The organism is Rhizobium sp. BR 362, from assembly GCF_036528765.1.
In the GTDB taxonomy this organism is placed as follows: Bacteria; Pseudomonadota; Alphaproteobacteria; order Rhizobiales; family Rhizobiaceae; genus Rhizobium.
Map to the genome: position 1 here is coordinate 1 of NZ_JARWGH010000004.1, position 55,929 is coordinate 55,929.

58 protein-coding genes (1 of these 58 only partly in view) are annotated in these 55,929 nt (G+C 60.2%); 24 read left to right on the top strand and 34 right to left on the bottom strand.

The window, feature by feature from the left end; all coding sequences use genetic code 11:
• Both QDY28_RS06505 and QDY28_RS06510 read right to left on the bottom strand, forming a co-directional pair.
• The coding region (locus tag QDY28_RS06505) for a hypothetical protein (protein ID WP_331380881.1) at window positions 1-196 on the bottom strand (196 nt) is incomplete at its 3' end.
• Between the two features lie 116 nt (window positions 197-312).
• Window positions 313-729, bottom strand: a complete 417-nt coding sequence (locus QDY28_RS06510) for a MarR family winged helix-turn-helix transcriptional regulator (RefSeq protein ID WP_331381266.1) — start codon at window positions 727-729, stop codon at window positions 313-315.
• Window positions 730-1,174: 445 nt separating this feature from the next.
• Here QDY28_RS06510 and polA point away from each other — a divergent pair, with 445 nt between their 5' ends.
• A complete protein-coding gene (gene polA / locus QDY28_RS06515; RefSeq protein ID WP_331381267.1) occupies window positions 1,175-4,177 on the top strand; it encodes a DNA polymerase I in 3,003 nt (1,000 codons plus the stop codon).
• 205 nt (window positions 4,178-4,382) lie between these two features.
• Here the strand turns inward: polA and phnN are convergent, their stop codons facing one another.
• The 14 genes from phnN to phnG form a co-directional block, all read right to left on the bottom strand.
• Window positions 4,383-4,985 carry a phosphonate metabolism protein/1,5-bisphosphokinase (PRPP-forming) PhnN gene (gene phnN, locus QDY28_RS06520; protein WP_331380882.1) on the bottom strand — a complete coding sequence of 201 codons (603 nt, stop codon included), beginning with the start codon at window positions 4,983-4,985 and terminating at the stop codon, window positions 4,383-4,385.
• Window positions 4,982-6,121, bottom strand: coding sequence for an alpha-D-ribose 1-methylphosphonate 5-triphosphate diphosphatase (locus tag QDY28_RS06525; protein WP_331380883.1), 1,140 nt, complete (start codon window positions 6,119-6,121; stop codon window positions 4,982-4,984). The genes phnN and QDY28_RS06525 overlap by 4 nt, the downstream gene beginning before the upstream one ends.
• A 16-nt stretch (window positions 6,122-6,137) precedes the next feature.
• Window positions 6,138-6,824 (bottom strand): DUF1045 domain-containing protein, encoded by a 687-nt coding sequence (locus QDY28_RS06530; protein WP_331380884.1) that lies wholly within the window; start codon window positions 6,822-6,824, stop codon window positions 6,138-6,140.
• 188 nt (window positions 6,825-7,012) lie between these two features.
• Entirely contained in the window at window positions 7,013-8,359 is a 1,347-nt protein-coding gene (phnE, locus tag QDY28_RS06535) for a phosphonate ABC transporter, permease protein PhnE (RefSeq protein WP_331380885.1), read from the bottom strand.
• 8 nt (window positions 8,360-8,367) lie between these two features.
• On the bottom strand, window positions 8,368-9,348 hold the full coding sequence (gene phnE, locus QDY28_RS06540) for a phosphonate ABC transporter, permease protein PhnE (RefSeq protein ID WP_331380886.1): 981 nt from the start codon (window positions 9,346-9,348) through the stop codon (window positions 8,368-8,370).
• Between the two features lie 66 nt (window positions 9,349-9,414).
• A complete protein-coding gene (gene phnD / locus QDY28_RS06545; protein WP_331380887.1) occupies window positions 9,415-10,320 on the bottom strand; it encodes a phosphonate ABC transporter substrate-binding protein in 906 nt (301 codons plus the stop codon).
• A 92-nt stretch (window positions 10,321-10,412) separates the two neighbouring features.
• On the bottom strand, window positions 10,413-11,267 hold the full coding sequence (gene phnC, locus QDY28_RS06550) for a phosphonate ABC transporter ATP-binding protein (protein ID WP_331380888.1): 855 nt from the start codon (window positions 11,265-11,267) through the stop codon (window positions 10,413-10,415).
• A gap of 272 nt (window positions 11,268-11,539) precedes the next feature.
• The gene (locus tag QDY28_RS06555; RefSeq protein WP_331380889.1) at window positions 11,540-12,157 is read right to left on the bottom strand and encodes a DapH/DapD/GlmU-related protein; all 618 of its coding nucleotides are present in this window, start codon (window positions 12,155-12,157) and stop codon (window positions 11,540-11,542) included.
• The gene (gene phnL, locus QDY28_RS06560) at window positions 12,154-12,861 is read right to left on the bottom strand and encodes a phosphonate C-P lyase system protein PhnL (protein WP_331380890.1); all 708 of its coding nucleotides are present in this window, start codon (window positions 12,859-12,861) and stop codon (window positions 12,154-12,156) included. Before phnL ends, QDY28_RS06555 begins: the two co-directional genes overlap by 4 nt.
• A gap of 4 nt (window positions 12,862-12,865) precedes the next feature.
• Window positions 12,866-13,642, bottom strand: a complete 777-nt coding sequence (phnK, locus tag QDY28_RS06565; RefSeq protein WP_331380891.1) for a phosphonate C-P lyase system protein PhnK — start codon at window positions 13,640-13,642, stop codon at window positions 12,866-12,868.
• Window positions 13,639-14,535 carry an alpha-D-ribose 1-methylphosphonate 5-phosphate C-P-lyase PhnJ gene (locus QDY28_RS06570; protein WP_331380892.1) on the bottom strand — a complete coding sequence of 299 codons (897 nt, stop codon included), beginning with the start codon at window positions 14,533-14,535 and terminating at the stop codon, window positions 13,639-13,641. Before QDY28_RS06570 ends, phnK begins: the two co-directional genes overlap by 4 nt.
• On the bottom strand, window positions 14,532-15,641 hold the full coding sequence (locus QDY28_RS06575) for a carbon-phosphorus lyase complex subunit PhnI (RefSeq protein ID WP_028754435.1): 1,110 nt from the start codon (window positions 15,639-15,641) through the stop codon (window positions 14,532-14,534). The genes QDY28_RS06570 and QDY28_RS06575 overlap by 4 nt, the downstream gene beginning before the upstream one ends.
• A 3-nt stretch (window positions 15,642-15,644) precedes the next feature.
• Window positions 15,645-16,253 carry a phosphonate C-P lyase system protein PhnH gene (gene phnH / locus QDY28_RS06580; RefSeq protein ID WP_442967492.1) on the bottom strand — a complete coding sequence of 203 codons (609 nt, stop codon included), beginning with the start codon at window positions 16,251-16,253 and terminating at the stop codon, window positions 15,645-15,647.
• Between the two features lie 17 nt (window positions 16,254-16,270).
• Window positions 16,271-16,750 carry a phosphonate C-P lyase system protein PhnG gene (gene phnG, locus QDY28_RS06585; RefSeq protein WP_331380894.1) on the bottom strand — a complete coding sequence of 160 codons (480 nt, stop codon included), beginning with the start codon at window positions 16,748-16,750 and terminating at the stop codon, window positions 16,271-16,273.
• Between the two features lie 101 nt (window positions 16,751-16,851).
• On the opposite strand from phnG, the gene phnF reads away from it, so the two are divergent.
• The gene (gene phnF / locus QDY28_RS06590; RefSeq protein WP_331381268.1) at window positions 16,852-17,586 is read left to right on the top strand and encodes a phosphonate metabolism transcriptional regulator PhnF; all 735 of its coding nucleotides are present in this window, start codon (window positions 16,852-16,854) and stop codon (window positions 17,584-17,586) included.
• Between the two features lie 23 nt (window positions 17,587-17,609).
• Here phnF and QDY28_RS06595 read toward each other — a convergent pair whose 3' ends face one another.
• The 10 genes from QDY28_RS06595 to QDY28_RS06640 all read right to left on the bottom strand — a co-directional run bounded on the left by QDY28_RS06595 (window position 17,610) and on the right by QDY28_RS06640 (window position 25,960).
• Window positions 17,610-17,906 carry a type II toxin-antitoxin system RelE/ParE family toxin gene (locus tag QDY28_RS06595; protein ID WP_331380896.1) on the bottom strand — a complete coding sequence of 99 codons (297 nt, stop codon included), beginning with the start codon at window positions 17,904-17,906 and terminating at the stop codon, window positions 17,610-17,612.
• Window positions 17,903-18,193 (bottom strand): CopG family ribbon-helix-helix protein, encoded by a 291-nt coding sequence (locus QDY28_RS06600; RefSeq protein ID WP_331380897.1) that lies wholly within the window; start codon window positions 18,191-18,193, stop codon window positions 17,903-17,905. Before QDY28_RS06600 ends, QDY28_RS06595 begins: the two co-directional genes overlap by 4 nt.
• Before the next feature lie 106 nt (window positions 18,194-18,299).
• Window positions 18,300-18,935: a 2,3-bisphosphoglycerate-dependent phosphoglycerate mutase gene (locus QDY28_RS06605; protein WP_331380898.1), complete on the bottom strand. Its 636-nt coding sequence runs from the start codon at window positions 18,933-18,935 to the stop codon at window positions 18,300-18,302.
• 123 nt (window positions 18,936-19,058) lie between these two features.
• Window positions 19,059-19,883, bottom strand: coding sequence for a 4-hydroxy-tetrahydrodipicolinate reductase (gene dapB / locus QDY28_RS06610; RefSeq protein ID WP_331380899.1), 825 nt, complete (start codon window positions 19,881-19,883; stop codon window positions 19,059-19,061).
• Window positions 19,884-19,898: 15 nt separating this feature from the next.
• Entirely contained in the window at window positions 19,899-21,692 is a 1,794-nt protein-coding gene (locus QDY28_RS06615; RefSeq protein WP_331380900.1) for an ABC transporter ATP-binding protein, read from the bottom strand.
• Between the two features lie 115 nt (window positions 21,693-21,807).
• On the bottom strand, window positions 21,808-22,611 hold the full coding sequence (gene blaOXA, locus QDY28_RS06620; RefSeq protein ID WP_331380901.1) for a class D beta-lactamase: 804 nt from the start codon (window positions 22,609-22,611) through the stop codon (window positions 21,808-21,810).
• A 46-nt stretch (window positions 22,612-22,657) separates the two neighbouring features.
• Window positions 22,658-23,683 carry a glucokinase gene (locus QDY28_RS06625; protein ID WP_331380902.1) on the bottom strand — a complete coding sequence of 342 codons (1,026 nt, stop codon included), beginning with the start codon at window positions 23,681-23,683 and terminating at the stop codon, window positions 22,658-22,660.
• 31 nt (window positions 23,684-23,714) lie between these two features.
• On the bottom strand, window positions 23,715-24,092 hold the full coding sequence (locus QDY28_RS06630) for a methylglyoxal synthase (protein ID WP_331380903.1): 378 nt from the start codon (window positions 24,090-24,092) through the stop codon (window positions 23,715-23,717).
• Between the two features lie 107 nt (window positions 24,093-24,199).
• Window positions 24,200-25,246, bottom strand: coding sequence for a penicillin-insensitive murein endopeptidase (mepA, locus tag QDY28_RS06635; RefSeq protein WP_331380904.1), 1,047 nt, complete (start codon window positions 25,244-25,246; stop codon window positions 24,200-24,202).
• A gap of 144 nt (window positions 25,247-25,390) precedes the next feature.
• Window positions 25,391-25,960 (bottom strand): isochorismatase family protein, encoded by a 570-nt coding sequence (locus QDY28_RS06640; RefSeq protein WP_331380905.1) that lies wholly within the window; start codon window positions 25,958-25,960, stop codon window positions 25,391-25,393.
• A gap of 36 nt (window positions 25,961-25,996) precedes the next feature.
• Between QDY28_RS06640 and QDY28_RS06645 the strand changes: the two genes are divergently transcribed.
• The 11 genes from QDY28_RS06645 (at window position 25,997) to QDY28_RS06695 (ending at window position 37,326) form a co-directional block, all read left to right on the top strand.
• The gene (locus tag QDY28_RS06645) at window positions 25,997-26,632 is read left to right on the top strand and encodes a TetR/AcrR family transcriptional regulator (RefSeq protein WP_331380906.1); all 636 of its coding nucleotides are present in this window, start codon (window positions 25,997-25,999) and stop codon (window positions 26,630-26,632) included.
• 110 nt (window positions 26,633-26,742) lie between these two features.
• Window positions 26,743-28,584 carry an extracellular solute-binding protein gene (locus QDY28_RS06650; RefSeq protein WP_331380907.1) on the top strand — a complete coding sequence of 614 codons (1,842 nt, stop codon included), beginning with the start codon at window positions 26,743-26,745 and terminating at the stop codon, window positions 28,582-28,584.
• A gap of 171 nt (window positions 28,585-28,755) precedes the next feature.
• Complete coding sequence (locus tag QDY28_RS06655) at window positions 28,756-29,850, top strand: microcin C ABC transporter permease YejB (RefSeq protein ID WP_331380908.1); 1,095 nt, start codon at window positions 28,756-28,758, stop codon at window positions 29,848-29,850.
• A complete protein-coding gene (locus QDY28_RS06660; protein ID WP_331380909.1) occupies window positions 29,850-31,004 on the top strand; it encodes an ABC transporter permease in 1,155 nt (384 codons plus the stop codon). Before QDY28_RS06655 ends, QDY28_RS06660 begins: the two co-directional genes overlap by 1 nt.
• Before the next feature lie 66 nt (window positions 31,005-31,070).
• A complete protein-coding gene (locus QDY28_RS06665) occupies window positions 31,071-31,382 on the top strand; it encodes a hypothetical protein (protein ID WP_331380910.1) in 312 nt (103 codons plus the stop codon).
• Complete coding sequence (locus QDY28_RS06670; protein ID WP_331380911.1) at window positions 31,382-31,885, top strand: type II toxin-antitoxin system VapC family toxin; 504 nt, start codon at window positions 31,382-31,384, stop codon at window positions 31,883-31,885. The genes QDY28_RS06665 and QDY28_RS06670 overlap by 1 nt, the downstream gene beginning before the upstream one ends.
• Window positions 31,882-33,510, top strand: a complete 1,629-nt coding sequence (locus QDY28_RS06675) for an ABC transporter ATP-binding protein (RefSeq protein ID WP_331380912.1) — start codon at window positions 31,882-31,884, stop codon at window positions 33,508-33,510. The genes QDY28_RS06670 and QDY28_RS06675 overlap by 4 nt, the downstream gene beginning before the upstream one ends.
• An 11-nt stretch (window positions 33,511-33,521) precedes the next feature.
• Entirely contained in the window at window positions 33,522-34,481 is a 960-nt protein-coding gene (locus QDY28_RS06680) for a 2-hydroxyacid dehydrogenase (RefSeq protein WP_331380913.1), read from the top strand.
• A 77-nt stretch (window positions 34,482-34,558) separates the two neighbouring features.
• Window positions 34,559-34,828 (top strand): hypothetical protein, encoded by a 270-nt coding sequence (locus QDY28_RS06685; protein ID WP_331380914.1) that lies wholly within the window; start codon window positions 34,559-34,561, stop codon window positions 34,826-34,828.
• Window positions 34,829-35,024: 196 nt separating this feature from the next.
• A complete protein-coding gene (gene pncB, locus QDY28_RS06690) occupies window positions 35,025-36,329 on the top strand; it encodes a nicotinate phosphoribosyltransferase (protein WP_331380915.1) in 1,305 nt (434 codons plus the stop codon).
• Window positions 36,330-36,417: 88 nt separating this feature from the next.
• A complete protein-coding gene (locus QDY28_RS06695) occupies window positions 36,418-37,326 on the top strand; it encodes a tetratricopeptide repeat protein (protein WP_331380916.1) in 909 nt (302 codons plus the stop codon).
• Window positions 37,327-37,515: 189 nt separating this feature from the next.
• On the opposite strand, the gene QDY28_RS06700 is transcribed toward QDY28_RS06695, so the two are convergent.
• Window positions 37,516-38,355, bottom strand: a complete 840-nt coding sequence (locus QDY28_RS06700; protein WP_331380917.1) for a hypothetical protein — start codon at window positions 38,353-38,355, stop codon at window positions 37,516-37,518.
• Window positions 38,356-38,527: 172 nt separating this feature from the next.
• Between QDY28_RS06700 and QDY28_RS06705 the strand changes: the two genes are divergently transcribed.
• Both QDY28_RS06705 and QDY28_RS06710 read left to right on the top strand, forming a co-directional pair.
• Window positions 38,528-40,690, top strand: coding sequence for a mechanosensitive ion channel family protein (locus QDY28_RS06705; RefSeq protein ID WP_331380918.1), 2,163 nt, complete (start codon window positions 38,528-38,530; stop codon window positions 40,688-40,690).
• 91 nt (window positions 40,691-40,781) lie between these two features.
• Window positions 40,782-41,810, top strand: a complete 1,029-nt coding sequence (locus QDY28_RS06710; protein ID WP_331380919.1) for an aldo/keto reductase — start codon at window positions 40,782-40,784, stop codon at window positions 41,808-41,810.
• A 37-nt stretch (window positions 41,811-41,847) separates the two neighbouring features.
• Here the strand turns inward: QDY28_RS06710 and QDY28_RS06715 are convergent, their stop codons facing one another.
• The 4 genes from QDY28_RS06715 to QDY28_RS06730 all read right to left on the bottom strand — a co-directional run bounded on the left by QDY28_RS06715 (window position 41,848) and on the right by QDY28_RS06730 (window position 45,497).
• Entirely contained in the window at window positions 41,848-42,576 is a 729-nt protein-coding gene (locus QDY28_RS06715) for an SDR family NAD(P)-dependent oxidoreductase (protein WP_331380920.1), read from the bottom strand.
• On the bottom strand, window positions 42,573-43,694 hold the full coding sequence (locus QDY28_RS06720; protein WP_331380921.1) for an alkene reductase: 1,122 nt from the start codon (window positions 43,692-43,694) through the stop codon (window positions 42,573-42,575). Before QDY28_RS06720 ends, QDY28_RS06715 begins: the two co-directional genes overlap by 4 nt.
• A gap of 91 nt (window positions 43,695-43,785) precedes the next feature.
• Window positions 43,786-44,661 carry an alpha/beta fold hydrolase gene (locus tag QDY28_RS06725; protein WP_331380922.1) on the bottom strand — a complete coding sequence of 292 codons (876 nt, stop codon included), beginning with the start codon at window positions 44,659-44,661 and terminating at the stop codon, window positions 43,786-43,788.
• Between the two features lie 86 nt (window positions 44,662-44,747).
• Window positions 44,748-45,497 (bottom strand): sulfite exporter TauE/SafE family protein, encoded by a 750-nt coding sequence (locus tag QDY28_RS06730; protein WP_331380923.1) that lies wholly within the window; start codon window positions 45,495-45,497, stop codon window positions 44,748-44,750.
• A gap of 101 nt (window positions 45,498-45,598) precedes the next feature.
• On the opposite strand from QDY28_RS06730, the gene QDY28_RS06735 reads away from it, so the two are divergent.
• Window positions 45,599-46,579, top strand: a complete 981-nt coding sequence (locus QDY28_RS06735) for a LysR substrate-binding domain-containing protein (protein WP_331381269.1) — start codon at window positions 45,599-45,601, stop codon at window positions 46,577-46,579.
• A 247-nt stretch (window positions 46,580-46,826) separates the two neighbouring features.
• On the opposite strand, the gene QDY28_RS06740 is transcribed toward QDY28_RS06735, so the two are convergent.
• Window positions 46,827-47,372 (bottom strand): cytochrome b, encoded by a 546-nt coding sequence (locus QDY28_RS06740; protein ID WP_331380924.1) that lies wholly within the window; start codon window positions 47,370-47,372, stop codon window positions 46,827-46,829.
• Complete coding sequence (locus tag QDY28_RS06745; protein WP_331380925.1) at window positions 47,353-47,829, bottom strand: MarR family winged helix-turn-helix transcriptional regulator; 477 nt, start codon at window positions 47,827-47,829, stop codon at window positions 47,353-47,355. Before QDY28_RS06745 ends, QDY28_RS06740 begins: the two co-directional genes overlap by 20 nt.
• Before the next feature lie 98 nt (window positions 47,830-47,927).
• On the opposite strand from QDY28_RS06745, the gene QDY28_RS06750 reads away from it, so the two are divergent.
• From QDY28_RS06750 to QDY28_RS06760, 3 genes are all read left to right on the top strand, one after another.
• Complete coding sequence (locus QDY28_RS06750; RefSeq protein WP_331380926.1) at window positions 47,928-48,296, top strand: antibiotic biosynthesis monooxygenase family protein; 369 nt, start codon at window positions 47,928-47,930, stop codon at window positions 48,294-48,296.
• 502 nt (window positions 48,297-48,798) lie between these two features.
• Window positions 48,799-49,851, top strand: a complete 1,053-nt coding sequence (locus QDY28_RS06755; protein WP_331380927.1) for a proline racemase family protein — start codon at window positions 48,799-48,801, stop codon at window positions 49,849-49,851.
• Window positions 49,852-49,901: 50 nt separating this feature from the next.
• Complete coding sequence (locus QDY28_RS06760; RefSeq protein ID WP_331380928.1) at window positions 49,902-50,903, top strand: Ldh family oxidoreductase; 1,002 nt, start codon at window positions 49,902-49,904, stop codon at window positions 50,901-50,903.
• A gap of 82 nt (window positions 50,904-50,985) precedes the next feature.
• On the opposite strand, the gene QDY28_RS06765 is transcribed toward QDY28_RS06760, so the two are convergent.
• Complete coding sequence (locus tag QDY28_RS06765; protein ID WP_331380929.1) at window positions 50,986-51,666, bottom strand: GntR family transcriptional regulator; 681 nt, start codon at window positions 51,664-51,666, stop codon at window positions 50,986-50,988.
• Window positions 51,667-51,902: 236 nt separating this feature from the next.
• Between QDY28_RS06765 and QDY28_RS06770 the strand changes: the two genes are divergently transcribed.
• The 5 genes from QDY28_RS06770 to QDY28_RS06790 form a co-directional block, all read left to right on the top strand.
• Entirely contained in the window at window positions 51,903-52,904 is a 1,002-nt protein-coding gene (locus tag QDY28_RS06770; protein ID WP_331380930.1) for an ABC transporter substrate-binding protein, read from the top strand.
• Window positions 52,905-53,136: 232 nt separating this feature from the next.
• Entirely contained in the window at window positions 53,137-54,408 is a 1,272-nt protein-coding gene (locus tag QDY28_RS06775) for a tyrosine-type recombinase/integrase (protein ID WP_331380931.1), read from the top strand.
• Window positions 54,389-54,934, top strand: coding sequence for a hypothetical protein (locus QDY28_RS06780; RefSeq protein WP_331380932.1), 546 nt, complete (start codon window positions 54,389-54,391; stop codon window positions 54,932-54,934). The genes QDY28_RS06775 and QDY28_RS06780 overlap by 20 nt, the downstream gene beginning before the upstream one ends.
• 152 nt (window positions 54,935-55,086) lie before the next feature.
• Complete coding sequence (locus QDY28_RS06785) at window positions 55,087-55,320, top strand: hypothetical protein (protein ID WP_331380933.1); 234 nt, start codon at window positions 55,087-55,089, stop codon at window positions 55,318-55,320.
• Window positions 55,321-55,653: 333 nt separating this feature from the next.
• Window positions 55,654-55,929, top strand: partial view of a DUF7146 domain-containing protein gene (locus tag QDY28_RS06790; protein ID WP_331380934.1) — the 5' portion only. Its footprint extends 549 nt past the window's final position; 276 of the gene's 825 nt are visible here — the first part of the coding sequence; the start codon lies at window positions 55,654-55,656; its stop codon lies off the right edge, out of view.

The window sequence follows — 55,929 nt, forward strand, 5'->3', positions numbered from 1 at the left end:
GGGGCGTGAACGGCAAAGCCAAACTCCTATACGAGGTCACCGGCCAGAACCGGGCCTCAAGATGGTCGTTCGGTAGCAGGCGAAGGCTAATCTCCTTAACAGGGTCCAATGCCCTAATTTTCGATCCAGCCTGAAACCTATCCGCCTCTCCCAACACCTTTAACAGCATCGGGCGCATCTGCCGCTCACCGACCATTCATGCCATCTCCTTACGTGGAAATTGGCCGGACGATAGACCAAAGCCAGTCCGGTTTCGAGGCAGGAAAATCGAAAATTTCCGAATGCGCCGTCAATTGGACGAGGCATGCGGAGCTAGAGATGCTTGGCATTTTCCAGGATGCGCCGGACATATTCGAGCAGCAGCTCGCGCTCGAAGGTGCGGAAACCTCGAAACAGCTCCTTGTCCGCGGCCATCGCCGCTTCGACGGCTTCGCTCTGCATGGCACTGGCCTTGCCGGTCAGGAACACTAGTTGCGCACGTTTGTCGGATGGATGCGGCCGACGTTCCACCAGCCCGTCGCGTTCCATGCGCGACAGCGTATTGGCCATCGTCGCCTGCTCGATATCGACGCGCTCCAGCAATTGCTTCTGCGTCAGCCCGTCTTCGGACCACAATTCGAGCAGGATGGGAAATTGGCCGGGGGAAAAGCCGAGCCCCGCCGCCCGTTGTTGCAACGAGCGGGCAAATCCCTTCGCCATTTGACTGGCAAGGTAGGCCGCAGAGTCCAAGCGATTAAATCCCATGATTGCAAGTATGCCCGTATTTCGGAGTAAAACAATCATCAAATCTTGGGTGGATTGCGTCGGATGCGGGTTAAATTCTGGTAATATTCTGCGGTTTGTTTTTTTGTCTATGTAAATGAATTCTAATAGAAAAGCCGCCATGGCCTGGAGGGGGACCACGGCGGCTTCAAAGGGGGGACAAAGGCCCGGAGAGGGGGATAGGCCTTTGTCCAAGTCTGACATGGCGGGGGACAGGCCGGTTGCCAGACCCTCGGCGTAATCAATCGCCGGTGAGTATCAGATGTGGCTCAAAATATGGTTTTTCAAGGGAATCCGCAGATTAGATTGATTAAAAATTGGTAACGTTTGAGTGAGAAATTTGGCCCGTCCGCACAGCGCCTGATGGAACTTTATATGGACGTTGGAGATGCGCCACGCTATCCATGTTGCCATGAAAAAAGGTGATCATCTCTTCCTCGTCGACGGCTCCGGTTTCATTTTCCGGGCCTTTCATGCCCTACCGCCGCTGACGCGCAAATCCGATGGATTGCCGGTCGGCGCTGTCTCCGGTTTCTGCAATATGCTGTGGAAGCTGCTGACCTCGGCGCGCGATACTTCGGTCGGCGTCACGCCGACCCATTTTGCCGTCATCTTCGACTATTCCTCGAGGACGTTCCGCAAGGATATCTACGACGCCTACAAGGCAAACCGCTCGGCACCGCCGGAGGAACTGATCCCGCAATTCGGGCTCATCCGCGAGGCGACGCGCGCCTTCAACCTGCCTTGCATCGAGACCGACGGCTTCGAGGCGGACGATATCATCGCCACCTACGCCCGTCAGGCCGAGGCGATCGGTGCCGACGTCACCATCATCTCCTCCGACAAGGATCTGATGCAGCTCGTCACCCCCATGGTCCACATGTATGACAGCATGAAGGACAAGCAGATCGGCATCCCCGATGTCATCGAGAAGTGGGGCGTTCCGCCGGAAAAGATGATCGACCTCCAGGCCATGACCGGCGATTCCATCGACAACGTGCCCGGCATTCCAGGCATCGGCCCGAAGACGGCGGCGCAGCTTCTAGAGGAATTCGGCGATCTCGATACGCTGCTCGCCCGCGCCGGCGAGATCAAGCAGCAGAAGCGCCGGGAAAACATCATCGCGAATGCCGAGTTGGCCCGCATTTCCCGGCAATTGGTGACGCTGAGGACCGATGTCCCGCTGGAGCTGCCGCTCGATGCATTGGTGCTCGAATCGCAGAACGGCCCGAAACTGATCGGTTTCCTGAAGGCGATGGAATTCACCTCGCTCACGCGCCGCGTCGCCGACGCCTGTGATTGCGATGCGGCTGCGATCGAGCCATCGGAGGTCAAGGTCGAGTGGGGCGACACAGCGCATGGTCCCGACCTCGACGTCGCTAAAGACGTCGATCTCGTTGGCGGCAGCGAAGTTGCGATCGAGGGTGCCTCCGTGCCCGCGCCTGTGGTCAAGGCACGTATGGCATCGGAAAGCGCCGCAGAGCCGGCCGAACTCGCCAAAGCGCGGGCGGCAAGCTTTGCCACCGCACCGATCGATCATTCGACATATGTCACCATCCGCGATATGGCCGCTCTCGACCAGTGGATCGCGGACGCGCGCGAAACCGGCATCGTCGCCTTCGATACCGAGACGACCTCGCTCGACGCCATGCAGGCCGAAATCGTCGGCTTTTCAATGGCGATCACCGATAACCGCAACGATCCCTCCGGTGCGATCATCCGCGCCGCTTACGTGCCGCTCGGGCACAAGAACGGCGTCGGCGATCTGCTCGGCGGCGGGCTGGTGGACAATCAGATTCCGTTGCGGGACGCTCTGCCGCGGCTGAAGGATCTGCTCGAAGACGCCTCGGTCCTCAAGATTGCGCAGAACCTGAAATACGATTATCTGCTGATGAAGCGCTATGGCATCGAGCTCAAGGCCTTCGATGATACCATGCTGCTGTCCTACGTGCTCGATGGCGGCGCCAATGCCGTACACGGCATGGACAGCCTGTCGGAGCGGTGGCTCGGCCACAAGCCGATCGCCTATAAGGATGTCGCCGGCAGCGGCAGATCCAACGTCACCTTCGATCTCGTTGATATCGACCGGGCCACGGCCTATGCCGCCGAAGATGCCGACGTAACCCTGCGGCTCTGGCTGGTGCTGAAGCCACGGCTGGCCGCGGAAAGGCTCACCACAGTCTATGAGCGTCTGGAACGGCCGCTGGTGCCGGTGCTTGCCCATATGGAAGAGCGTGGCATCACCATCGACCGGCAGATCCTGTCACGCCTTTCCGGCGAGCTGGCGCAAGGTGCCGCCGCGCTTGAAGACGAGATTTACACGCTCGCCGGCGAACGTTTCAATATCGGCTCGCCGAAACAGCTCGGCGATATTCTTTTCGGCAAGATGGGTCTTGCCGGCGGCAACAAAACCAAGATAGGGCAATGGTCCACCTCGGCGCAAGTGCTGGAAGATCTGGCTGCAGCCGGCTTCGAGCTGCCGCGCAAGATCGTCGACTGGCGTCAGCTCACCAAGCTGAAATCCACCTATACCGACGCGCTGCCGGGCTATGTCCATCCCGAGACCAAGCGCGTCCACACCTCCTATTCGCTGGCTTCGACGACCACCGGACGCCTGTCCTCCTCTGAACCGAACCTGCAGAATATTCCGATTCGCACGGCTGAAGGTCGCAAGATCCGTACGGCTTTCATCTCGACGCCGGGCCATAAGCTGATCTCGGCCGATTACAGTCAGATCGAACTGCGTGTGTTGGCGCATGTCGCCAACATCCCGCAGCTCGAACAGGCCTTCGCCGACGGCGTCGATATTCACGCCATGACGGCATCGGAAATGTTCAGCGTGCCGATCGAGGGCATGCCGAGCGAAGTGCGCCGCCGCGCCAAGGCGATCAACTTCGGTATCATCTACGGCATTTCCGCCTTCGGCCTCGCCAACCAACTTTCGATCGAGCGTTCGGAAGCCGGCGATTACATCAAGCGGTATTTCGAGCGTTTCCCCGGCATTCGCGACTATATGGAAAGCACCAAGGCCGCAGCGCGCGACAAGGGCTATGTCGAAACGATCTTCGGCCGCCGCGTTCATTTTCCGGAAATCCGCTCCTCCAATCCGTCCGTGCGCGCCTTCAACGAGCGCGCCTCGATCAATGCGCCGATCCAGGGCTCCGCTGCGGACGTCATCCGTCGCGCCATGATCAAGATGGAGCCTGCGCTTGCGGCCGCCGGCCTCGCCGATCGCGTACGCATGCTGCTGCAGGTGCATGACGAACTGATCTTCGAAGTCGAGGAAGCCGATGTCGAGCGCTCGACGCCGATCATCGTTTCGGTCATGGAAAATGCCGCCATGCCGGCGGTCGATATGTCTGTGCCGCTGAAGGTGGACGCGCGCGCGGCTCACAATTGGGACGAGGCGCACTGAGGTAATTCGGGCATTGCGAGGAGGTCGGCCCTGAGGCGGCCCCTCATCCGACCCTTCGGGCCACCTTCTCCCCGGGAGAGAGAAGGGGAAACGGAGCATCCGGCAAATCTCTACCTTTTCTCCAGCGGAGAGAAGGACGCGCGAAGCGCAGGTTGAGGGGGCGATGCACCGTGAGTTTGTTTCCGCAGGTGCGGCACAAGCGGTCTTATCTTGCGATCAGTGCTTCCAGCACGGAAATAATGACACGGCCGGCCTCTTCGAGCGTGCCGCTATTGTCGATATCAGCGACGTCGTAGCTGCCCTGAACCGTCAGCGAGCTTCTTTCCAGGCGTTTCAGCACGTCTTCACGGCTTTCGCGCCCCCGTGCCATCAGCCGCTCGGCAAGCACTTCGCGGGTTGCCGTGATGTTGATGACCTTCAGCCGCGGAAATGCGCTTTGGAAGCGATGCAACGCCGAGCGCGAACCGTTGGCGATGACGAGATGGCCGCGGGCAAGCTCGTCCCTGACCCCAGCCGGAATGCCATATTTCAGGCCATGCGCTTCCCATGAGACGGCGAAGGCGCCGGCGTGTTCCATTGCGTCGAAATCGGCGTCCGAAACGCTTTTGTGATCCTCATTGCCGGCATCGCCTTCCCGGGTGATGACGCGGCGGACGAAATGGACATCCGGCCGGCCGACGAAATGCCGGGCGGCGAGATTCATCAGCGTATCTTTGCCGGCACCGCTCGGTCCGACCACAACGGCCATCACACCGGCTGTCTCGGCCAAAAGATCGTTAGCCGGCTTTATGTTGGCCTCGGCCGTCATGCGACACGCCGTCCTTCTCGCCAGACCGAGCGCGTCACCGGCACGCCATGATCGCGACGGACGCGCACGAGATCGGCGCGCAGGCCCTCGGCGATGCGGCCGCGATCGTTCAGGCTGACGGTCTTTGCCGGGGTCGCGGTCACCATGGCGATCGCCTGCGGCAGAGAAATACTTTCGACCTCGTCCGCCAGAATGAAGGGAGCATGCAGCAGGCTGAGCGGCACATAGTCGGAGGACAGGACGTCCAGAACGCCGAGTTCGGCGAGATCGCGGGCGGCGATATTGCCGGAATGCGACTTGCCGCGAACGATGTTCGGCGCGCCCATCAGCACGCTCATGCCCGCGCCATGCGACGCCTTGGCGGCGTCGATGCTGGTCGGGAATTCGGCAAGGCGAACGCCGTAGTTGATGGCTTCGTCGACATGGGCGAGCGTCGCGTCGTCATGGCTGGCGATGGTGATGCCGCGTTCGGCGCAGACCTTGGAGATGGCGTCACGATGCGGCGTTGCGTATTTGGCCGATTCTTCCTGGCGCTTGGCGACGAACCGGGCAAAGGCCTCGTCGCTCAAGCCGCGCTTCTTCTGATAGTAGAAGATATACTGATCCATCGTCTGGAACTGGCGCTGACCCGGCGCATGGTCCATCAGCGAAACCAGGCGGACATAGGGGTCCTTCTCGAAGTCCTGSAAATGATCGAGGACGTTGTCGGCGGAGACTTCGCAGCGCAGATGGATCAGGTGTTCGGCGCGCAGCCGGTCCTCGCGCGCGGCCGCCTGAATGGCGTCGGCCATGTCGCGCATCTCGCCGCGCTCGAAACCGCCATCTTCATCCGAGCCCATGCGCAGGCAATCGAACACGGTGGTGATTCCCGAGGTGACGATCTGGGCGTCATGCGCCTGGATGGCGGCCGTCTTGTTCCAGCGCACGCCGGGGCGCGGCGAATAGTGAGCTTCGAGATGGTCCGTATGCAGTTCGACCAGGCCGGGGATTAGGTAGTCGCCCTCCAAATCCTCTCCGATAGCCGAATTGCCTTCGGAAACGCCGGCGATGCGACCGTCACGGATCAGCACGGAGCCTTCGACGATCTTGTCTTCGAGGACGATGCGGGCGTTGGAAAGGACGGTTTCTTTGGTCATGTCAGGTCTTTCGCTATTAGGCGCCGGAAAGCGGCAGCCAGGAACGGACGGTAAAGGGAGCGCCACGCTTTTCTTCAATAAAGACTGCGAGGCCGGAAACATTGAGTGGCGTGCCGATGTGGTCGGCAAAGCGCGCACGCAGGATGTCGTGCATGTCGGCTTGACGTTCGGCCGGAACGCGCCCGGTCAGCGTCATGTGGAAACGAAACTCGTCGTTGACGTAGGGATAGCCCCAGCGCAGCAGATTGGCGCGCTGCGGTTCGCTCAAACCTTCCGGATTGCGCCGGGCGATGTCATGATCTGAAAGCGGTGCGCGGAATGGTTCGAAGGTCTTGACCACGCGCGAGGCGAAATCCTGCAGCGGCTGGTAAAGCGAGCCCGGCACGAGCGCGAAGAAATGGCCGAGCTGACCCAGGACCAGCTCCGGAATGGTGAAAGTCTTGGTCTGTGAAGCGAATTCGGCGGCGACATCGAGAAGATCGCGCTCGGTCACCGAGCCGGCAAGCTCGAACGGCGCCTTCAGCGTGGCGTGAAAGCCGTAGCGGCGCGGATCGGCCGTCAGTTCGGCATGGTCTTCCGGCACGGGGCCCATGGCCTTGTCGGAAAAGATCTCATCGGAAAATGCGTCGCGGCCCAGCCAGAGAGCGGCAAGCGCGGTCAATGGATCGTCTTTGGGCGGCGTGAAATAGAGAGCATAGCGCAAGGCTGCATTCCTTGGAAAAGTCGGCGGCGCGAGACACTGTTGGGTGATTTGCGACAAACCGCAAGAGCAGCAAGGCAGCAGCGGATCGAATCCGGCTAAAGCGAACTCGAGCAATGTTGTCTTGCCGACCTGCGCTACCGGATTCCCGTGACAAAATGATGATGCGTCACGATTTTTCTAAAGGCTTCCTACCTGTTTTGCGTGCCCATCAGACGAGAGCGCAGCGCGTTGGAAGCGGCGTCGAAGAGGAAGACGACGATCAGGATCAGCAGCACCATATAGGCGACGTTTTCCCAATTGGCGTTTGTGCGCATGGCTTCCCAAAGCTTCAGACCGATGCCGCCGGCGCCGACCGCACCGATGATGGTGGCGCCGCGCACATTCGATTCCCACTGGTAGAGCGTCTGGCTGACGATGACCGGCACGATCTGCGGCAGGATGCCGTAGCGATGCACGAGAACCGTCGAGGAGCCCGTCGATTTGACGCCTTCGCGCGGCTTGTTGTCGATGTTCTCCAGCCCTTCGGAGTAGAGCTTGCCGAGCGTGCCGGTCTCCGTCAGGAAGATCGCGCCGCTGCCGGCGAGCGGGCCCGGGCCGAAGGCGCGGGTCAGGAACAGCGCCCAGATCAGCATGTCGACCGAACGCAGAAAGTCGAAGAAACGCTTCAATATCTGATTGATCAGCCGGTTCGGCGTGATGTTGCGCGCTGCCATGAAGGCGAGCGGAAAGGCCGCGAGCGAACCGAGCAGCGTGCCGAGGAAAGCCATGACGATGGTCTGGAACAGCTTGGTCCAGACATCGCCATGCTGCCATGCGCCATTGTTCCAGATATTGTCGAAGGCCAGCGAGAGATTGGACTGGTCGGGCTCAAGCCGCGGCCCTGAAACGATCAGGCTGATGACTTCGCTCGCCGGCTTATCGAAGAAGGGCGAGTGCGTATCGAAGATGAAATTCGCCCAGCCGATGAAGCGTTTGCGGATTTTCACGCGGTCGGTGGAAATGCTGACGTCGCCGGCAAAGCCCATATTGGCGAGGATGTTGTCGTCATAGACAGTGATCCAGGACGGCGGCGGCTCCGAGCCGAGAACCTTCGGCGAATCGCCGGTGAAGTCGATCGGAACGGTGACGCCATGGGCGGTCAGGATCGCTTGCGTCTTCGTAACGGTCACGCTGCGGCTGGTGCCGCTGACCGAGACCGTCAGGCTGCCGTCCGGATTGTTCGTCACCCAATCCGGATGCGGATTGTCGCCGAGCGGCGAAAAGCGCGGATATTTGACGCTGATCTTGTCGCCGGAAACACGGAATTCCGGCTGAACGTCGTAGCTAATCCATTCGCTCAGATAGATGCCGACGCGTTCCCAATGCGCTTCCGCGATGATCTTCGGCAGATCGAAGAACCAGACGGCATAGACGCCGTAAAGGATCACGCCGAGAAAGATCATCAGCGCGCCGAAACGCTGGCGGAACGATCGGTGCAGGATCTCCGGATAGCGCGCTTCGATTTCCTGCATGCGGCCGGCGTCGATGACGGACATGGGCAACCTCAGTGTTGCAGAAGGAAGGCATGTTCGCCGACGAGACGGCGGCGGAGCCATGCGGAAAATTGGTCGACGGCGATGATCGTTACGAAAAGCAGCAGCACGAGCGCTACCGTTTTAGCGCCGAAACCGCGCGAGATCGAAAGCTTCAGCTCCTCGCCGATACCGCCGCCGCCGACGGCGCCGATGATGGTCGAAGCGCGGACGTTGATCTCCAGACGCAGCAACACATAGGACATGAAATTCGGCAGAACCTGCGGCAGGGCGGCGAAGCGAACGCGCTCCGTCCAGCTCGCGCCGACCGCCCTCATGCCCTCGTCCGGCTTCATGTCGATATTCTCGATCACTTCGTAGAACAGCTTGCCGAGCGCGCCGATCGTATGCAGGCCGACGGCGATGATGGCGGCGATCGGGCCGATCGACAGGATCGCCGAAAACAGTCCGGCGATGACGATCTCGGGAAAGGCGCGCAACAGTTCCATGAAGCGTTTGGTCACCAGGCGAAGCGGATGCGACGGTGACATGTTGCGCGCGGCAAAGAAGCTGAGGGGAAGGGCGACGATGAAGCCGATGAGCGTGGAGACCAGCGCCACGTTGATCGTGATGATCATCAGCTCGAAATATTCCGGGATATAGAAATCGCCCCAGACATAGACGCGGCCGAGCGGAAAATTGAATTCCTCGCCGCCGACGCCGTTTGCGCCGTTGGGGCTCGGCAGGTCGAAGAGCGCGCGATAGACGTCGGCCCAATCCTTGGGGATGAGCCAGCTCAGGAAATCGAAAAGATGCGGCAGGCGGTCGAAGAAATGGCCGGCATTGCTCTCGTCGGCAAAGCGAACGGAACTGACGAAAGCGATGATCAGGATCAGCAGGCCCATGCCGGTATAGAGGCGGCGGCGCGCCACCATCCTGATCCAGGCGTCGCCGATATCCTTGGCGCTCTGAGGAGTGCCTTGCGTCTGTAGCTGAGTATCGGCAATCGTCATGAATGTCCTGCCCTCTCGATAGGAAAAGGGCGGCCGTCGCCGGCCGCCCTGCAGTCGGGATAGGGATCAGCCGCCGATGGCAGCCTTACGAACTTCAACAACGGCCTTGTAGAAGTCCGGGTTCACCTTGACATAGCCCTTGAAGTCGCCGCCTTCGATCGCCGAGAAGCACTTGGCGTCGGTGGTCGGGAGCTTCATGAAGAAGTCGGTCAGCTTGGCCTGCCATTCGGTGCCGAGAGCGTTGCGAACGACGAGCGGGCCGTTCGGGATCAGCGGCGAACGCCAGACTTCGACAAGCTTGTTCGGGTCGACAGCGCCCTTGTCGACTTCCTTGCGGAAGGTGCCGGAGGTGTAGCCGTCTTTGAAATCGCCGAGGCCCGAAGAGTCGTCAACGGCAACGTCGACCTTGCCGTCATAGGCGGCGAGCAGGTTGTTCTCGTGACCGCCGTTGAACTGGGTCGAAGCGAAGAACTTGTCGTTCGGCATGCCGGTGGTCTTCGGAATCTGCGTCAGCGGAACGAGGTAGCCGGAGGTGGAGTCCGGATCGGCGTAGCCGAGCTTCTTGCCCTTGGCGTCAGCGATCGTCTTGATGCCGGAGGACTTCAGAGCAAGACCGATCGAATAGTAGCCGGTCGAACCGTCCGTCTGCTGCGTGGTCAGGATCGGGGTAACGGCGTTCGGGTCCTTGATGTAGGTGGCCGCATAGCCGGAAGCGCCGAGTTCGGCGAAGTCAAGCGTGCCGCCGAGCAGGCCCTGGATAACGCCGTCATAGTCGGCAGCCGGGAACAGCGATACCTTTTCGAAACCGAACTCCTTCTTCAGGTGGTCGGCAAGGCAAGAATAGTTGCGCAGGCGGTCGGCTTCGTTTTCGCCGCCGAGAATACCGACGCGGAATTCCTTGATGTCCTGAGCGGCAGCGCCGCCAGCGAGCGCGAGAAGCGCCGTGGCTGCGAGAAGGGTCTTCTTCAACATGGGTTCGTCTCCTGATTAACCGGTGTCCCCGGATGCCTTCGGTCTGGAAGAAATGCGCCCTTGACGTGGGCCTTCGATCGCGGCCGGCTCCCTCAGAGACCGGCCAGTGCCAGCGGTTGTGGGCCGGCAGATTCGTTTGCCGCGGCTTGCGCGGGCTGATCGGAAAGATTGATGGCGGTCGACGTCATCGTCTCGTCGACACCGGCGCCATCCTTGTCGGTGCCGTAGATTTCCTTGACGGCCGCAGCCGTCAGTTCCGCCGGCTTGCCGTCGAAGACGACGCGGCCTGCGGCCATGCCGACGATGCGTTCGCAATAGTTGCGCGCCGTATCCAGCGTGTGCAGGTTGGTGATGACCGTGATGCCCTCGCGCTCGTTGATGTCGCGCAGCGCGTCCATGACGATCTTGGCGTTCAGCGGATCGAGCGAGGCAATCGGCTCGTCGGCGAGCATCATCTTCGGCTGCTGCATCAGGGCGCGGGCAATGGCGACACGCTGCTGCTGACCGCCGGACAGCGTGCCGGCCATCTGTAATGCCGTCTGCTCGATACCGAGGCGCTCAAGCGCGGCGATCGCCTCGATGCGCTCTTCGCGGCTGAAGATGGAGAGCAGGCTGAGCGCCGTCGAACGCTGGTTCAGGCGGCCGAGCATGACGTTGGTCAGCACGTCGAGGCGGGGAACCAGGTTGAACTGCTGAAAGATCATGGCGCAATCGCGCTGCCAGTTGCGCAATGCGCGACCGCGCAGCTTGGAGACTTCGATACCGGCGAAATGGATGGAGCCGGAGCTTGGATCGGCGAGACGGTTGATCATGCGCAGCAGCGTGGACTTGCCCGCGCCCGAGCGGCCGATGACGCCGACCATCTGTCCCTGCGGAATGTCCAGCGTTACGGAATCGACAGCGAGCTTGTTTCCGAACCGGCGCGAGACATTCTTCAGCTCGAACATGAGGCTTTCCCTTTCGCGGCTGCCCGGCTCCGCAACAAACGTTGACGTTGGTGCCGCGGAAACCTGTTGGACGAGCGCATGACCTTGCGTTTCGAGGTCGCCACGCGCTGAGCATGAGCAACGCATTATTCCCGGTTCATGAAGCTCCAATGTCAGATTTGTGTAACTGCTGTTACAATTCCCCGCCGTTTTGCTGCCTTGCGTTACGACATGCAAAAGCCCGAAAACCGAGGGGTTTCCGGGCTTCGGAATGAATTCTAGTCAGGATTGTGTCATGCGCCGTAGCGGATGAGGAACTCCTCGGCCGAAAGGGCGCGAAAGTCGTCGAGCGCGGTGCGCAAGGTGGCGTGATCCCAATCCCACCAGGCCAGCTTGTCCATGCGCTCGCCGACGGCTTCGGTGAAGCGCTGGCGGATGAGCTTGGCCGGCACGCCGCCGACGATCGTATAGGGGGCGACATCCTTGGAGACGACCGCGCCGGCGCCGATGACCGCGCCGTTGCCGACGGAGACACCCGGCAGAATGGTGGCGCCATGGCCGATCCAGACGTCATGGCCGATGGTCACGCGATGATCGCGCCGCCAGGTGAAGAAATCCGTCTCCATATCGGCATCGGGCCAATAGTCGGCAGCGCGATAGGTGAAATGATGCAGCGTCGCCCGCCAGGTCGGATGGTTCGTGGCGTTGATGCGCACCGCGGCAGCGATGTTGACGAACTTGCCGATCGTCGCGCACCAGACTGCGCCATCCTGCATGATGTAGGAATAGTCGCCGATCTCGGTTTCATCGATCCGGCAGCGGTCGGAGACTTCGGTATAACGGCCGAGCGTCGAGTTGCTGACGCTGGCCGAGGGGCTGATGAAGGGCGTTTCGCCCAATTTGCGGCTCATGCGGCGGACTTCCTGGGTGAAAATTGCGACACATCGAGAATGCGGCTGCCGACGGCTTCGCGCACCTCCTCGTCATGGAAGATGCCGAGCAGGGCGACGCCCGCCTTTTTTTTCTTTTCGATCATGTCGACAACGACGGCACGATTCCTGGCGTCGAGAGAGGCGGTCGGCTCGTCGAGCAGCAGAATGGCGTGATCGGTGATGAAGCCGCGGGCGATATTGACGCGCTGCTGTTCGCCGCCGGAGAAGGTGGCGGGCGGCAATTGCCAAAGCTCTTCCGGCAGGTTGAGTTGCGCAAGCAGGGCGCCCGCCCGTTCGCGGGCGATCTCGGCACTTGCGCCACGCGCCAGCAGCGGCTCGGCAACGACGTCGATGGCGGCAACGCGCGGCACGGTGCGCAGGAACTGGCTGACATAGCCCATGGTATGGCGGCGAACTTCCAGCACGGTGCGCGGATCGGCGGCCGCGAGGTCGACGATTCTTTCCCGATGCGTCACCAGGATCTGCCCGCTATCGACGGCGTAGTTGCCGTAGATCATCTTCAGGAGCGAGCTCTTGCCGATACCGGAAGGGCCGCCGAGCACCACGCATTCGCCCGATGCGACCGAGAAGGAGACATCGGCGACGACCGGCAGGCGAATGCCGTCGCGCAGGTGCATGGTGAAGCTCTTGAAGACTTCGGAAACGACGAGGGGAGTTGCCATGGCTTTAAACCTGCAGGATCGAGGAGACGAGCAGTTGCGTATAGGGCTCGCGCGGATCGTCGAGCACGCGGTCGGTGAGACCATGCTCGATCACTCCGCCGTCCTTCATGACCATCATGCGGTGCGAGAGCAGGCGGGCGACGGCAAGATCGTGCGTGACGATGATGGCCGATAGGCCGAGATCGTTGACGAGGCCGCGCACGAGATCGAGCAGGCGAGCCTGCACCGATACGTCGAGGCCGCCGGTCGGCTCGTCCATGAACACCAGCCGCGGGCCGGTGACCAGATTGCGGGCGATCTGCAGGCGCTGGCGCATGCCTCCGGAGAAGGCGCGAGGCTGGTCATCGATGCGGTCGGCATCGATCTCCACGCGCTCCAGCCAGTCGATGGCCGTGTTGCGGATATTGCCATAGTGCCGGTTGCCGATCGCCATCAACCGTTCACCGACATTGGCGCCGGCCGAGACCGTCATGCGCAGACCATCGGCCGGGTTCTGATGGACGAAGCCCCAGTCCGTTCGCATCAGGAAGCGGCGCTCGGCCTCGTTCATGCGGAACAGGTCGCGATAGGTCTCGTCGCGCATATGGTACTCGACGCTGCCGGTGGTCGGCAGCAGCCGGGTCGAAATGCAGTTGAGTAGCGTCGTCTTGCCGGAGCCGGATTCGCCGACGATTGCCAGCACTTCACCGGGCCAGAGATCGAAGGACACGTTGCGGCAACCGATGCGGCTGCCGTAGAATTTCGAGATATCCTTGACCTTGAGGAGTGGCGTGTCGCTCATTCGGCGGCCTCCTGTTTCGGTTCCAAGCCATTCGCCGCCAGCATGGGGCCGGCATGGCCATGGGCGCGGCGGTCTTCGCAAAAATCGGTGTCGGAGCAGACGAACATCCGCCCGCCCTTGTCATCGAGGATCACCTCGTCGAGATAGACCTGCTCGGCGCCGCAAAGCGCACAGGGCTTGTCGAAGCGCTGCACTTCGAAGGGATGATCGTCGAAATCGAGGCTGACCACCTCCGTATACGGCGGCACGGCATAGATGCGCTTCTCGCGGCCGGCGCCGAAGAGTTGCAGCGCATCCGACATGTGCATTTTCGGGTTGTCGAATTTCGGTGTCGGCGACGGATCCATCACGTAGCGGCCGGCGACCTTCACGGGATAGGCGTAGGTCGTGGCGATGCGGCCGTTGCGGGCGATGTCCTCATAGAGCTTGACATGCATGAGGCCGTATTCCTCGAGTGCATGCATCTTGCGGGTCTCGGTCTCGCGCGGCTCCAGGAAACGCAGCGGTTCGGGAATGGGCACCTGGTAGACCAGCACCTGCTTGGGTCCGAGCTTGCCTTCCGGGATGCGGTGGCGCGTCTGGATGATGGTCGCCTCGTCCGTGCGGGTGGTGACCGCCACAATCGCCACCTTCTGGAAGAAGGCTCTGATAGAGACGGCGTTGGTCGTGTCGTCGGCGCCCTGGTCGATGACCTTGAGGACATCGTCCGGCCCGATGATCGCGGCGGTCAATTGCACGCCGCCGGTGCCCCAGCCATAGGGCATCGGCATTTCGCGCGAGGCAAATGGCACCTGATAGCCGGGAATGGCGATCGCCTTCAAAATGGCGCGGCGGATCATCCGCTTGGTCTGTTCGTCGAGATAGGCGAAATTATAGGTAGCGAGTTCGGTCATTCGGCAGCCTCCGTCAGGGGATCCTTGCCTGCGTTTTGTGCATTCTCGAAGTCGCGGCGCATGCGGCGCACCAGATCGAGTTCGGCCTGGAAGTCGACATAGTGCGGCAGCTTCAGGTGTTCGACGAAGCCGGTCGCCTGCACGTTGTCGGAATGGGAGATGACGAATTCCTCGTCCTGGGCGGGTGCGACGATATCCTCGCCGAGTTCGTCGGCTCGGAGCGCCCGGTCGACCAGCGACATCGCCATGGCCTTGCGTTCGCTCTGGCCGAAAACGAGGCCATAGCCGCGGGTAAACTGCGGCGGCGCCTTGGCCGAGCCCTTGAACTGGTTGACCATCTGGCATTCGGTTACCTGAATGCTGCCCAGCGAAACGGCAAAACCGAGTTCCGGCACGTCCAGCTCAACCTCCACTTCGCCGATGCGGATTTCGCCGGTGAAGGGGTGGGTGCGGCCATAGCCGCGCTGGGTCGAATAGCCGAGCGCGAGCAGGAAACCTTCGTCGCCGCGGGCCAGCGCCTGCAAGCGCAGATCGCGGGTCATCGGGAACTCCATCGGCTCGCGCGTCAGGTCGCCGGTCTCATGGTCGATAGGCATCTCGCCATCGCCTTCGATCAGCCCTTCCTGGCTCAGAATCTCGGAGACGCGCATCACGCGGCCTTCTTCCGCCGGCCGCTGCATCGGCTCATCCACCGGCGTATCGGTGAGCAGGCTCGGGTCGAGCAGGCGGTGCGTATAGTCGAAAGTGGGGCCGAGGAGCTGGCCGCCCGGCAAATCCTTGTAGGTCGCCGAGATGCGGCGTTCGATCTTCATCGCCGAGGTATCCAGCGGCTGGGAATAGCCGAAGCGCGGCAGCGTGGTGCGGTAGGCGCGCAGCAGGAAAATCGCTTCGATCATGTCGCCGCGGGCCTGGCGAACGGCAAGCGCGGCCAGCGTGCGGTCGTAAAGCGAGGCTTCGGCCATGACGCGGTCGACGGCGAGCGCCAGTTGCGCGACGATCTGGTCGATGCCGATGGCCGGCAGCGAACGATCGCCGCGGCGGCGATCGGCGAGCAGCCGGTGAGCATTGGCGATGGCGGCTTCGCCGCCTTTAACGGCAACATACATGCGTCACATCTCCGTCGCGATGATCTTGGTGGTGCGCGGCAGGCAAAGGAATTGCCGTTCCGCCGTCAGAACGAGATCGACGCCGCGCGGGAAAAGCGCGCGATTGTCGTTCCAGAGGCGCAGAAAAGTATCGGGCAGGCCGATCGGCGCGATCGTGCGAATACCGGCAATACCGGGACCGGAGAGCGCCAGTTCCTTGCCGCCCTCGAGGGCTGCGATTTCCAGCACCAGCGTCGTCGAGCGGTCGGGATATTCCTGCGTGCCGACGGCGAACCCGTTGAGGGAGGCGAGCGCCATGCCGGCCTCGACGAAGGCAAAACGCGCTTCAATCCTTTCCGGTGTCACCAATGTGCCGGTGTGAAAGCTCAGCCACGCAGGCATGGGCGATTTGGCGAGACCGGTCGACAGCCAGACCGGCGTATCATGATCGCAAAGCGTAAGGCCGATCGCGCCGGCTGCAATCCCGAGCGGGGCGGGCGGAGCGATATTGGAAGTGACCGTCTGGACGACGCCCGGCCGCGCCATGGCGTCCATCATCATCTTGAAGACGCTCTGGGCGTCGAACACCGGATCGGCGAAACCGCCGGTCAGCGCCTCGTTGCCGGCTGTCATGGAAGTGGTGGAAAGGCTCATTTGTCTTCTCCGCGGACCATGGTGAAGAAATCGACGCGGGTGGCAGCCGTTTCCTCGGCACGTTTGCGGTCGTATTCGGCAATCCGATCGGTAACCGGCAGCAGGATCGCCTTCTCCACGAATTCCTGGGTGGCCGGCTGATGCCAGAGCGCATCGAAGATCGCCGCAAGCCGCACCTTTTCGCGGTCGGTGCCGAGCGCATGCGCATGGCCGATCGCACCCGAGGCCAGCTTGACGGTGGCGCGCGTCACGGTAACCTCGCCGAGATTGAAGGGCGAACCGCCGCCGCCGATGCGACCGCGCACCATGACGAGCCCGGTTTCCGGTCCTCGTACGGGCTGGACCGCGGGCTTGTCGGGTAATGCTTCCCAGGCCGCGTCAAGCTCGTCGCGTTCGGCCCGCGCCAAAAGATCGGCGGCGCGCTTGCGCTCGCGGCGCTCCCGCGCCGCCGCCTCTTGCCTCTGTGCTGAATTCATCGCCTCATCCTCAAAATGTCTATTGATATAGACAACCATACAAGGTAGTTTTATATTTATTGGCGAGTCGTGACAAGCGTGTGACATTAGCAGCGGGCGATATGGCGGGGCAGAAGGTACAAAGACAGACGGGCGTGGCGCTCTGGCGGCAGATTGCCGACCGGATTCGCACATCGATCAACCACGGCGATTTCGATGAAGCAGGCATGGTGCCGCCGGAAACGGCGCTGGCGTTGCAGTTCGGTGTCAACCGCCACACGATCCGAAGCGCGCTTGCGGCACTGGCTCAGGAAGGAATCGTCAGGGCCGTGCAGGGGCGCGGAACGTTGATCGAGCGCAAGGAGCGCCTGAGCTTCCCGATTTCGAAGCGGACGCGATTTTCGCAAGGCATTGGCGATCAGGTGCGCGAAACCCGCAGCGTCCTTCTGGCTACTGGCGAAGAGGCTGCGAGCACGGAATTGGCCCGGCAGCTCAAGATCAGAACCGGCACGCGGCTGGTCCGCCTGGAAACGCTCGGTCAGGCGGATCATCGTCCGGTTTCGCGCGCCACAAGCTGGTTTCCGGCGGATCGCTTCGGCGCCATTGCGGAGATCTATCGGACCACCGGGTCGATCACCAAAGCATTTCGCGAGCTTGGCGTGCCGGACTATGTGCGTGCCGTCACCGAGATCACCGCGACGCATGCCGACGAAGGTGATCTAGCCGATCTGCAACTATCCCCCGGCGCCATTGTCCTGGTCGCACAGGCGCTCAATGCGGATCTCGACGATATTCCGGTGCAATATTCGATCTCCCGCTTCGCCGCCGACAGGGTCCGGTTTACCGTGGAGAATTGAGACCACGCCATTTGTGTAAGGCGTCAGGAAACTGGCCGAGTGCCGCTCGGCGGCCATTGTTGCGCAGCATGAAGAATGCGGAGTATTCGCATCGTCTCGTCTTTGAGATCGTAAATCAGCAAATAGTTTTTATGGACGACCAGTTCCCGTGTTCCCGACACGCGGCCAGGGCGGCCCGCCATTGGATGTGCGATGAGCTGCGCCGATCTTTTGGCGAAAAGTTCGTCAAGCGCGAGCGCGGCGGAGGCGCTATCCGCTTCGATATAAGTGTAAATTGAGCGTCGGTCAGTTTTCGCCTCAGGAGTCCAAACAAGATTCACGAGGATTTTCCGCTTAACTTGCGGCGTGTTTCTTGCCGCAAAGCAGCGAATTCGGCTTCTACCTCATCGGCGGGGATGAGATTGCCGGCATTGGCTGAATCAAGCCCCGCCTGAACTTGTTGACGGAACCAGATGTCATACTCAGCTTCATCTTGCTGGCGCTTCACATAGTCGCGCATGAATGCTCGAAGCAATTGCGCCCCGGTTTGATCATGCGCCCGTGCGGCCTCGCTGAAGGCAGCTTTCAAGTCTTCTTCAACCCGAAAAGTGAATGTTGCGTCTGCCATGTCCGATCCATGTGTTACATCGTCAATACAGTGTAACACCGGACGTTACATTTTCCACCCCTCACAGCCGAAACAGCATGAGGGGTGGCTTTGCATTTCCGGCGATTCAATGCGCGCCGGACATATCCCCGAGTACTTCCTTGGAAGCGACGGTGGAGTCGGCGTTGAGCTTGTAGACCATCGGCACGCCGGTCGCGAGGTTGAGCGCGAGGATCTGTTCCTTGCTGAGGCGGTCGAGGACCATGACCAGCGAGCGCAGCGAATTACCGTGGGCGGCGACCAGCACCTTTTGGCCGGCGAGCACACGCGGCAAAATTTCCGTCAGATAATAGGGCCAAACGCGGGCACCAGTGTCGCGCAGGCTTTCCCCGCCGGGCGGCGGAACGTCGTAGGAGCGGCGCCAGATATGCACCTGCTCTTCGCCCCACTTGGCGCGGGCGTCGTCCTTGTTGAGGCCCGAGAGATCGCCGTAGTCGCGCTCGTTCAGCGCCTGATCCCTGAGGGTTTCGAGACCGGGCTGGCCGACTTCATCGAGGATGATCTTCAGCGTGTGTTGGGCGCGCGTCAGCGCCGAGGTGAAGGCGACGTCGTATTTAATGCCATAATCGGCAAGCGCCTTGCCACCGGTCTTGGCTTCTTCAATGCCAAGCTCTGTCAGGTCAGGGTCCTTCCAGCCGGTAAAAAGATTCTTCAAATTCCAGTCGCTCTGCCCGTGGCGAACGAGGACGAGAGTACCGCTCATTAATATTCCTCCTTGATAGAGCAATTCCAGGAAAAGTGCGTGGCGGTTTTCCGTCTGGAATTGCGTAAGAACAAAAGGCTGGAGCGGTTCAGCAATTCCGTGCTGAACCGCTCCCGGATGGGATCAACGTGTGGAAAGCCCGAGGACGTCGAGCATGGAATAAAAGCCGGGTTTCTTGTCGCGCGCCCAAAGTGCAGCCTGAAGCGCGCCGCGGGCAAACAGCGAACGATCGCCGGCGCTGTGAGACAGCGTCAGGCGTTCGCCTTCGCCGGCGAAGATGACGGAGTGGTCGCCGATGACGGCACCGCCGCGCAGCGTGGCGAAACCGATGGCGCCTGCCGGCCGCGGACCAGTCTGGCCGTCGCGTACACGCACGGAATGATCGTCGAGATCGATGCCGCGGCCCTTTGCCGCCGCCTGCCCAAGCAGGAGCGCAGTGCCGGAGGGGGCGTCGACCTTGTGCTTGTGATGCATCTCCAGGACTTCGATGTCCCAATCGGCCGGCGGAAGCGCCCGCGCCGCCTGTTCGACAAGGACGCTCAAAAGATTGACGCCAAGGCCCATATTGCCCGATTTGACGATGCGGGCGTGGCGGGAGGCCGCCTTGAACTTGGCCTCGTCTTCAGCCGAGCAGCCGGTGGTCCCGATGATGTGGACGATACGTGCCTGGGCGGCGAGGCCGGCGAAGGTGACGCTGGTGGCGGCTGTGGTGAAGTCGATCACGCCTTCGGCATGCAGGAAAGCCGAAAGCGGATCGTCGGTGACGGGAACGCCGATCGGCCCCAGTCCGGCAATCTCGCCGGCATCCTTGCCGATGAAAGCGGAGCCTGGGCGGGCAACGGCGGCGTGCAGGGTAACACCTTGCGTGGCGTGGATGAGGCGGATCAGGGCTTGGCCCATGCGGCCCGCTGCGCCAACCACCACCAGCTTCATCGCATCATCGGTCATGTCTTCTCAATCGTCTTATTTGCGGGAAGTGCCGGAAACGGCCGGCCGCTGGAGGTTGTTGAGGCGAGCGTAAAGGCCATTGTCGGCGGTCGCAAGCGTCTCGTGGTTGCCCTCTTCGACAATGCGCCCGTTCTGCATGACAATGATCTTCTCCGCCCGCACGACCGTCGAGAGACGATGGGCGATGACGACGACGGTGCGGCCGCTCATGGCTTCGTCCAGCGCCTTCTGCACGGCTGCCTCCGACTCGGTATCGAGCGCTGATGTCGCTTCGTCGAGCAGCAGGATCGGCGCGTTGCGCACCAGCGCGCGGGCGATCGACAGGCGCTGGCGCTGGCCGCCGGACAACGTCACGCCATTTTCGCCGACCGGCGTGTCGTAGCCCTGAGGCTGCGCCATGATAAAATCATGGGCGTAGGCGAGCCGGGCCGCTTCCTCGACTTCGGCATTCGTCGCCTCCGGACGGCCGTAACGGATATTGTCGCGGATCGTGCCTTCGAAGAGGTAGGGCTGCTGCGAGACATAGGCGAGCTGCTCGCGCAGCGACCGCTTCGTGACATGCGCTATGTCCTGTCCGTCGATGAAGATGCTGCCGGCCTTGGGATCGTAGAAGCGCGGAATGAGATTGATGACAGTGGACTTGCCGGCGCCGGAAGGGCCGACCAATGCCGTCGTTTCGCCGCCGTCGGCAACGAAACTTACGCCGGACAGAACCGCCTCGTCGCCATAAGCGAAGTGAACGTCGCGAAACTCGATGCGAGCCTCGGTGACGACGAGCGGCATGGCGTTGGGCAAGTCGCGCTGACGCGGCTCCATGTCGAGCAATTCGTAGATCATGCGCGCGTTGACGACGGCGCGCTCCATCTGCACCTGGAGCTTGGCAAGACGGCGAGCCGGATCATAGGCGAGCAGCAGCGAGGTGACGAAAGAGAAGAAGGCGCCGGGCGGAACGTCGTGATAGATCGACCGATAGGCGGCATAGGCAAGGACGCTGGCGACCGCGAAGCCCGCAAAGCTTTCGGTCAGCGGTCCGTTGCGCTCCGAAAGGCGCGCAATGCGGTTCTGCCGGTGTTCTGCCGCCGTGATCAGCTTGTTGATCTTGCGGTCCAACTGCTCTTCCATCGTAAAGGCTTTGACGATGGAAATGCCCTGGATCGTCTCCTGCATCGCGCCGAGAACGTGGCTGTTCAGGTTGACCGCTTCGCGCGTTGCCGCGCGCAGCCGCTTGGACACGTAGCGCAGCGCATAAAGCAGCGGCGGGGCGGCGATAAAGACGGCAAGGCTCAGCAGCGGGTCCTGGACCACCATGACGCCAATCAGGGCGACGAAGGTCAGAAGGTCGCGGGCGGTCGAGGTAATCGTCAGGTTCATGACATCGCGGATGCCGGAGACGTTCTGGCTGACCCGTGCCGCGATCTGCGCCGATCGGGCTTCATTGAAGAACCCGACCGACAAGGTCATCAGATGCCCGTAGAGCCGCCGCTGGTAACGCGCGATGATGTTGTTGCCGATCTTGTTGAGAATGACCGACTGGAAGTAACCGGCAAAACCGCGCACCACGAAAGCGGCGAAGATTGCCGAGCAGATGAGCCAAACGACATCGGCCCGGCGTTCGACGAACGCCTGGTTGATGATCGTCTTCATGATGTAGGCGATAAAAGCCGTCGACAACGCCACCAAGATCAAACAGGTGATGGCGATCAAATAGCCCCAGACATGATCACGGCCATTTTCGGCAATGATCCGCTTCAGGACACCGGTAACGGTCTCGCTATCGACGCTGTTGTTTTTGGTGTCGGGTGACTTCAAATATCGGCTTCCTGTCTCAAACCAAGCGAGCCGCATATGGCACGTGCTTTCGCGGGTCTATAAAGAGTTAGGACGGCTTTGGCTAGATATGGCCTATTGCACTGGTTAAGGCAGCTCATGGTGCCACGCTCATTATAAGCGAAGGCAGCTCGGCCAAAAAGGCGTCGCGTGTCCTTGCGCCCGTCGGTCCCTGCTCCTTCTTTTCGTCCTGGATCAGCCGCGCGAACACGAGCCTGCGATCGCCTTTCGCCGCCCATCCGACGAACCATCCATACGGATAGCTTTTGTCGGCGGCTCCGCCGGGACGTGCTGAACCGGTCTTGCCGTGAATGTCCCAACCGTTGGGCAGAGCCGCAACTTCGGTGATGCGCTCCGTCATGTCGAAAGCTTGCGGGCTTACGGGCAGTTGTCGGGTCACCAGCTTTCCGAGAAAGGCGACCTGTTCGAGCGGGGAAATCTTCAGCGAGGAGCCGATCCAGGAACGGTCCAGCCCATTGTTCTTTCCGGGGTCGCCGGAGACGTCGGCATTGCCGTAGCGGAACTTGACGGCGTAGTCGTGCAGCCGTTCCGTGCCAAGCGCGTGCGTCACCTGCTGCGAAAACCAGACCACCGAATATTTGATCCATCGAGCCGGGTCCGTCGGCTGGCGCCACTCGGCACCGCGCCAATCGACATAGCCCTTACGATAAGGCAGCAGCGGTGTATGCTCGTCCTTCAGAAAGCCAGAATCGAAGCCCATCAGGCTGATCGCGATCTTGAAGGTGGACGCCGGCGTGACGCGGGTTGCGCAATCGCCTTGCTGCAACAACACCTTTCCGTCTGCCGCATTCGCTACCACCGTGCAGAGGATTTTTGCATCAGCGGTGGAGATTGAAAGCGTGGCCGCAAGCAATGCCAGCGGAAGGAAGCGATAGTTCATCTGGTTCTCCCGCGGCCGCATCTGGCGACGCGCTGCTCTATCCTGGTCAACGCCGCCAGCGGCGGCCGTCCGTCGCCAGGCCGAAATCGGCCGGCATGCGGGCGTAGGCCGAGAGGCCCGCCAGTGCGGCAAGAGGGTGGGTGACCACATGCGTCGGGATCGATTTCAGCAGCGCGGAATGCGGCGCCTTGTCTTCGAAAGCGGCGCGGAATTCCGGCTTCTGCAGCGCCGGCAGGATCTTTTGCGAGATGCCGCCGGAAAGATAGACGCCGCCGCGCGCCATGAAGATCAAGGCGATATCGCCGGCGACGCGGCCGAGATAGGTGACGAACAGCGTCACGGTTTCTTCGGCCTGGGCGTTGGTGCCGGCAAGCGCATGGGTGGTGATATCAGCCGGCTGCGTCAGTGCGGGCTCGATGCCATCAGCCTTGCAGATCGCGTGATAAAGATACTGCAGGCCGCGGCCGCAAAGGACCTGCTCGGCAGAGATCCGGCCTTCGATGGGTTCCAGATGCGGCCAGATCTGAAAATCGCGCACACTGCGCGGCCCGAGATCGATATGTCCGCCTTCGCCAGGCACCGGGATCCAGGCATGCTGGGCATGAATGAGGCCGGCGACGCCAAGGCCGGTGCCTGGTCCGAGTACGGCGCGCGATGCGATCATGCCGTCAGAGGTTTCACCGATGGTCTCGCGATGCTCCTCGGAAACACCGGCGATCGCTAGCGCCTGCGCCTCGAAATCATTGATGATCAGCACATCATCAAGACCGAGATTGGCGATCATCGTCTTCGGGCGGATCACCCAGTCGCAATTGGTCAGCGGAATCTCGTCGCCGCGAACCGGCGCTGCAATGGCAAGGATCGCCGAACGCGGCTTCACCGCCGTCTTGTCGAGAACGCCCTGCTGGATCGCCTCGTCGATCGTTTTGAAATCGGCGGTATGCACGTTGGGGAAATGCTTCGGCTCGGCATAGGCATCGACGAGGATTGAAAAGCGGGCATTGGTTCCGCCGATATCGCCGATCAGGATCGGAAAGGGCAAGGGGGCTTCGCTGTGAGTAAGCTTGGGCATGGCGAGGTCCGTGGTCTGCCGCCGAGGCGGATTAATGGTTCAGTGTTTTGATCAGTCGTTCTGCAGTGGCTTCGTTGAGAGCCATGGGAATGTCGTAGAGAACGGCAAGCCGCGTCAATGCCTTCACGTCGACATCGTGCGGCATCGGGGTCAGTGGGTCGATGAAGAAGACGAGTACATCGATTTCGCCGGTGGCGATCATGGCGCCGATCTGCTGGTCGCCGCCGAGCGGACCGCTCTTCAGGCGGGTGACCTTCAGGCTGGGGCAGGCATCGAGCACCCGGCCGCCAGTCGTGCCCGTGGCGACGATATGCCAATCGGCAAGTGCATCCTGGTTGCGGCGTGCAAATTCCGCCATCGCATCCTTTTTCTGATCATGCGCGATCAGCGCGATGCATTTGCCGGCCATGAAATTCCCGCTCCACCCAAGATTTTTTAATCGATTTATCTGCCTTCTATACCAAGAGACAAGCCTTTGAAAGACGGGTTGAGCCGGTCGAAACCGGCTCTGCCGTTTTACTGCTGCGGGATGCTGCCGGGCGGGGTGCTGCCCGTATCGGCGCTGGAAACCGGCATCGCGCCGGTCGTCACGCTCGCTGCAGCGGTCTTGGCGCCGAAGGTGGCGGCGCGCGCCGAGGCGACGGCGGGTGCATCCAGCACGGCCTGGCAGGACTTGGGCAGATCGGAAACCATGACTTCACGCGGCTTTACCGGCGGTTTCGTGCTGGGTTTCGGCTTCGCCCAGGGGGCGGGCGTGAACCACCAGGCGAGCGACTTGTCGCAGCCGTCGCCGGCGGCAACGGGTGCCTGCGGTTTGCAGCCGGTCGAGCCTGCAGGGCAGCGGATGCGGATATGGAAATGCGAGTCATGGCCGTATTCCGGGCGAAGCTTGCCGAGATTGGTGCGGTCGCCGGTCCAGGTCTCGCACATCTTCTTCTTGATTGCCGGATTGACGAAGATGCGTTCGACTTCGGGGTAGCTCGCAGCACGCATCAGGAGGCGGGCATGCTCCGGCGTCCAGACCTTGTCATTGATCGTCAGGAATTTGTCCTTCGCCAGCATGCTGGTGAAGGGCAGGGTCTCGCGCTCGGCCGTCGTCAATGTCCGCGACGGCATCGGCGTCAGCCAAACGTCGGCATCGAGACCGATCTGATGCGAGGCATGACCGTTGAACATCGGCCCGCCACGTGGCTGCGAGATGTCGCCGACCAGGATACCCGGCCATCCGTCATATTTGGCGGCATCGCGGGACAGGCGTTCAAGGAGGGAGATCATCTCTGGTCGTCCCCAACGGCGGTTGCGCGACAAGCGCATCGCCTCCCAGGTCGGTCCGTCGGTCGGCAGCGCCACGGCGCCGGAAAGGCAGCCCTTGGCATAGAAGCCGAACGATTGCGGCGGTCCCTGCGTCGGTAGCGTTACCGCGCCGAAGATCGCCTTGGCGCTTCCGGGCGTCGGGGTTGCCTGCTGCGCCAGCGCATCGCCGCTGATGAGACCCGCGCCGATCGTGGCTGCGAGGGAAAGTTTGCTGAACGTATCGAGGGTCCGAACCAGGACAGAAATCATGTGGTTCCCTAAGAAGCTGCCGGCGATGGCCGAAGTGATTTGTCGCAAATCTACCTTGAAAAGCGATTTTGGTGAATCCGTGTTTTTATCGCTTGAGCCGAATGGACGGCTGTAGATTGCTTGCCGGAACCACTAACTCGCTGATCAAACAGCCAGAATTTCCGCCGTCTTGCGGATGCGCGACAGCCGCGGCAAAACCTTTGTACAGGCGAAATCCTGCATTTCCTGCGAAAAGGTCGTCACCGCATCCTCGGCGACGATGATGGAATAATTGGCCGCATAGCCGTCGCGAGCGGTCGATTCGACGCCGAAATTGGTGGCGACGCCGGTAAGGATCAGTGTTTTGATGCCGCGGCGGCGCAGTTGCAGATCGAGTTCGGTGCCGTAAAAAGCACTCCATTGCCGTTTAACGATGGCAATGTCGGGCGTCAGTGCAGCGATTTCGTCGGGTGCGGCGAGGGCTGCCGGCGGCAAACCTCCCTCTGGAAAGCTGAAGCTTTCGTCGACGGGCCGGTTGACAGCGTCGGCATAGTCTGCGGAAAATCCAACCGTCACAAAGACTCTCGTTCCACCGGCGGCTTTCAGTTTCCGAGCGATGGCGACGGTATTCTCGACGATCTGCTGCGCAGAGTGGGGTGCGAGCGGGCGGCTGAGAACCAGGCCCTGCAGATCGATGGAGACAAGTGCGGTGGTTTGGGGATCGTAAAGAGGCATCAGGGGGCTCCGGGGAAATATGAGGGTATCCTCACAATGACAGATATGAGGGAATCCTCGCAAAAATCAAGCGCGGAGCCGCAGACGCGCATCCCGAAGCGTCGCCGCGGCCACGACCGCGTTGCCGTGCTCTTGGAAGCGGCCGCCAAGATCTTCGTTCGGAAGGGCTATGACGCGGCGACAATGACCGAGATTGCAGCCGAAGCGCACTCGTCGATCGGCTCGCTCTATCAATTCTTTCCAACCAAGCCGTTGCTGGCCGAAGCGCTGCATATCGATCGGCTGGAGCGGCTGAAAGCCGTGCTTCAGGACATCGCGGAAAAGAGCGGCGGCCTTTCGGCTGCCGATAGCGGCGAGGCAATCTTCGACGGGCTCGGCGCTTTCATCGAGAAGTTTCCGGAATTTCCGGTGCTTGCCGCCCGCCGCGACGTTCCGAGGGACCGCAAGCTGCGTTCGCGGGCGGAGCTCAAAGAGCTGATTTCCGCCATCCTGCGGCGGGCGGAGCCGCCGGTCACGGACGATGTTGCCTTGATGGCGGCGATCGTTCTCGAACTGCTGCGCATCGCCGTCGTCGCCGCCAACGAGCCGGAAGCGGCCGGCGACCGGCGTCTTGTCCGCGAATTGCGCCTGATGCTGCGCAAACGCCTTGAAGAAGCTGCGGCAAAAGCCTGACTTCATGGGGCGGCAATCGGCCGATTTGGGAGAAGATGAGCAATTCCGTCCTGCTTTTTGCCCTCATTTGGCCTATGCTTGATTCCCATCAAATCATCAGAGGATCATGAATGGCATTGTCGCGGTTGAAAGCAGGCTTGGTTGCTTCTCTTTTCTGCCTGCTGGTCTTGCCGGCGCCATCCAACGCCGACGAGCTAGAGTTCCGCATCGGCACCGCCATTCTCGGCGATCTGAAATACCAGCCCGGCTTCAAGCATTTCGACTACGTCAATCCTCACGCGCCGAAGGGCGGCGAATTGAAGCTTTCGAGCAATGGAACGTTCGACACGGTCAATCCCATTCTGCTGAAAGGCAACCCCGTCACTGGAATCGGACTGGTTTTCGATACGTTGCTGAAATCGGCCGACGATGAGATCGCCTCGTCCTATGGGCTGCTGGCGGAGGGCATATCCTATCCGGACGACATATCGAACGCGACGTTCCGATTGCGGGCCGAGGCGAAATGGGCTGACGGAGCCCCGGTAACACCTGAAGATGTCATCTTCAGCTTCGAGAAGGCCAAAGAACTCAATCCCTTCTTGACTAGCTACTACGCGCATGTCTTGCGGGCTGAAAAGACCGGCGATCGGGATGTGACCTTCACCTTCGACGAGAAGAACAATCGCGAACTGCCGTTCATTCTGGGGCAGCTTCTTCCTATCGTGCCGAAACATTGGTGGGAAGGCACCGGACCGGACGGCAAACCGCGTGATATTTCCCGCACGACACTGGAGCCGGTCATGGGCTCTGGCCCCTATAAGATCGCTGCCGTCTCGCCGGGCTCGACCATCCGCTATGAACTCCGCAACGACTATTGGGCCAAGAACTTGCCCGTCAATGTCGGCGAGAACAATTTTGGCGTGATCTCTTACGCCTATTACGGCGACGATGATGTGGAGTTCGAAGGCTTTCGCGGCGGCAACGTCGATTTCTGGCAGGATAATAGCGCGAGCCGCTGGGTAACAGGCTATGATTTCCCCGCCGTCAAGGATGGCCGCATCAAGCGCGAAGATCTACCAAATCCGCTGCGCGCCACCGGCGTGATGCAGGCGCTGGTGCCGAACATGCGCCGCGACCAGTTCAAGGATCAAAGGGTGCGTGAGGCGCTCAATTACGCCTTTGATTTCGAGGAGATCAACCGCACGGTCGCCTATGGTGTATATCGCCGGGACGATAGCTATTTCTTCGGCACCAAACTCGCTTCCTCCGGTCTGCCGCAAGGGGAAGAACTGAACGTCCTGAACGAGATCAAGGACAAGGTGCCGCCTGAAGTCTTCACGACCCCCTACAGCAACCCGGTGGGCGGCGATCCGCAGAAATCTCGCGACAATCTCCGTAAAGCGATCGCGCTTCTCAAGGAAGCCGGCTATGTCATCAAGGGCAACCGGATGGTCAATGCCAAGACTGGACAGCCCTTTTCCATCGAGATTCTCCTCGGCAGCCCATTTGTTGAAAAATGGGTGCTGCCCTATGCGCAGAACCTGAAGAAGATTGGCATCGATGCACGTGTTCGAACCGTCGATTCATCGCAATATATTAATCGCGTCCGCAGCTTTGACTATGACATGATCTGGACCGTTTGGGCTCAGACCCTCAATCCGGGCAACGAGCAGATCGACATGTGGGGCTCGGCTTCCGCCAATCGCCAAGGCTCGCGCAACTACGCCGGCATAGCCGATCCCGGCATTGATGCGCTGATCACCAAGGTCATTCTTGCCAAGGATGTCGCCGAGAAGGAGGCAACGGCGAGAGCGCTCGACCGTGTTTTGCTCGCCCACCACTACGTCGTTCCGTTGTTTTATGCCACGAGCTTCCACATCGCCTATTGGGACAAGTTCGAACATCCTGCCAACCTGCCGGAATATTCGATGGGCTTTCCCGAGACATGGTGGTCGAAGAACGCCGGCAAATGAGCGGCTCTTGCAATGATAGGCATGCTGGCTCCAAATGCCCCATGCCGATTCGGCAATTTCAGCCTGAAATGACTGCGCCGGCTCTATTCGGCGGAAGGGAATAAGCGACTTGAACGACGGATGGATTGAGGCGGGAGCGGGCATATTCCTCAATGAGGGAGTGACGGGCTGATGGGCGCCTATATCCTCAGACGTCTGCTGCTGATGATCCCGACCATTATCGGCATCATGGCGATCTCCTTTACGATCGTGCAGTTCGCGCCCGGCGGTCCCGTCGAGCAGGTGATCGCGCAATTGACCGGCCAGGCCGACAACGCCAACGGCCGTCTTTCCGGCGGCACCGATATACTCGGCCAGCAACAGGCAGCCGACGACAGCAGCTCGAAATATCGCGGTGCGCAGGGGCTCGATCCGGAGCTGATCGCCAAGCTCGACAAGCAGTTCGGCTTCGACAAGCCGCCGCTCGAGCGCTTCGGCCAGATGATGTGGAACTATATCCGCTTCGATTTCGGCGAAAGCTTCTTCCGCAACACCCAGGTGATCGATCTCATTGCCCAGAAGCTGCCGGTATCGATCTCGCTCGGCATCTGGATCCTGATCTTTTCCTACGCCATCTCCATTCCGCTCGGCATCCGCAAGGCGATACAGGATGGATCGACCTTCGACGTCTGGACATCCGGCGTCATCATCATCGGCTATGCCGTTCCGAGTTTCCTCTTCGGCATCATGCTGATCGTGCTTTTCGCCGGTGGATCCTTCTTCGATTGGTTTCCGCTGCGCGGCCTGGTCTCCGACAATTTCGCCGATCTCGCCTGGTGGCAGAAGATCATCGACTATCTCTGGCATCTCGTGCTGCCGTTGATTTCGCTGTCGCTCGCCGCCTTCGCCACGACGACGCTTCTGACCAAGAATTCCTTCATCGAGGAGATCAAGAAGCAATATGTCATCACGGCGCGCGCCAAGGGCCTCAGCGAACGGCGAGTGCTCTACGGCCACGTCTTCCGCAATGCCATGCTGATCGTCATCGCCGGTTTTCCCGGTGCCTTCATCTCCGCTTTTTTCACCGGTTCGCTGCTGATCGAGAATATCTTCTCGCTCGACGGTCTCGGCCGCCTCAGCTATCTCTCCGTCGTCCAGCGTGACTATCCGATCGTGTTCGCAACGCTCTATATCTTCTCGCTGCTTGGCTTGTTCGTCGGCCTGATCTCGGACCTGATCTATACCTGGATCGACCCGCGCATCGATTTCGAGCGGAGGGATGTCTGATGGACGCTGCGACCAATTCGACCGCCCCGGCAGTGGTAAAGCCGCCGCGCAAAGGCCTCTTTTCGCCGACCAACGTTCGCCGCTGGCAGAATTTCAAGGCGAACCGCCGCGGCTACTGGTCCCTCTGGCTATTCCTGATCCTGTTCGTTCTCAGCCTCGGAGCGGAATTCATCGCCAACGATCGGCCGATCCTCATCTCCTACAAAGGCGAGATCCTGACGCCTATCTTCGTCGACTATCCGGAGGAAAAGTTCGGCGGCTTCCTGGCGCAGACCGATTATCGCGCAGAGGATATCAGGCAGGAGATCAACGCCAATGGCTGGATGATCTGGCCGCCGATCCACTATTCCTATCAGACCGCCAACTCGAACCTTCCGAAAGGAAGCTCGGCTCCGACGGCTCCCTTCTGGCTGATGAGCAAGGAACAACGCTGTTCCGGCTATGAAAAGGGCGTCGCCGATCCGAATTGCACTTTGAGCAATCTCAACTGGCTCGGCACGGACGACCAGGCGCGGGACGTACTGGCACGCATGATCTACGGCTTCCGCATCTCGGTGCTGTTCGGCCTGGCGCTGACCATCTGCTCGGCGGTCGTCGGCGTTGCCGCCGGTGCCATACAGGGTTATTTCGGCGGCTGGACAGACCTTCTGCTGCAGCGCTTCATCGAAATATGGTCGTCGATGCCGGTGCTTTATATCCTGCTGATCATCGCCTCGGTCTTGCCGCCGGGCTTCTTCATCCTTCTCGGCATCCTTCTTCTGTTTTCCTGGGTAGGCCTCGTCGGCGTCGTGCGTGCCGAATTCCTCCGGGCGCGCAACTTCGAATATGTGCGCGCCGCCCGCGCGCTCGGCGTCAACAACATTACCATCATGTATCGCCACCTGCTGCCGAACGCCATGGTCGCGACCCTGACCTTCGTACCGTTCATTCTCTCCGGCTCGATCACGACGCTGACCTCGCTGGATTTCTTAGGCTTCGGCATGCCCCCCGGCTCGCCTTCGCTGGGCGAAATGATCGCCCAGGGCAAATCAAACCTGCAGGCCCCCTGGCTGGGCCTGTCCGCCTTCTTCACCATGTCGATCATGCTGTCGCTTCTGATCTTCATCGGCGAGGCCGTGCGCGATGCATTCGATCCGAGAAAGACGTTCCGATGAGCAAACTCGTTTTTTTTCGAAGCTCGGGTTACTATATCGAGCTCGTGACATCAGGGCGTTTGGGCCATGAACAAGATTGTGATTGAACACTATCCCGCATCGAAGCTTCCGGAAGATCTCCGCGAGAAACTGGAAAAAGACGCTAAAACGGTGCGCCTGGTGATGGAGTCTGAATCGGCGATGGAATCCGGATTGCCGGAGGGCAAAGAGGATAAGTGGCCCGGTTTCAAGGGCTTAATGCCGCCCAATCCGGAGCCGATGTCCGTTGACGAATTGCTCGCGACCATTGAGCGCCTTCGTGCGGAGAACCGACCGTCGGTAACTCGTGAAGAGGCGGTTGCCAGAATCCGTGCATTGCGGGATGAATGGGACTATTGATGGAAGATGTCGGCAGAATTTATCTCGACACCAACATTTTCATTATCGCATTCGAAAGACGAGATGAAATTGGCGATATGCTTCTTCAGTCATTCGTTGCCGCTGGCCGACGTCACGCGAAACTGTTCGTGACGAGCGAATTGACGTTGGCCGAGCTTCTCGTGACACCTTACAGAAACGGCGACACGATTCTGGCCGAGACTTACGAAACGTCAATTTCGACAAATAGTTGGCTCGAGGTCTTGCCAATTGAGCGATCGATGTTCCTCTGCACTGCAATGCTCCGGTCCCAATATAGCGGCTTGAAGTTACCTGATGCTCTTCATCTTTCTGTCGCTGCCGCGGCCGGTTGCTCGCATCTCCTGACCGACGATTATGGGATAAAAGGCGAGTATCGCCTCGCAGGTTCCCGGTATGGGCTGGAGTTTGACACACCGCCGCTCGCCGTCCTCCGCCCTGACGAGCCCACTCTCTCATCGCTCCTGAAAAGCCTGGCCGAATGACCGAACCGCTGCTCTCCGTCCGCAATCTATCCGTCGCCTTTCATCAGGGCGGGCAAACGTCGACTGCGGTCGATAGTGTCTCCTTCGAGATCGCCAAGGGCGAGGTGCTGGCGCTGGTCGGCGAATCCGGATCGGGCAAGTCGGTGTCGGCCAACTCGATCCTGAAGCTGCTGCCCTATCCGTCCGCCAGCCATCCCTCGGGCGAAATCCTGTTCAAGGGCAAGGACCTGCTGAAAGCGTCCGATAATGAGCTGCGCGCCGTCCGCGGCAACGACATCACCATGATCTTCCAGGAGCCGATGACCTCGCTTAATCCGCTCCATACGATCGAAAAGCAGATCGGCGAAATCTTGGCGCTGCACCAGGGCATGGTCGGCCAGCCGGCCCGTAGCCGCATACTGGATCTCCTCAACCAGGTCGGCATCCGCGAGCCGGAAAAGCGACTCAAGGCCTATCCGCACGAACTGTCCGGCGGTCAGCGTCAGCGCGTGATGATTGCCATGGCGCTCGCCAACCGGCCGGAGCTTCTGATTGCCGACGAGCCGACGACGGCGCTCGACGTCACCGTGCAGGCGCAGATCCTCCAATTGCTGCGCGACCTCAAGGGCGCACACGGCATGTCGATGCTGTTCATCACCCACGATCTCGGCATCGTCCGCAAATTCGCCGATCGGGTCTGTGTCATGACCAAGGGCCGTATCGTCGAAACCGGCACGGTCGAGGAGGTCTTCACCAATCCCCAGCATGACTATACCCGGCATCTGCTTGCGGCCGAGCCGCGCGGCGAGCCGCCGGTGGGCGACACCAGTAAGCCGGTGGTCATGGAAGGCTCCGACATCAAGGTCTGGTTCCCGATCAAGGCCGGGTTGATGCGCAAGGTGGTCGACCATGTGAAGGCGGTCGACGGCATCGATTTGAGGCTGAGGGCCGGGCAGACGCTCGGCGTCGTCGGCGAATCCGGCTCCGGCAAGACAACGCTCGGCCTGGCGCTTGCCCGGCTGATCTCCTCCAGAGGCCGCATCAGCTTTGTCGGCAAGGACATTGCGGACTATTCCTTCAGAGAGATGCGGCCGCTGCGCAACCAGCTTCAGGTCGTTTTTCAGGATCCCTATGGATCGCTGAGCCCGCGTATGTCGGTTGGCGAAATCATTGCCGAGGGGCTGAAGGTGCATGAGCAATCTCTATCGGCGGAAGAGCGCGATCAGCGCGTCTGCTGGGCGCTGGAGGAGGTAGGTCTCGATCCCTCAACCCGCTGGCGCTTCCCGCATGAATTCTCGGGCGGCCAGCGCCAGCGTATCGCCATTGCCCGCGCCATGGTGCTGAAGCCGCGTTTCGTCATGCTGGACGAGCCGACCTCGGCGCTCGACATGAGCGTGCAGGCGCAGGTGGTCGATCTGCTACGCGATCTGCAGCGGCGCCATGACCTTGCCTACCTCTTCATCAGCCATGATCTGAAAGTGGTGAAGGCGCTTGCGAACGACCTGATCGTCATGCGCTTCGGCAAGGTCGTGGAGCAGGGCTCGTCAGCGGAGATTTTCCGTGCCCCTAAAGAGGATTACACCAAGGCGCTTCTCGCCGCCGCCTTCAACATCGAAGCGGTACCCACCGCCGCTATCCAGCAATAAAGACAATCGCCATGCCGGTCAAAAGCCCCGTTCTCGTCGATCTCAAATTCACGCCTGAGGCCATCGCCGCCGCTCTTGAAACCGCTTTTGCCGATCGCGGCAGCATCAATCTCGCCGATCCCGCCAACAAGAGTGCGGATCTGAGCCAGATCGACTATGCCCTTCTGTGGAAGCCGGACGCCGATCTCTTTCAGCGCGCGCCTAATCTCAAGGTGATCTTTTCCGGCGGCGCCGGCGTCGATTCGATGCTGAATATCGCTGATCTGCCCGACATTCCCATCGTCCGCTTCGTCGACCGCAGCTTAACGGTGCGCATGACGGAATGGATCGTGCTGCAATGCCTCATGCATCTGCGCGATGTCTTCGGTCATTTCCGTCACCAGCGCAAGCGCGTCTGGGGCCATCTTCCGGCGCCGGAGGCACGTGAAGTCGCGGTCGGGGTCATGGGTCTCGGCATTCTCGGCCTCGATGCCGCCGCCAAACTCAAGGTCATGGGCTTTGATGTCATCGGCTGGTCGCGGCAGAAGAAGCACATCGACGGCATGGAAACGTTCGACGCCGGCGAGCTCGACGCCTTTCTGTCGCGGACCGATATTCTCGTCGGTCTGCTGCCGCTGACGCCGGAGACGACAGGGCTATACAACAGCTCGCTTTTTTCGAAGCTTCGTCGCGGCGGTGCTCTGAGCAAGCCGGTGTTCATCAATGCCGGACGCGGCAAGAGCCAGGTCCAGGCCGATATCGTCTCTGCGATCGAAACCGGCGTACTCGGGGGCGCGTCGCTCGATGTCTTCGATGTCGAACCGCTGCCGATGGACGATCCGCTGTGGAACCTGGAGAATATCGTCATCACTCCGCATGATGCAGCGGTCTCCGAAGAACATTCGCTGATGCGCCATGTCGAGGAGCAGATCGCCCGCTTCGAACGCGGTGAGCCTTTACAATATCTGGTGGATCGCAGCCGCGGCTACTGAGCGCCTTCGGAACCTTCCAGAGCCGCCTCCGTTTTCCAAAGAACGCCGCCGCAAGGCGAATTTGGAAGGAGGCTGTCATGCCACGGAAGCTGGAAACCCATACGCATTGGGAGAATTCTGATCAGCGCCTGCATGAGGAAAAGGAATTGCCGGCGACCGAGGCCAAACAGGGACATATGGGGCGCCGGGTACTGGCAGTGCTCCTCGTTGCGCTCGCCCTGACGGCGATCGTCTGGGCTTTGGTCGAACTTTGGGGCCGCGAAACCGCGCCGACCGGGCCGGCAACAACGACCCAAGATCAGACGGCGGCCCCGAAACCGCCGGTTCAAGGCAATTCCCAGCCGTAGTGAATTCGGCATCGGTCACGAGTTAAGCCCATGCTGCGGCCCTCGGCAGCAGCGCGTTTAATTCAGTATCAATTTTCTTTCAGTGACTGGACTTTCGCTCAACATTTTTTGATAACAGGAGCATTATACCCGCCGCCAGCGCGCTGGAAGGCGCGAAGCATGACGTCTGGGGCGCAGGGAGACGGGCAGGAACGAGATGACGAAGACGGATATCGCCACCCGTGTCTATAACCATACCTGGAAGCTCGATCCGATCATCCGTAGCCTGATCGATACGGATTTCTACAAGCTTCTGATGCTGCAGATGATCTGGAAGCTTTATCCGGATGTCGACGCCACCTTCTCATTGATCAACCGCACGAAGAGCGTCCGGCTCGCCGAAGTGATCGACGAAAAGGAACTGCGCGAGCAGCTCGATCATGCGCGCACGATCAGGCTTTCCAAGAAGGAGATGATCTGGCTGGCGGGTAACAGCTTTTATGGTCGCGCCCAGATCTTCGAGCCGGAATTTTTGGCCTGGTTGTCGAATTTCCAGCTTCCGGAGTACGAGCTGTCGAAGCGCGACGGGCAGTATATTCTCGACTTCCACGGGTCGTGGAAGGAAACGACCATGTGGGAGATTCCGGCACTTGCCATCATCAACGAGCTGCGGTCGCGTGCGGCGCTGAAAGCGCTGGGTCCTTTCACGCTCGATGTCCTCTATGCGCGCGCCAAGGCGAAGATGTGGGAAAAGGTCGAGCGGCTGCGGGAGCTGCCGAACCTGCGTATTTCCGATTTCGGCACCCGGCGACGCCATAGTTTCCTCTGGCAGCGTTGGTGCGTGGAAGCGCTGAAGGAGGGTGTCAGCCATGCTTTCACCGGCACCAGCAATGTCCTTCTCGCCATGGATTCAGATCTTGAGGCGGTCGGCACCAACGCGCACGAGCTGCCGATGGTGGCGGCGGCACTGGCCAAGACCGATGAGGAGCTTGGCAAGGCGCCGTACAAAGTGTTGCGCGACTGGAACCGCCTTTACGGCGGCAACCTGTTGGTGGTTCTGCCCGATGCCTTCGGCACCGCCTCTTTCCTGCGCAATGCACCGGAATGGGTGGCCGACTGGACCGGTTTTCGCCCGGACAGCGCCCCCCCGATCGAAGGCGGCGAGAAGATCATCGACTGGTGGAAGAAGATGGGCCGCGACCCCCGCCAGAAACTTCTGATCTTCTCCGACGGGCTCGACGTCGATGCCATCATCGCCACCTATAAGCATTTCGAGGGCCGCGTGCGCATGGGCTTTGGCTGGGGCACCAACCTCACCAATGATTTCGCCGGCTGCGCGCCCACCGAAATCCACGGCCTCAACCCGATCTCGATTGTCTGCAAGGTGATCGAAGCCAATGGCCGCCCCGCCGTCAAGCTCTCGGACAATCCGCAAAAGGCAACGGGCGAACCGGCCGAAGTCGAGCGCTATCTGAAATTCTTCGGCGCCGAGGATCGGGTCGATCAAGAGGTGTTGGTGTAACCCATCTTGTTTTCGAAAGAGCGCGTGACAGCTCTACCGATTGTTGTAAAGATGGGATTACGCTACCGTTTCGACTCAAGGATCAGCCGTGGTACGAAATCATTATGGCTACGGATTGCTATTGTGCCTTGTCTTCTTGCAACCCGCTTACGCGCAAACGGATAACGCGAAAGCCGCATTCGCAAAGCACGATTACAGAGCGGCACTGCTGAATTGGCAGGCGGAGCAGGGCGACGCAACTGCTCAGTACGGCCTGGGGCGTCTATATTTCTTTGGATTAGGTGTACAGCCAGACTTCAAACAAGCCGTTTTCTGGTTTCGCGAGGCGGCCGATCAAAATAACCCCTACGCTGAATTTCGCCTGGGCCTCGCTTATTCACTTGGCGATGACGAAGCTGCTCCAGATCCCGAACAGGCGAATATTTGGTTTCAAAAGGCAATAGCTGGCTTGAGCAAGGCGGCCAAGAACGGCGATGTTATGGCTCAATACTTGCTTGGAGGCATGTATTCTCAAGGAGAAGGTGCGGTGCCAGATGCCATGATGGCGAACTTCTGGTTTCAGAAGGCGATGGGTAGTTTTCGCGAGGCGGCAGAGCAGGGAACAACCTCGGCCCAATACTGGCTCGGCCAAATGTATCTTAACGGCCAAGGTGTGAGCCGGGACGTGGATCAGGCAATTATCTGGCTCTCAAAGGCTGCGGAACAAAACGATCTAGACGCCCAACTCTGCCTTGGCGAGATCTACACTTATGCGCAATACGATCGCAAGGATAGCGATTTGGCGATTAAGTGGCTTACGAAGGCTGCGGAACAAGGTGAGCCAGGGGCGCAAAAGCGTCTTAGTGCCGCCTATGCGGCGCGTGCACGTCCCACTGATGCGGCTACGTCGGCCTACTGGTATCGCAGGGCGACCGCTACGGAAGCGTCATCTGCAGCTACGAACAGTTCTTCCGACGCGGTCAAGCCAATCAACCTACCATCTTCTTCCAAAAATTGAATCCGGTGTGGAGGCATTCATACAAATAGACGTCTGTTTAAGCTACCTGGTGTTCATTTGCCCGAAGAGGGCAAGTCACATGCTACTGCACGCTCCGCCCCACTCGTTTGAACAGCGACCATTTTCCATCTTCCCAGCGATATTGATCGGGTGAAATCACATAGGGCACGTCGCTGAGATCGGCGCTGATCAGTTCGAGAAGCTGCAGTCTTGTGGCGTCGTTTTCGTGGGTGAAGAATACCTTGTCCCGCGACAGGAAGGCCGCGATCGGTGCTGCGCCGCCGGATTGGTCCTGCACTTCGGCCCAGAATTCGGCAGGAAGGCGACGCTGGATTCGAACTGGCCGTCGATTTCAATATATTGAAACTGGCTGCGCTTAGCGATCTGCACGCCGGTTTTCGATAGAAATTTATGGAGATTTTCCTGCGCCGCCTCCGCCAGCTCGCCGACATCGATGCCCCAGCTATCCAAGGCGTTGCTCATTACATAGCTGACCGTGGTCTCGCCATTGACGACAAAGAGCCTGACGAGATTCTCGGCCTCATCGAGATAGACGAATTGCGGCGGGTCGGATTTGCCCTTGACTGCCTGTATCATCTGTTGCCGCGCTACGTCGACAAAGCTGCGCGATTTCAGCACCGGCAGCACCTTCTGGAGATCGCCGCCGCCCTCCAAGGCTTCGGTTATGTTGAGATAGTTGAGCAGAGCCTGGGCACGCGCCTGTCCCTTCTTTTCACGCAGCGCCAGCAGCGCGTTGCCCAGGAATTTCGTCATCGTGTCGCCGTTGCGGCTATGCAGCGTCAGGCTGCCGGCGCCCGGATCATAATCGACTTTGATCACCTCGCCGAAAAATGGCAGGCGCTCCTGCAGATAGGCGGCAAAGCGGGCCTCGTCTTGCAGCGCTTCATCGGGAATGTTGAGATCGAGGCTCTTGATCGCCGGCGGCTCTGCAGGCTGTCGGGCTGGCGGTTCAATCTGCGTGTCCGGCCGTTTGGCTCCGCCGAAGAGCTTTTTCAGGAAGTTGAACACGCGATACATCCCCAAGCGGTATTGGCGCAAAGCTAACGTGCCCCCGGTTCGTGTGCAATGCCGACGCCTAATTGATTGTATGACTTGCGTAAGTGCCTGCTTGTCCGCACTAAAAAGGCGTATAGTCTGCCCAAACAGGCTGATCGGGCCGATTGCGAGAAGGGCGGCGCAAATGAGTATTGTCGGGGGTGGCAGGCGGTCGATTGCAGCGCTGCTTCTATGTCTTGTTGCTTTTTCCGGCCCGGCCGCGGTCCGGGCGCAAAGTGCAGGCGCGCCATCGACGGCCGCGCCGCCGCCGGAGAAGGTCCGAGAACTCATTCAGTTGATGAATGAGCCCGACGTCAAGCAGTGGCTTGCGTCGCAGTTGAATACCAAGCCTGCTTCAGCAGACAATCCCGGCTCCGGCGGTGGCCAGATGTCGGAATTGTCCGACACCCTCAGCCACACGCGACGGCACTTAGAGATCGTGTCATCAGCCGCGATGACATTGCCTTCCGAGGTGATGACAGCCTCCAAGAGGCTTGAAAACGAAGGCGAGGCGGCAGGCCGGCTGCGCATCGGCATTCAGGCACTGGTGCTGTTTTTCTTTGGTCTCGTGGCCGAACTGGTGGTTGCGCGCCTGATCAATGCCAAGCATATGCAGCATACAGAGAGGGCGGCCGGGATCGAGACCGAATTGCAGGCCGCGCGTTTCCAGTTCATGGGCGGAGTCGTGCCGGCCATCATCCATGGCGTGGCGATACTGTTTCCGCTTCTCATCTTCGACTGGCCGCCGATCATCGAAAGTTTTGCGATCGCCTGCGTCATCGCGATCGTCTCCAGCCGGCTGGCGGTCTCGCTCGGCAGACTGCTAATGGAACTGATCGCGATGCGCCGGGCGAGCGATGTTCTCGATGAGGATGGCGGCGCCGCGCGCATCGCCGAGCGGCGGCAGGTCGCGAAGTATTGGTATAGGCGAGGCACGCTGTTCGTCATCTATTTTGCCTGCGGCTGGGCGGTGATCCAGGCCATGGAACCGCTCGGCTTTTCCGATGGCGCCCGCGCGCTTGTCGGCTATACGCTTGGCATCGGCCTGTTCCTCATCGCCGTCGAAGCGGTCTGGGCGCGCCCGGCGCATCCGGAAGCGCGTGGCAGAAAGGTGATCTCATGGCTTTTGACGATCTATTTCGCCGCGCTTTGGTGCCTGTGGGTGACCGGCTTGAATGGCCTGCTCTGGCTCGGCATCTATGCCATTCTGCTGCCGCGCGCGCTCTCGGTGTCGTCGCGGGCGGTGGAGGCGCTGCATGACGCGGCCGGCGGTGTTCTAGGCGCCGGCAAGCTTGTCACGGTGATACTGGACCGCGGCGTACGTGCCGTCATCATCGCGCTTGCCGCCCTCTGGCTCGGCCACATGCTCGGTGTCGAGGCAGCCATGATGATGAGGCAGCCTGAATCCATGATCAATCGCGTGGCCCGCGGCGTCATCGGCGGCATCGTTATCCTGCTCGCTGCCGATTTGCTCTGGCATCTGTCGAAGACCTACATCAATGCCAAACTGTCGGCGTCCGTGCCGCTCGTCAGCGACAGCGAGGAGATGAAGGCCCGGCGGGCCCGGTTGCACACGCTGCTGCCGATTTTCCGCAATATCCTTGCCGTGGTCATCGGCATCATCGCCATCATGATGGTGCTGTCGGGTCTCGGCATCGAAATCGGGCCGCTGATCGCCGGCGCCGGCGTCGTCGGTGTCGCTGTCGGTTTCGGCGCGCAGACCATCGTGAAGGATGTCATCAGCGGCATCTTCTATCTCTGGGACGATGCCTTCCGCATCGGCGAATATATCGAAAGCGGCAACCACAAGGGCGTGGTGGAATCCTTCAGCCTTCGCTCCGTGAAACTACGCCATCAGCGCGGTCCGCTGGCGACGGTTCCCTTCGGCTCCCTCGGTGCGGTCAACAACATGAACCGCGACTGGGCGATCGATAAGATCATCCTGAAGGTTACCTACGATACCGACCTTGTGAAGACCAAGCGCATCATCAAAGAAATCGGCCAGCGTTTGCTCGACGATCCGGAACTGGCGCCCGACATCATCCAGACGCTGAAGATGAAGGGCGTCGAGCAATTCGGCGATTTCGCGATCGAGATCAGGCTGGCGATCACCACCAAGCCCGGTGAAGTCTCCGTCATCCGCCGCAGTGCCCTGTCGATGATCAAGCAGGCCTTCGATGAAAACGGCATCCATTTTGCGTTTCCGACGGTCCAGGTTGCAAGCGAGAAGGATGCCGCTGCCGCGGCCGCCCGCCAGGTGATCGAGATGCGGGCGGCGACCGTCGAAGGTGTTGAACAAACCGGGTAACGACCACACATCACCCAGGCACGAGTGCCTCCGACCTCGGTTAGCTCCCGCGCGCCATCTTTGATGCATCCATCCTTTTGGAGGTTATGTTATGGACTATCGCTATCTCGGCGGATCGGGTTTTCGCGTGCCGGTCCTCAGCTTCGGTACCGGCACCTTCGGCGGCAAAGGCGAGTTTTTCGGCGCCTGGGGCGCGACCGACGTCGATGAGGCAAGCCGCCTGATCGATATATGCCTCGATGCCGGTCTCAATTTCTTCGACAGCGCCGATGTTTATTCCGGCGGCGTTGCCGAGCAGGTACTGGGCGAGGCGATCAAGGGCCGCCGCGACAAGGTGCTGATCTCCACCAAGGCGACCTTTCGCTCTGGTGATGGGCCGAATGATGTCGGCTCCTCACGCTTCCACCTGATCAAGACCGTGGAATCTTCACTCAAGCGCCTGCAGACCGATCATATCGATCTCTTCCAGTTGCACGGCTTCGATGCCATGACACCGGTCGAGGAAACGCTGTCGACGCTCGACGATCTCGTGCGTGCCGGCAAGATTCGCTATGTCGGCTGCTCGAATTTCTCCGGATGGCACCTGATGAAGTCGCTGGCGGCGGCCGATCGCCACAACCTGCCCCGCTATGTGGCGCACCAGGCCTATTATTCGCTTGTCGGCCGCGATTACGAGTGGGAGCTGATGCCGCTTGCCGTCGATCAGAAGGTCGGGGCTGTCGTCTGGAGCCCGCTCGGCTGGGGCCGTCTGACCGGCAAGATTCGTCGGGGCCAGCCATTGCCGGAGGTCAGCCGCTTGCACAAAACGGCGGACAGTGGCCCACAGGTGGACGACGAATATCTCTATACTGTGGTTGATGCGCTTGACGAGGTTTCGAAGGAAACCGGTAAGACTATTCCGCAGGTAGCCCTAAACTGGCTGCTGCAGCGGCCGACAGTGTCGAGCATTATCGTTGGCGCCCGCGACGAAGGCCAGTTGCGCGACAATCTTGGCGCCGTCGGTTGGAACCTGACAACGGAACAGGTCGCCCGCCTGGACGCCGCCAGCGCCCAGACGCCCGCTTATCCCTATTGGCATCAGCGCGGCTTCAGCGAACGCAATCCCTTTCCCGCCGGCTGAGGATTTTTATGGGGTCGGCGCTTCCAAGCGTCGGCCCTCAGAAAGTTTCCTTATAGGGACGCAGGTCGATCTCCTGGGTCCAGGCGGAGGGATGCTGGCGGTGGATATGCCAGTAGGTCTCGGCAATGGCATCGATGTTGAGCAGTGCGTCGGCCTGCAGCTCCGGCCGCCTTGAGCGCAATCTTTCGCCGTCGATGCCGCCATCGATGATGGTGTGCGCGACATGCAGGCCAAGCGGTCCGAATTCCCGCGCCATGCTCTGGCTGATCATCCTTAGGCCCGCCTTGGCGGCAGCAAACTGCGCAAATCCGGCCTTGCCGCGCAGGCTCGCCGAAGCGCCGGTAAAGATCACCGTGCCGCGTCCGAGGGGCACGAGACGCCGTGCTGCCTCCCGCCCGACAAGGAAGCCGCCGAAACAGCCGATGCGCCAGAATTCTTCGAAATCGGTGGCGGTGACATCGCGAAAGCCGATGTGACGGTTGATGCCGGCGTTGAAGACGATGAAGTCGGGCGGGTCGATATCGTCCTGCGGCGCAAAGGCATGCTCGAACAGCCGCTTCACCGCGGCCTCGTCAGTCGCATCGGTTTCTATGGCTTCGGCGCTGCCGCCGGAGGCGTTGATGGCGTCTGCGACCTTGGCGATCTTTTCCATCGTCCGGCTGGCGATGAAGACGTGGTAGCCTTTATCGGCGAGCAGCCGGCAGAGGGCCGCGCCGAGACCCTGTTCTGCTCCCACTCCAACGATGATGGCGCTTGGCACACTCATTCCGCAGCCTCCCTGGCATCCAATGTCGGATAATCCGTATATCCCTCTGGGCCGCCGCCGTAAAAGGTCGGGCGATGATAGGGGTTGAGGTTCGCGCCGCGGCGAATGCGTTCCGGCAGATCGGGATTGGCGATGAACAGGCGGCCGAAGGCGATGGCGTCGGCATGGCCCGCGGCCAGGGCGGCCTCCGCGGTTTCGGGCTTGAAATTGCCGGCGGCGATCAAGGTTCCGGACCAGGCAGGGCGGAAGAGCTCGGCTGCCGAAGGGACATTCTTGTGGTCGACTTCGGCCTGGCCCGCACCGCTGGCACGCGGCTCGATCAGGTGCAGATAGGCAAGATGCAGCCGGTCGAGTTCACGGATGACATGGCCGTAAAGCCGCAGCGGATCATCCTCGCCGCTGTCGTTGGCAATGCCGAAGGGGGAGAGGCGGACACCGACGCGATCCGAACCCCAGACCCCTGACACTTCTTCGATCACTTCGAGCAGCAGGCGTGTCCGGTTCTCGATCGATCCGCCATATTGGTCCGTGCGTTGGTTTGTACGGGCCTGCAGGAATTGTTCGATCAGATAGCCGTTGGCGCCATGGATCTCGACGCCGTCGAACCCGGCCGCCTTGGCATTGGCCGCAGCCTGGCCATAGACTTCGATCAGCAACGGCATCAGATCGGTATCGATCGCCTGCGGTGTCTCGAAGGGCACGCGCTCGAACGATGCCGTGAAAGCATGTCCGGAAGCGGCGATCGCCGAGGGCGCGAATGGCAGGCCGCCGCCGGGCTGATGTGAGGAATGGGAAATGCGGCCGACATGCCAGAGCTGCAGAAAGATCCGGCCGCGCTTGGCGTGAACCGCTTCGGTGACAGCTTTCCAGCCGGCGATCTGCTCCGGCGTGTGGATGCCCGGCGTTGCCGGCATGCCCTGTCCGGCCGGCGAAATCTGCGAGCCCTCGGAAATGATCAGCCCGCCCATCGACGCGCGCTGTGCATAATATTCGGCGTTCATCGTGGAAGGCACGTTGCCCGGCTGGCTTGCCCGCATGCGCGTCAACGGCGCCATGACGATACGATGCGCCAGCTCGTAAGGACCGACGGTAAGCGGCGAAAATAAAGTAGCTGTCATGAAATCTCCTGCCTGGATCCGATTGTGCTCCCTGGGCGGAAGGGCCGGTCAGCGGCGGTTCGGTCGGGGAGTATTTGAAATATGATGATCATCATTTATCCGAACAATCGGAAGCGCGCAACCAAATCCCGCACAAGCAAGATCCGGATACATTCCCGAGCTCTGCCGCAATCTCGCGAAGGAAAGCCAGCATCGCATCGTTGAACTGTGCCGGCCGCTGCAGCGGCGCGAAATGGCTGACGCCGGGAAGCAGGATAAGCTCGGCGCCGGGAATGCTGCGGGCGAGATGGTCGGCGTGGTCGCGCTTGATGAATTCGTCGTGCTGGCTGTGGACGATTGCAACGGGAACGTCGATCTCGGCGAGATCGGCGGCGGAGTAGTTCGGCTGCGTCCGCTGCATCAGGCCGACCGCCTGAACGAAGGCGTCGAACTGATCCGGCGTGGCCGAGAGGGCGGCGTAGTCCTTCACGTGACGGGAAAAGCAGCGGTCGATGACCGGCGTGGGTACGAATTCTTTCGTGCCGCTGGGGTCCATGTTGCAGGCGAAATAGAAAACGCCCGCGATGCGTGCCGGATTGGTCCTGCCGAGAATCAAACCGGTGCACGCTCCGTCGCTCCATCCGACGACCGCTGCTTTTTCGATGCGCAGTCTGTCCATAACCGCCAAGACGTCCGATGCCATCAGCTCATAGCTATAGGGCCGCAAATCGCGCGTACTGCGCCCATGGCCACGGCTATCGATGACGACGGCGCGGTAGCCGGCATCGATCAAGGCCGGAACCTGATACCCCCAATTGCCGCTGTTCCCGAGACCGCCATGCAGCAGGATCACCGGCATGCCAGCACCGTAGGCCGCATACCAGATGCGGGCGCCGTCGTGTTCCACATGCCCCTGGACATCCGTAGCCGGCAGCGCCGCCGCGCCATCTGCGGCAAATTTTTCGAGATCGTCGTCCTGAAATTCCATGCTGATCCGCCTCCCTAAGACACCGCTCTTATATCGCATGACGCCGCGAACTCGAAGGCGGAAGAGGGACTTTGCCGGCTGTTGCGCTAGAAAAACGGGCGAAGGGCCAACTCGGCACCGAGCACGATCAGGGCGATCAGGAACCATCGGCGAAACGTTGCGGGACTGACCTTCCGCCGGACCGCCTGACCCAGCCACATACCGAGCAGCGCCGGCGCGACAGCGAGCGAGGACATTGCCAGATTATCGAGCTGAAAAGCGCCGCGCGACGCCAGTCCGATCGCAAGCGCGATGGTCGAGACCGTGAAGGAAAGCCCGAGAGCCTGGATCAGATCGTCCTTGGCCAAACCGAGCGCCTGAAGATAGGGAACCGCTGGAATGACGAGGACGCCGGTGCCTCCGGTGACAGTGCCGGTCATCAGACCGACCAGAGCGGACAGCCAGGGCTCAGCCCGCTTCGGCACGGACAATTGCCGGGCAAACAGGGTGTAGCCGGCATAGATCACCAAGGCAATCCCGAGCGCCATCGTGGTCCATTGGGTGTTGCCGCTTGCCAGCATAGAGGAGGTGGCAATTGTACTGATCAGGATGCCGAGCAGCATCGGCCACAGCCTTCCGGCGAGTGCGGCGAAACGCGGTCCGGCGAATAACTGCCAGACATTGGAGATGAAGGACGGCACGATCAGCAGGGCCGCCGCCGCGACGGGAGGCATGATGGCGCCGAGCAGCCCCATGGCAACCGTCGGCAAGCCCATGCCGGTAATACCCTTGACGATACCGGCGAGGAGAAACGTCGAAGCAGTAGCGAGGAACAGCCAGGAAGAATGATCGAACATGCCGTCATTTGTGGCAATTCGGCAGGCCGCCCGCAATGCGGATGATCCTAACTGAGCCTTAGGCTGTTCCGAAGACTGGGGGCGTGATAGCCTTCCGGTCCATGCGTTTCGATCTCACCGACCTTCGCCTGTTCCTGCTCGTCGTCGAGGCGGGCAGCATCACCCATGGAGCAGCGCGCGCCAACCTCACGCTTCCTTCGGCCAGCGAACGGCTGCGCGGAATGGAAGAGCTGAGCGGCCTGCGCCTGCTCGAACGAGGGCGCAGGGGGATCGCGCCGACGGCAGCCGGCGAGGCTCTTGCCCATCACGCCCGCATCATCCTTCGGCAGATCGACCATATGCAGGGCGAGTTGGGCGTCTATGCCAAGGGACTGAAGGGCAATATCCGGCTGCTGGCGAATACGGCCGCCATCACAGAGTTTCTTCCCAAGGCTCTCGCGCCCTATCTCGCAAGCCGTCCCCATATCGACATCGATCTGAATGAACGGCTGAGCAGCGAGATCGTGAAAGCGGTGGCGGGCGGTCTGGCGGAGATCGGGATTATCTCGGATGCGGTCGACGCCGGCAATTTGCAGCTTCTGCCCTTCGCCGTCGACCGCCTCGTCCTCGTCGTGCCTGCCGATCATCCTCTCGCAATGGCAAAGGCGCTTGCATTTGCGGAGATCGTCAGAGAGGAATTCGTCGGTCTGACGATCGGGAGCCCTCTGCAGGATCATATCGACGAGCACGCGGCCCGCGCCGGCCATCCCCTGAAATTTCGTATCCGGATGCGAACATTCGATGGCATCTGCCGAATGGCAGCCGATGGCGTCGGCATCGGAATCGTGCCGGAAACCGCCGCAAAAAGATGCCGCCGATCGATGCCGATCCGAACTATCCGCCTGACCGACGGCTGGGCAACCCGCCGGCTTTTGCTCTGCATGCGCGCGATCAAGGAGCTGTCTCCCTTCGCGCGCGATTTGGTCGAGCATTTGAAGACGGCGGCTGAGGGCAAACCGGGTCCGCTGCCTGAGTTGTCGGGCCTTCCGGCCACTGCTGCAGCTCGCAAGCCATTGACGGCCCGCAGGGGGGACAGCTCATAAAGTCGGCTATTCGCCGCTGAAAGGAGCCTGCGCCGCGTTCTCGAAGATTACACCACGCCGGTCGGCGGCTTTTATGCCGTCATCCCAGCAACCAGCACCTTTCGCCCTCGGTTAGGGCCTTCATTGAACTCGTAGTAAGGAAGATCAGCACTATCGGTTTCGACGAGAACGACGCTATAGGGCCGAAAGCCTCGCGAATGGGAGTTCGCCACAACTCCCAAATCTTGTGAGTGGGTTCAGCACATCCCTAATTGCCGGACCACCCGACATACCACATGCGCCTAAGCCCGCCATTGCGGCGAATGATTTGGTGGTACAGGGCCGCACCGGCATGAAACACCAGCAGCCCCACAAGCAAAAAGGTACCGAAACCATGAAGTGCCCGGGGCGGATAGTTGGCGAAGTTCGGCAGCATCGCTCCAGGCGCTCCGAACACAGCGGGTGCCGCGCCGCTCACGATCATCATTCCGATGCCGCTGGCAGCCATGCCAAGAATGACGACGTAGAAGGTGATGTGAACCCCGGCTGCGACGCGCTCCTGCCAGAGAAGCGATCCTTTCGCCGGCAGCGGCTTCCGATCAAGGCGCCACCACCAGACAATGCGAAGTATGGTCAAGAACAGAACGATGATCGCCACTGGAATATGGAAGCGTAGGAGGGCAGCCTTGCTGGTCGCATCCATAGCATTTGCGGCCCGGAAGCCGGAGCCGAGCAGGGCGAGGATCGGGATGGCACTCAGCCAGTGAATTGAGACTGCGACCGCGCCATAGCGGTCAGACCTGCTCTTCAGCATCTTCGTTTCTTTCCAATTTGCCGCGCAGCGTCAACATGACCCTACGCATCGTTTCGATGTCCTCGATCGGAAGGCCATCCGAAAGTTCGTTGACCCATGGCGCCTGCAGACGCATGGCGGCGTCGAATGTCTGCTTCCCCTTATTCGTCATCACGATGAGCTGCGCCCGCCGATGATGCGGATTGGGCTCGAAAGCAACGAGTCCTTCCCTCTCCAGATCGTTGACGATGCGCTGCACATTTTGGCGGTTGGCTCCCATGTCGCGCGCCAGCCATGCGACCGGCTGCGGCCGGTCCGCAGAATTGATAGCGCCGAGGATCTGCCAACGGGCACTCGTCAGGCCGAGCGGAGCAACCAGCCTGTCGCCGGAGGCGAGTACGCGGCTGTGAAGCCTGAATAGGTCGAGAATCAGATCGGTCAGAGCGATTCCGGCCGGCGTTCGTTTGGTTTCGTTCATTTGTCATCCTATAATCTAATTGACATCATCATGTCAATTGTCCTACGTTTATAGTGCACCATATTGACATCATACAACCATATCGAACGGAGCGCACCATGTCACCAATGCGTCCACTGGACCCCTCATTTCCGATTGAACGTCAGATCGCCGTCGAGGCCGCCCCTGTCATCCTCGTAAATCTTTTCACGCTCGATAAGGCGGACGAGGAGACTTTCCTCACCGCTTGGCAGGACGATGCCGCATTCATGAAACAGCAGCCGGGTTTCATTTCGACCCAGCTCCACCGCGCGGTCGGTGACAGCCCCACCTATCTCAACTACGCCGTCTGGGAAACCATGGCTGATTTTCGTGCCGCGTTTGCGCATCCGGAATTCAGGAAAAAAATCTCAGTCTATCCATCCTCGGCCGTTGCTTCCCCGCATCTGTTCCAGAAGATAGCGATCCCCGGCATCTGCCTGGCGTAGACGCGACTGGGGCAAGCCGATCGCAAGCGCGACGGTCAAAAGCGTGAAGGAAAGCCGAACCTGGATCAGACCGTCCTTCCCAAACCGAGGCCTGAACGGCCGGCATGAGGACACCGGCACCCCGCACGAACAACAATGCCGCCGCAACGGTAGGCATGATGGTGCCGAGCGGCCCCATGGCGACCGTCGCAAGCCTATGACACCCTCGACTATCCCGGTGAGGAGAAACGCCAAAGGGCTGGCGAGGATCAGTCAGGAAGAATGATCGGACATGCCGCCATTTGCCACAATTCTGGACGCCGTCCGCAATGCGGATGATCCGAAGTGAGAATATTCACTTGACCTTGAGCGAAGATCGTATACGTTATCCGTATTGAATATCGTATACGATATCGTGGTTGGTGCTGGGGAACGAAGGGAGTGCCCTGCGCCCATCGCGCACGCAGGCACTTTCTTCCCCACGAGCTCAAACGAACAAACTCAAGCACAGGAATCAGTCGATATGGCGTTCAAAAGAACAATTCACGCTGTTGATACGCACGCCGGCACGCCCATGCGCGTTGTCACCGGGGGCATTCCGCATATCCCTGGAAACTCGGTGTACGAGAAGATGAAATGGCTGGAAAGCAACGACGATCAGTTGCGCAAGCTGCTGTTGCGTGAGCCTCGCGGCTACTCGGCGCACTGCTGCAATATTATCGTGCCGCCAACTCATCCCGAAGCTGACGCGGGCTATGTGATCATGGAGCAGATCGAGTATCCCGTAATGTCTGGAGGCAATACCATCTCGGTGGTGACGGTATTGCTGGAAATGGGCATGCTTCCCATGAAAGAACCCGTCACCGAGCTGGTTCTCGAGGCTCCCGCCGGTTTGATACGCGTCAAGGCGGAATGCAAAGACGGCAAGGTCAAGAATGTCACGTTCAAGAATGTACCCGCATTTGCGGCTCATCTGGACGCTGTCATCGACGTGCCTCATCTTGGTAAGATTACCGTCGATGTTGGCTGGGGCGGGATGTTCTACGTCATTGCGGATGTCCGTCAGTTCCGTGGTCTTGAACTGATACCGGAGCATGGCAGAGAGATTGCGCGCGTTTCATCGATGATCAGGCAGGCAGCCATCGAACAGTTGCCGGTCGCGCATCCGGACTATCCCGGCGTCGGCATCACGATTTCGCAACTTTCCGGGCCGACCGATGATCCGAACGCCGATTGGAAAAATGCGGTGACGATGGCCTCGGGCGATTTTTCCTGGGATAATCCGGCCACCTGGACCGGAGCGCTTGATCGCTGCCCCTGTGGCACGGGCACTTGCGCAAAAATGGCCGTACTGCACGCAAAAGGTGAATTGCCGCTGAATCAGGCGTTTCGACATCAAGGTATTCTGGGCAACATTTACACCGGTCGTCTTGTCGAAGAGGCAATGATCGCAGACAAGCGCGCGGTCGTGCCGACCGTCACCGGCACGAGCTGGATTTATGGACTGAATACGATTGTATTGGACAATGATGATCCCTTCATCGAGGGATTTACAGTCGGAGATACCTGGGCCTAGTTGTCCAAGCTTCAGGCTTAATGTCTTCAAAACAGAACTGGACATTTGACATGAATGAAGAGGTAGAACTCGCTCAAGCGGAAGCCGAAGAACTGGCGACACGAGCATGCCTGGCAGCGGGCGCCAACACATCGAGCACGCGCTCGCTTGTGAACGCGACATTGTCTGCCGCACTCTACGGTCCCGCCGCGCTCGGTTTCCCGCATATGGTGGACTACCTCAATAGCTTCCGTGAGGGGCGTATCAAGTGCGATCCAACGCCCACCTTAGCGCGTCCCTTCCCTGCATTCTTTGTCTCCGACGCCGACAAAGGCATAGCACAGCTCGGTTTCGACCTCGCATTCCAGGGCTTAGTCGAAGCGGTGCGAAATTTTGGAGTTGCCGTCTTCACCCAAACCAACAGCTACACCGCGGGAGAGCTGGGTTATTACGTTCGCAGGCTTGCGGAAGAAGGAATTGTCGGGCTGGCGGCGACAAACGCCAACGCTATGGTGGTTGCAAAGGCGGGCGGCCCGGCGGTCTACAGCACAAATCCAATGGCGTTTGGATTTCCGCTGGGGGACCGCTCGTTGCCATTGATTATCGACCAGGCTTCGAGTGCTACGGCCTTCGTCAACATCGTGGCTGCAGCTACTGAGGGCCGGCCGATCCCGGAAGGATGGGCAGTCGATGAAAATGGAACGGACACCCGCGATCCCGCCAAGGCACTTACCGGGGCCCTATTGCCTTTCGGCGGCCGCAAAGGCGCGAATATAGCATTGCTGGTGGAAATGCTCTCCGCCGGCCTGTCCGGAGGGCCGTGGTCGTTGGACACGGCAGACTTCAGATCGGGTGACGCATCTCCGGCAGTAGGATTAACGGTAATTGCCGTTATGCCAGGCCCCGCTGATGATGATCGCGTTGGCCGGGCGCATAAGCAAGCACTCCGCCTGCAGGGTCACGGTGTGTTCATTCCGGGTGTGGACGGGATTCCGTTCCCTCGATCGTCGTCGCACGGGGTGAAGATGCCGCGTCATGTATTTGAGGCGATTTGCCGCTTTTCCTCAACGTAGGCGTCTCGTTAGGATCGGCCGTCGCCCTCTCGCGGAACTCCACTATCATCTCGTCAGCGGAAGTCCGATCGGGATGACGATTTTACGATTTACCAGTCGCTTTTGGCCGATGCGTCAAGAGAGATTCGCAGGCACGCATGATGTGGGCATGAACCAGCGCAGCGGCCTCATCGACCTTACGTTTGCGGCATAAATCCAGGATCTGTCTATGTTCTCGATCCGCAGTTTCCTGCCCACTGGAGAGGGAAAGCTGGACCCTCAGATACCGTTCGATTCGATCATTCACGGATCTGATCATGCTTAATAGATACGGGCGATCGGCATCCTCGTAGAGGCAGGAATGGAACTGCCAATTGAGTTCGGCCCACCTTGCGACGTCGGTTTCTTGTGCGAAGGCATCGCAGTAGGATTGCGCTCGCTCGAATGTTGCCTCGGTCATATTCGGGATCGAAAACCGTATTGCGCTGGATTCCAATATTGCGCGAACTTCGAAGATCTGAACGATTTCGGGTTCGGAAACAGACGTTACAATGGCGCCCTTGTTCCGTTGGAACGCGACGAGCCCCTCGGCCTCAAGCCGCTTCAAAGCTTCCCGTACAGGGATTTTTGAGACATTGAACATGCGGGCGACGTCATCTTGGCGGATGGGCTCACCCTCGTCCAAAGTGCCGTCAATAATTGACTCGCGAATGAACTTGAGGATGACGTCGGACGCCGTCGGCGCGGCTCCGAGATTTGGAATAATTTCTGATTTCAGCGGCATTCGAACCTATTCCACAGCCACGGCATAACTCACGAATATCGTAGACGATGTTGGATCTCAAGATACGGGTTGAGCTTTTATGGTAGATCGTATACGTTATTTCTGAATATCGTATACGGTAATCGGCCAGGAACCGTTCTCTGCGAAATACCCAGGCTTCTTACCGTTGGCTCAGAGCGGGCAAACGCGGCACCCTGCCTCTTGAACGAACGCCGCAAGAAAAAGAGGGAACAGTAGTGAAGAAACTGATTGCATGCACATCCCTGATGTTCGGTCTTTTCGGCGGAGCGTCGATTGCAAGCGCCGCGGAATGCGGCAGCGTCACCATCGCCAGCATGAACTGGCAAAGTGCCGAGGTTCTGTCGAATCTCGACAAGATCATTCTCAACGAAGGCTATGGTTGCAACGCCGAGATCACCGTCGGCGACACGGTTCCAACCATCACCTCCATGGCGGAAAAAGGCCAACCGGATATCGCACCCGAGGCCTGGATCGATCTGCTCCCCGACGTCGTCAAAAAAGGAACGGACGAAGGCCGCATTATCAAGGTCGGCTCGCCGCTTCCAGATGGTGGCGTCCAAGGCTGGTGGATTCCTAAGTACTTCGCCGACGCCCATCCGGACATCAAGACTATTCCGGACGTTTTGAAACATCCTGAGCTCTTTCCCGACCCGGAGGACTCCAAGAAAGGTGCCGTTTTCAACGGCCCGCAAAGCTGGGGCGGCACGGTCGTCACTGCGCAATACTATAAGGCCTTTGGTGCCGCGAAAGCAGGTTTCACGCTGGTCGACACCGGCTCCGCAGCCGGCCTGGACGGCTCGATTGCCAAGGCGTACGAGCGCAAGGAAGGCTGGGTCGGTTACTACTGGGCGCCGACTTCGCTCATTGGAAAGTATCCGATGGTCAAGCTTGAGGCGGGCGTGCCCCTTAATTCCACCGAGTGGAAGCGTTGCATTACCGTCGCCGATTGCCCCGACCCGAAACCAAGCGCGTGGCCGGTCGACACAATCGTAACGTTGGTATCCAAACCATTCTCCGGAAGGGCCGGTCCTGAGGTCATGGACTATCTGAGTAAGCGCTCCTGGAGCAATGATACTGTCAGCAAACTTATGGCCTGGATGACCGACAATCAGGCGAGCGGCGAAGAAGGTGCGAAGCACTTCCTCAAGGAGAACGCGGAGATCTGGGCGAAATGGGTATCGCCCGCGGCGGCCGAGAAGATCAAGGCGGCGCTCTAAGCTGGCTAAGTGCGGCGTGCGCATGCGCGCCGCACTTCACGGCAGGCATATCACTGGTATGGACATTGATAGAATGGCGGACAGGGAGACCGCTGAACTGTCGTTGCAGACCATCTCAAACCATAGCAAAAACCCTGCATTTGCGGGCATTTTTGTATATGAGCACCATTACATCATAGCAGACAATAGCATATGATTGCACCGCGAAGGTGCAAGTAAAGGTGCAAGTGAAATGCCACGAAATACGAACAAGCTCTCGGCGACGGGGGTCAGGAATGAAACAAGACCCGGGCGGCATGGCGACGGCGCGGGCCTCTACCTGCAGGTTTCCGAGAGCGGCAGCCGGTCATGGATTTTCATGTGGAAGGACGGTGGCAAGCGCACCGTCATGGGGCTCGGTGCCTATCCCGCCGTTTCGCTGGCCGATGCGCGCGACAAGGCGACCGAGTGTCGCCAGCAGATCGCCAAAGGGCTCAATCCACTGGCCGAAAGGTGCAAAGAGACCACGCCGACGTTCCGGGTAGCGGTCGAACGCTTCCTCGATGCGCAAAGGCTTGCGTCGTGGAAAAACCCCAAGCATCGCGCCCAATGGAGCATGACCCTTGGAGAGGCTTATTGCGCCGTCATCCTCGACAAAAAGGTAGACGAGATCGGCACCGCCGAAGTGGTCAAGGTGTTGAAGCCGGTGTGGCAGACAAAGGCGGAAACCGCCTCGCGTCTCAGGGGACGCATCGAGCGTGTGCTCGCCTTCGCGGAGGCGCAACGCTGGCGGCCGGAAGGCAAGAACCCGGCGCAGTGGAAGAATGGGCTAGATGCTATCCTGCCGAAACGCATGAAGCTGACGCGCGGCCATCACAGGGCAATGACCTATGAGGCTATGCCTGCCTTTGTTTCGGCCTTGAGGGCATCAGTCGGCATAGCGCCTCGGGCGCTGGAATTCCTTATTCTCACTGCCGCCCGTTCAGGAGAGGCGGTCGGCGCACGATGGGAAGAGATCGATTTCAAGCAGGAGCTTTGGACCGTTCCCGCTGAGCGCATGAAGGCGGGACGCCCTCATGAAGTGCCGTTGTCGCCGCGCGCGCTGGAAATCCTGAAACTTATGGCGTCGATGAAAGAGGAAGCGAACGACTTCGTGTTTCCGGGGCAGAACGCGACCATGGCCGCCAACCGCAAAAAGCCAAAGGCCCACCCTATCAGCGGCAGTTCGTTGGAAATGCTGCTCCGGCGCTTGAAGATAAAGGATGCCGCAACGATCCATGGTTTTCGCTCCTCGTTCCGCGACTGGGTTGGCGATGAGACCAATTTTGCGCGCGAGGTGGCAGAAGCCGCGTTGGCGCATGCCGTTGGCGATGAGGCCGAAAAAGCCTATCGCCGCAAAACCGCGCTGGCCAAGCGCCGTAAGCTGATGGAAGCGTGGGCGAATTACCTCAATAGCGACATGGTGAAAGTTGTCAAAATCGAGGAACGCAGGCGGCGCGCGGTTGATGATCGTGCGTCAGCATGAGAAGATTTCCGACAGCAGGTTTCCCTGCGCCATCAAGGTGCGGCGCGAGGTGCAGCGCGTGAATGATGATAAACCCACTTTCCGTAACAAACCGCTGGCATTGGCGTTCATGGAAGCCATCGCAAGAAATGAAGGGGTCGAGCAGCTTCGTTGTTTCCTCGTCGAAAAACTTAGAAGCTCCGACGATGCAGTGTGCCAAGCCCTTGCTGATATGTTCGACCCGGCTGCTGATACGCCGGTTCGCGCTAGTCTCACGCTTGGGTGGAGAGATCACGCGAACCCCGCACGCGACATTGAAATAGCACATGCCGTCAACGCACTTCTCAAAGACGGGAAGAGCCAGAAGACGGCATTTCACGAAGTCGCAACACAGAAGCGCTTCGTTCGCCCGGCCAGCAAAAACAAACGTGAGCGGGTCTTATCAGACCGGCAGGTCAAGGAAATCTGGTTGAAACAGCGCGAGAAGATCAGCGATGACGCCACGTGGTTTGCAAATCATCAGCGCGAAATAGCGGATGATGTCTAGGCGTAGATCGTCAGCCAAACGCACCGACACCGCTCCGCCAACATCTCACAATAATTTTGGTCGCTCTGCTCGTGAGCAGAAGGGACAAAAGGGAGAAAGACCGCCGTTAATAAATGCATATCATCGGTGATCGTCTTATTTCGGAGGCGATCATGACTGGCCGAACTTTCTCAAACTACCCGGCGCAGAGAATTTACAGTTTCGCGGCAGCCAGCCGTATTCTTGGACGCCACGTGTCGACATTGTTCCGGCAGGCAAAGGAAGGCACGCTGAAGACGGTCGATACCCCGCTTGGACGCCGTATCCATGTCGACGAAATCCGCCGTCAATCGGGCGAGATAGTCGACGAAGAGCCGTCCACGCAAACCGACATCGAAACCGCATGAAAAACCCGCCCACGTTTGCGACGACATGTGGCGGGCTCTCATGCTTCCGGTAAATGACCCCGATGGCCGGAGCATAGTCCACGCCCCTATGAAGCGCAACGTGGCAGTCCGAAAGGTGCTCCACGATGACTTGCAATCGCAAAATCCATACCCCACGCCATCAGCTTGTTCGCAGTTTCAAGGCACTCAAATCGGTTCGGCAGCCAAAGCCGCCAATCGCCTGCCGCTGCTGTCCGCATTATCAGACCATCCGCGCCCAGCGCGACCTTGCGCACCACGATATTGATGAGCTTTGGCGCATGATCGACACCCACATAGCGCGGAGGGCGGACGATGATTGAGTTTCATCGTCTCGCCTCGATCCTCGATGGCCGCCCGCTTGCCGATTGCCAGTGCCCGGAATGCATGACCGGTTGTTCGCCGCACGGGCAGGCCCGCAAGGTCCTGCGGCTCTGGCGGCTGTCGGATCGCGCGATCAGCTATGCATGCGCGAGGTGCGGCGCTTCCGGTTTCGTCACGTCGGGTGAGGCAAGGACCCTCGCTCCTGCCGAGTGGGCGGCCATGAAAAGGAGACAGGCTGAGGCAAAAGCAGGCGATGAGGCCGAAAAG

Bases quoted from the DNA above. Each gene is read 5' to 3' on its own strand.
- polA (WP_331381267.1), top strand. From the start codon at position 1,175: ATGAAAAAAGGTGATCATCTCTTCCTCGTCGACGGCTCCGGTTTCATT.
- phnN (WP_331380882.1), bottom strand. From the start codon at position 4,985: ATGACGGCCGAGGCCAACATAAAGCCGGCTAACGATCTTTTGGCCGAG.
- phnE (WP_331380885.1), bottom strand. From the start codon at position 8,359: ATGTCCGTCATCGACGCCGGCCGCATGCAGGAAATCGAAGCGCGCTAT.
- phnE (WP_331380886.1), bottom strand. From the start codon at position 9,348: ATGACGATTGCCGATACTCAGCTACAGACGCAAGGCACTCCTCAGAGC.
- phnD (WP_331380887.1), bottom strand. From the start codon at position 10,320: ATGTTGAAGAAGACCCTTCTCGCAGCCACGGCGCTTCTCGCGCTCGCT.
- phnC (WP_331380888.1), bottom strand. From the start codon at position 11,267: ATGTTCGAGCTGAAGAATGTCTCGCGCCGGTTCGGAAACAAGCTCGCT.
- QDY28_RS06555 (WP_331380889.1), bottom strand. From the start codon at position 12,157: ATGAGCCGCAAATTGGGCGAAACGCCCTTCATCAGCCCCTCGGCCAGC.
- phnL (WP_331380890.1), bottom strand. From the start codon at position 12,861: ATGGCAACTCCCCTCGTCGTTTCCGAAGTCTTCAAGAGCTTCACCATG.
- phnK (WP_331380891.1), bottom strand. From the start codon at position 13,642: ATGAGCGACACGCCACTCCTCAAGGTCAAGGATATCTCGAAATTCTAC.
- QDY28_RS06570 (WP_331380892.1), bottom strand. From the start codon at position 14,535: ATGACCGAACTCGCTACCTATAATTTCGCCTATCTCGACGAACAGACC.
- QDY28_RS06575 (WP_028754435.1), bottom strand. From the start codon at position 15,641: ATGTATGTTGCCGTTAAAGGCGGCGAAGCCGCCATCGCCAATGCTCAC.
- phnH (WP_442967492.1), bottom strand. From the start codon at position 16,253: ATGACAGCCGGCAACGAGGCGCTGACCGGCGGTTTCGCCGATCCGGTG.
- phnG (WP_331380894.1), bottom strand. From the start codon at position 16,750: ATGAATTCAGCACAGAGGCAAGAGGCGGCGGCGCGGGAGCGCCGCGAG.
- phnF (WP_331381268.1), top strand. From the start codon at position 16,852: ATGGCGGGGCAGAAGGTACAAAGACAGACGGGCGTGGCGCTCTGGCGG.
- QDY28_RS06600 (WP_331380897.1), bottom strand. From the start codon at position 18,193: ATGGCAGACGCAACATTCACTTTTCGGGTTGAAGAAGACTTGAAAGCT.
- QDY28_RS06605 (WP_331380898.1), bottom strand. From the start codon at position 18,935: ATGAGCGGTACTCTCGTCCTCGTTCGCCACGGGCAGAGCGACTGGAAT.
- dapB (WP_331380899.1), bottom strand. From the start codon at position 19,883: ATGACCGATGATGCGATGAAGCTGGTGGTGGTTGGCGCAGCGGGCCGC.
- blaOXA (WP_331380901.1), bottom strand. From the start codon at position 22,611: ATGAACTATCGCTTCCTTCCGCTGGCATTGCTTGCGGCCACGCTTTCA.
- QDY28_RS06625 (WP_331380902.1), bottom strand. From the start codon at position 23,683: ATGCCCAAGCTTACTCACAGCGAAGCCCCCTTGCCCTTTCCGATCCTG.
- QDY28_RS06630 (WP_331380903.1), bottom strand. From the start codon at position 24,092: ATGGCCGGCAAATGCATCGCGCTGATCGCGCATGATCAGAAAAAGGAT.
- mepA (WP_331380904.1), bottom strand. From the start codon at position 25,246: ATGATTTCTGTCCTGGTTCGGACCCTCGATACGTTCAGCAAACTTTCC.
- QDY28_RS06640 (WP_331380905.1), bottom strand. From the start codon at position 25,960: ATGCCTCTTTACGATCCCCAAACCACCGCACTTGTCTCCATCGATCTG.
- QDY28_RS06645 (WP_331380906.1), top strand. From the start codon at position 25,997: ATGACAGATATGAGGGAATCCTCGCAAAAATCAAGCGCGGAGCCGCAG.
- QDY28_RS06650 (WP_331380907.1), top strand. From the start codon at position 26,743: ATGGCATTGTCGCGGTTGAAAGCAGGCTTGGTTGCTTCTCTTTTCTGC.
- QDY28_RS06655 (WP_331380908.1), top strand. From the start codon at position 28,756: ATGGGCGCCTATATCCTCAGACGTCTGCTGCTGATGATCCCGACCATT.
- QDY28_RS06660 (WP_331380909.1), top strand. From the start codon at position 29,850: ATGGACGCTGCGACCAATTCGACCGCCCCGGCAGTGGTAAAGCCGCCG.
- QDY28_RS06665 (WP_331380910.1), top strand. From the start codon at position 31,071: ATGAACAAGATTGTGATTGAACACTATCCCGCATCGAAGCTTCCGGAA.
- QDY28_RS06670 (WP_331380911.1), top strand. From the start codon at position 31,382: ATGGAAGATGTCGGCAGAATTTATCTCGACACCAACATTTTCATTATC.
- QDY28_RS06675 (WP_331380912.1), top strand. From the start codon at position 31,882: ATGACCGAACCGCTGCTCTCCGTCCGCAATCTATCCGTCGCCTTTCAT.
- QDY28_RS06680 (WP_331380913.1), top strand. From the start codon at position 33,522: ATGCCGGTCAAAAGCCCCGTTCTCGTCGATCTCAAATTCACGCCTGAG.
- QDY28_RS06685 (WP_331380914.1), top strand. From the start codon at position 34,559: ATGCCACGGAAGCTGGAAACCCATACGCATTGGGAGAATTCTGATCAG.
- pncB (WP_331380915.1), top strand. From the start codon at position 35,025: ATGACGAAGACGGATATCGCCACCCGTGTCTATAACCATACCTGGAAG.
- QDY28_RS06705 (WP_331380918.1), top strand. From the start codon at position 38,528: ATGAGTATTGTCGGGGGTGGCAGGCGGTCGATTGCAGCGCTGCTTCTA.
- QDY28_RS06710 (WP_331380919.1), top strand. From the start codon at position 40,782: ATGGACTATCGCTATCTCGGCGGATCGGGTTTTCGCGTGCCGGTCCTC.
- QDY28_RS06715 (WP_331380920.1), bottom strand. From the start codon at position 42,576: ATGAGTGTGCCAAGCGCCATCATCGTTGGAGTGGGAGCAGAACAGGGT.
- QDY28_RS06720 (WP_331380921.1), bottom strand. From the start codon at position 43,694: ATGACAGCTACTTTATTTTCGCCGCTTACCGTCGGTCCTTACGAGCTG.
- QDY28_RS06725 (WP_331380922.1), bottom strand. From the start codon at position 44,661: ATGGAATTTCAGGACGACGATCTCGAAAAATTTGCCGCAGATGGCGCG.
- QDY28_RS06730 (WP_331380923.1), bottom strand. From the start codon at position 45,497: ATGTTCGATCATTCTTCCTGGCTGTTCCTCGCTACTGCTTCGACGTTT.
- QDY28_RS06735 (WP_331381269.1), top strand. From the start codon at position 45,599: ATGCGTTTCGATCTCACCGACCTTCGCCTGTTCCTGCTCGTCGTCGAG.
- QDY28_RS06740 (WP_331380924.1), bottom strand. From the start codon at position 47,372: ATGCTGAAGAGCAGGTCTGACCGCTATGGCGCGGTCGCAGTCTCAATT.
- QDY28_RS06745 (WP_331380925.1), bottom strand. From the start codon at position 47,829: ATGAACGAAACCAAACGAACGCCGGCCGGAATCGCTCTGACCGATCTG.
- QDY28_RS06750 (WP_331380926.1), top strand. From the start codon at position 47,928: ATGTCACCAATGCGTCCACTGGACCCCTCATTTCCGATTGAACGTCAG.
- QDY28_RS06755 (WP_331380927.1), top strand. From the start codon at position 48,799: ATGGCGTTCAAAAGAACAATTCACGCTGTTGATACGCACGCCGGCACG.
- QDY28_RS06760 (WP_331380928.1), top strand. From the start codon at position 49,902: ATGAATGAAGAGGTAGAACTCGCTCAAGCGGAAGCCGAAGAACTGGCG.
- QDY28_RS06765 (WP_331380929.1), bottom strand. From the start codon at position 51,666: ATGCCGCTGAAATCAGAAATTATTCCAAATCTCGGAGCCGCGCCGACG.
- QDY28_RS06775 (WP_331380931.1), top strand. From the start codon at position 53,137: ATGCCACGAAATACGAACAAGCTCTCGGCGACGGGGGTCAGGAATGAA.
- QDY28_RS06780 (WP_331380932.1), top strand. From the start codon at position 54,389: ATGATCGTGCGTCAGCATGAGAAGATTTCCGACAGCAGGTTTCCCTGC.
- QDY28_RS06785 (WP_331380933.1), top strand. From the start codon at position 55,087: ATGACTGGCCGAACTTTCTCAAACTACCCGGCGCAGAGAATTTACAGT.